The organism is Streptomyces sp. TSRI0281, assembly GCF_001905125.1.
In the GTDB taxonomy this organism is placed as follows: Bacteria; Actinomycetota; Actinomycetes; order Streptomycetales; family Streptomycetaceae; genus Streptomyces.
In genome coordinates this window covers 64420-122090 of record NZ_LWLE01000035.1, presented here as the reverse complement: position 1 = coordinate 122090, position 57671 = coordinate 64420, and the positions used below count along the sequence as shown (strand labels likewise).

Annotated in this window: 49 protein-coding genes and 3 pseudogenes (2 of these 52 only partly in view); 35 read left to right on the top strand and 17 right to left on the bottom strand. The window is 71.2% G+C overall.

The genetic code is table 11. The features are described 5' to 3' along the window. From A6A29_RS35170 to A6A29_RS35140, 7 genes are all read left to right on the top strand, one after another. Positions 1-24, top strand: the final stretch of a protein-coding gene (locus A6A29_RS35170) for an NUDIX hydrolase (protein ID WP_241838770.1). The gene continues 519 nt to the left of window position 1, outside the view; the window shows 24 of its 543 coding nt (coding positions 520-543); the start codon falls outside the window, past its left edge; the stop codon is at positions 22-24. 63 nt (positions 25-87) lie between these two features. Next, positions 88-396, top strand: a complete 309-nt coding sequence (locus A6A29_RS35165) for a DUF2469 domain-containing protein (RefSeq protein WP_003965949.1) — start codon at positions 88-90, stop codon at positions 394-396. Between the two features lie 118 nt (positions 397-514). Then, the gene (locus A6A29_RS35160; protein WP_073726838.1) at positions 515-874 is read left to right on the top strand and encodes a YraN family protein; all 360 of its coding nucleotides are present in this window, start codon (positions 515-517) and stop codon (positions 872-874) included. Continuing rightward, complete coding sequence (locus tag A6A29_RS35155; protein ID WP_073726836.1) at positions 874-2496, top strand: YifB family Mg chelatase-like AAA ATPase; 1623 nt, start codon at positions 874-876, stop codon at positions 2494-2496. Before A6A29_RS35160 ends, A6A29_RS35155 begins: the two co-directional genes overlap by 1 nt. 218 nt (positions 2497-2714) lie before the next feature. After that, entirely contained in the window at positions 2715-3827 is a 1113-nt protein-coding gene (dprA, locus tag A6A29_RS35150; protein ID WP_073727364.1) for a DNA-processing protein DprA, read from the top strand. A 254-nt stretch (positions 3828-4081) separates the two neighbouring features. Then, the gene (gene whiG / locus A6A29_RS35145) at positions 4082-4918 is read left to right on the top strand and encodes an RNA polymerase sigma factor WhiG (protein ID WP_073726834.1); all 837 of its coding nucleotides are present in this window, start codon (positions 4082-4084) and stop codon (positions 4916-4918) included. Between the two features lie 96 nt (positions 4919-5014). Next, a complete protein-coding gene (locus A6A29_RS35140; protein ID WP_073726832.1) occupies positions 5015-5572 on the top strand; it encodes a TetR/AcrR family transcriptional regulator in 558 nt (185 codons plus the stop codon). Positions 5573-5735: 163 nt separating this feature from the next. Here the strand turns inward: A6A29_RS35140 and A6A29_RS35135 are convergent. Beyond that, positions 5736-6359 (bottom strand): annotated as a pseudogene (locus A6A29_RS35135) (murein hydrolase activator EnvC family protein); the annotation flags it as partial. A 277-nt stretch (positions 6360-6636) separates the two neighbouring features. Between A6A29_RS35135 and rpsB the strand changes: the two are divergent. From rpsB to A6A29_RS35090, 9 genes are all read left to right on the top strand, one after another. Then, complete coding sequence (rpsB, locus tag A6A29_RS35130; RefSeq protein WP_073726829.1) at positions 6637-7605, top strand: 30S ribosomal protein S2; 969 nt, start codon at positions 6637-6639, stop codon at positions 7603-7605. A 99-nt stretch (positions 7606-7704) separates the two neighbouring features. After that, positions 7705-8541: a translation elongation factor Ts gene (gene tsf, locus A6A29_RS35125; protein ID WP_073726827.1), complete on the top strand. Its 837-nt coding sequence runs from the start codon at positions 7705-7707 to the stop codon at positions 8539-8541. 159 nt (positions 8542-8700) lie between these two features. Continuing rightward, positions 8701-9477, top strand: a complete 777-nt coding sequence (gene pyrH / locus A6A29_RS35120) for a UMP kinase (RefSeq protein ID WP_073726825.1) — start codon at positions 8701-8703, stop codon at positions 9475-9477. A gap of 121 nt (positions 9478-9598) precedes the next feature. After that, positions 9599-10156, top strand: coding sequence for a ribosome recycling factor (gene frr / locus A6A29_RS35115; protein WP_073726823.1), 558 nt, complete (start codon positions 9599-9601; stop codon positions 10154-10156). Further along, complete coding sequence (locus A6A29_RS35110; RefSeq protein WP_073726821.1) at positions 10156-11241, top strand: phosphatidate cytidylyltransferase; 1086 nt, start codon at positions 10156-10158, stop codon at positions 11239-11241. Before frr ends, A6A29_RS35110 begins: the two co-directional genes overlap by 1 nt. A gap of 158 nt (positions 11242-11399) precedes the next feature. Next, complete coding sequence (rlmN, locus tag A6A29_RS35105; protein WP_073726818.1) at positions 11400-12506, top strand: 23S rRNA (adenine(2503)-C(2))-methyltransferase RlmN; 1107 nt, start codon at positions 11400-11402, stop codon at positions 12504-12506. A 239-nt stretch (positions 12507-12745) separates the two neighbouring features. Further along, positions 12746-13846 (top strand): thiamine ABC transporter substrate-binding protein, encoded by a 1101-nt coding sequence (locus tag A6A29_RS35100; protein ID WP_073726816.1) that lies wholly within the window; start codon positions 12746-12748, stop codon positions 13844-13846. Positions 13847-13947: 101 nt separating this feature from the next. Beyond that, positions 13948-15561 (top strand): ABC transporter permease, encoded by a 1614-nt coding sequence (locus tag A6A29_RS35095; protein WP_073726814.1) that lies wholly within the window; start codon positions 13948-13950, stop codon positions 15559-15561. Positions 15562-15584: 23 nt separating this feature from the next. Further along, positions 15585-16610: an ABC transporter ATP-binding protein gene (locus A6A29_RS35090; RefSeq protein ID WP_073726812.1), complete on the top strand. Its 1026-nt coding sequence runs from the start codon at positions 15585-15587 to the stop codon at positions 16608-16610. 31 nt (positions 16611-16641) lie between these two features. Here the strand turns inward: A6A29_RS35090 and A6A29_RS35085 are convergent, their stop codons facing one another. Together A6A29_RS35085 and A6A29_RS35080 are read right to left on the bottom strand one after the other, a co-directional pair. Beyond that, the gene (locus A6A29_RS35085) at positions 16642-17310 is read right to left on the bottom strand and encodes a response regulator (protein ID WP_073726810.1); all 669 of its coding nucleotides are present in this window, start codon (positions 17308-17310) and stop codon (positions 16642-16644) included. Continuing rightward, the gene (locus tag A6A29_RS35080; protein WP_079183171.1) at positions 17304-18587 is read right to left on the bottom strand and encodes a sensor histidine kinase; all 1284 of its coding nucleotides are present in this window, start codon (positions 18585-18587) and stop codon (positions 17304-17306) included. Before A6A29_RS35080 ends, A6A29_RS35085 begins: the two co-directional genes overlap by 7 nt. 142 nt (positions 18588-18729) lie before the next feature. On the opposite strand from A6A29_RS35080, the gene A6A29_RS35075 reads away from it, so the two are divergent. The 3 genes from A6A29_RS35075 (at position 18730) to A6A29_RS35065 (ending at position 22051) form a co-directional block, all read left to right on the top strand. Further along, complete coding sequence (locus tag A6A29_RS35075; protein WP_241838769.1) at positions 18730-20202, top strand: glycosyltransferase 87 family protein; 1473 nt, start codon at positions 18730-18732, stop codon at positions 20200-20202. Next, the gene (locus tag A6A29_RS35070) at positions 20199-21347 is read left to right on the top strand and encodes a glycosyltransferase family 4 protein (RefSeq protein ID WP_073726806.1); all 1149 of its coding nucleotides are present in this window, start codon (positions 20199-20201) and stop codon (positions 21345-21347) included. The genes A6A29_RS35075 and A6A29_RS35070 overlap by 4 nt, the downstream gene beginning before the upstream one ends. Before the next feature lie 254 nt (positions 21348-21601). Further along, positions 21602-22051: an SRPBCC family protein gene (locus A6A29_RS35065; protein ID WP_073726804.1), complete on the top strand. Its 450-nt coding sequence runs from the start codon at positions 21602-21604 to the stop codon at positions 22049-22051. 178 nt (positions 22052-22229) lie between these two features. On the opposite strand, the pseudogene A6A29_RS35060 reads toward A6A29_RS35065, so the two are convergent. The 5 genes and pseudogenes from A6A29_RS35060 to A6A29_RS35040 form a co-directional block, all read right to left on the bottom strand. Beyond that, a pseudogene (locus A6A29_RS35060) lies at positions 22230-23300 on the bottom strand (LOG family protein); the annotation flags it as partial. A 213-nt stretch (positions 23301-23513) separates the two neighbouring features. Further along, positions 23514-24689, bottom strand: coding sequence for a hypothetical protein (locus A6A29_RS35055; RefSeq protein ID WP_073726802.1), 1176 nt, complete (start codon positions 24687-24689; stop codon positions 23514-23516). Further along, positions 24671-25324 (bottom strand): annotated as a pseudogene (locus tag A6A29_RS35050) (ABC transporter ATP-binding protein); the annotation flags it as partial. The gene A6A29_RS35055 and the pseudogene A6A29_RS35050, both read right to left, overlap by 19 nt. Before the next feature lie 301 nt (positions 25325-25625). After that, positions 25626-27005: an aspartate aminotransferase family protein gene (locus A6A29_RS35045; RefSeq protein ID WP_073726800.1), complete on the bottom strand. Its 1380-nt coding sequence runs from the start codon at positions 27003-27005 to the stop codon at positions 25626-25628. Then, positions 26990-27481 (bottom strand): Lrp/AsnC family transcriptional regulator, encoded by a 492-nt coding sequence (locus tag A6A29_RS35040; RefSeq protein WP_187281839.1) that lies wholly within the window; start codon positions 27479-27481, stop codon positions 26990-26992. Before A6A29_RS35040 ends, A6A29_RS35045 begins: the two co-directional genes overlap by 16 nt. Positions 27482-27658: 177 nt before the next feature. Between A6A29_RS35040 and A6A29_RS35035 the strand changes: the two genes are divergently transcribed. The 3 genes from A6A29_RS35035 to A6A29_RS35025 all read left to right on the top strand — a co-directional run bounded on the left by A6A29_RS35035 (position 27659) and on the right by A6A29_RS35025 (position 31136). Continuing rightward, the gene (locus A6A29_RS35035) at positions 27659-29095 is read left to right on the top strand and encodes a gamma-aminobutyraldehyde dehydrogenase (RefSeq protein WP_073726796.1); all 1437 of its coding nucleotides are present in this window, start codon (positions 27659-27661) and stop codon (positions 29093-29095) included. Positions 29096-29354: 259 nt separating this feature from the next. Next, positions 29355-30518, top strand: a complete 1164-nt coding sequence (locus A6A29_RS35030) for a polyamine ABC transporter substrate-binding protein (protein WP_073726794.1) — start codon at positions 29355-29357, stop codon at positions 30516-30518. Positions 30519-30569: 51 nt separating this feature from the next. After that, positions 30570-31136, top strand: coding sequence for a hypothetical protein (locus A6A29_RS35025; protein WP_073726792.1), 567 nt, complete (start codon positions 30570-30572; stop codon positions 31134-31136). A 74-nt stretch (positions 31137-31210) separates the two neighbouring features. Here the strand turns inward: A6A29_RS35025 and A6A29_RS35020 are convergent, their stop codons facing one another. From A6A29_RS35020 to A6A29_RS34995, 6 genes are all read right to left on the bottom strand, one after another. Continuing rightward, the gene (locus A6A29_RS35020; protein WP_073726790.1) at positions 31211-32443 is read right to left on the bottom strand and encodes a serine hydrolase domain-containing protein; all 1233 of its coding nucleotides are present in this window, start codon (positions 32441-32443) and stop codon (positions 31211-31213) included. Positions 32444-32517: 74 nt separating this feature from the next. Beyond that, positions 32518-33252 (bottom strand): response regulator, encoded by a 735-nt coding sequence (locus tag A6A29_RS35015; protein WP_073726788.1) that lies wholly within the window; start codon positions 33250-33252, stop codon positions 32518-32520. Then, positions 33249-34505 (bottom strand): sensor histidine kinase, encoded by a 1257-nt coding sequence (locus A6A29_RS35010; RefSeq protein WP_073726786.1) that lies wholly within the window; start codon positions 34503-34505, stop codon positions 33249-33251. Before A6A29_RS35010 ends, A6A29_RS35015 begins: the two co-directional genes overlap by 4 nt. Further along, positions 34505-35311: an SAM-dependent methyltransferase gene (locus A6A29_RS35005; RefSeq protein ID WP_073726784.1), complete on the bottom strand. Its 807-nt coding sequence runs from the start codon at positions 35309-35311 to the stop codon at positions 34505-34507. The genes A6A29_RS35010 and A6A29_RS35005 overlap by 1 nt, the downstream gene beginning before the upstream one ends. A gap of 67 nt (positions 35312-35378) precedes the next feature. Continuing rightward, a complete protein-coding gene (locus A6A29_RS35000) occupies positions 35379-36101 on the bottom strand; it encodes a glycerophosphodiester phosphodiesterase (protein WP_073726782.1) in 723 nt (240 codons plus the stop codon). A 22-nt stretch (positions 36102-36123) separates the two neighbouring features. After that, positions 36124-37215, bottom strand: a complete 1092-nt coding sequence (locus A6A29_RS34995; protein ID WP_385728598.1) for an adenosine deaminase — start codon at positions 37213-37215, stop codon at positions 36124-36126. A gap of 65 nt (positions 37216-37280) precedes the next feature. Between A6A29_RS34995 and A6A29_RS34990 the strand changes: the two genes are divergently transcribed. After that, positions 37281-38036 carry a DUF4190 domain-containing protein gene (locus A6A29_RS34990; protein WP_073726778.1) on the top strand — a complete coding sequence of 252 codons (756 nt, stop codon included), beginning with the start codon at positions 37281-37283 and terminating at the stop codon, positions 38034-38036. Positions 38037-38170: 134 nt separating this feature from the next. On the opposite strand, the gene A6A29_RS34985 is transcribed toward A6A29_RS34990, so the two are convergent. Continuing rightward, positions 38171-38728 carry an NADAR family protein gene (locus A6A29_RS34985; protein ID WP_073726776.1) on the bottom strand — a complete coding sequence of 186 codons (558 nt, stop codon included), beginning with the start codon at positions 38726-38728 and terminating at the stop codon, positions 38171-38173. Positions 38729-38935: 207 nt separating this feature from the next. On the opposite strand from A6A29_RS34985, the gene A6A29_RS34980 reads away from it, so the two are divergent. From A6A29_RS34980 to A6A29_RS34945, 8 genes are all read left to right on the top strand, one after another. Further along, on the top strand, positions 38936-40450 hold the full coding sequence (locus tag A6A29_RS34980) for a gamma-aminobutyraldehyde dehydrogenase (RefSeq protein ID WP_073726774.1): 1515 nt from the start codon (positions 38936-38938) through the stop codon (positions 40448-40450). A 47-nt stretch (positions 40451-40497) separates the two neighbouring features. Further along, complete coding sequence (locus tag A6A29_RS34975) at positions 40498-41748, top strand: ABC transporter substrate-binding protein (protein ID WP_073726772.1); 1251 nt, start codon at positions 40498-40500, stop codon at positions 41746-41748. A gap of 88 nt (positions 41749-41836) precedes the next feature. Continuing rightward, positions 41837-42988 (top strand): ABC transporter ATP-binding protein, encoded by a 1152-nt coding sequence (locus tag A6A29_RS34970; RefSeq protein ID WP_073726770.1) that lies wholly within the window; start codon positions 41837-41839, stop codon positions 42986-42988. Then, positions 42985-43908, top strand: a complete 924-nt coding sequence (locus A6A29_RS34965) for an ABC transporter permease (protein WP_073726768.1) — start codon at positions 42985-42987, stop codon at positions 43906-43908. The genes A6A29_RS34970 and A6A29_RS34965 overlap by 4 nt, the downstream gene beginning before the upstream one ends. Next, the gene (locus A6A29_RS34960; RefSeq protein ID WP_073726766.1) at positions 43908-44705 is read left to right on the top strand and encodes an ABC transporter permease; all 798 of its coding nucleotides are present in this window, start codon (positions 43908-43910) and stop codon (positions 44703-44705) included. The genes A6A29_RS34965 and A6A29_RS34960 overlap by 1 nt, the downstream gene beginning before the upstream one ends. A gap of 29 nt (positions 44706-44734) precedes the next feature. Continuing rightward, a complete protein-coding gene (locus tag A6A29_RS34955; RefSeq protein WP_073726764.1) occupies positions 44735-46150 on the top strand; it encodes an NAD(P)/FAD-dependent oxidoreductase in 1416 nt (471 codons plus the stop codon). A 138-nt stretch (positions 46151-46288) separates the two neighbouring features. Then, entirely contained in the window at positions 46289-46783 is a 495-nt protein-coding gene (locus A6A29_RS34950) for a hypothetical protein (RefSeq protein WP_073726762.1), read from the top strand. A gap of 154 nt (positions 46784-46937) precedes the next feature. Further along, complete coding sequence (locus tag A6A29_RS34945) at positions 46938-48761, top strand: chitinase (RefSeq protein WP_073726760.1); 1824 nt, start codon at positions 46938-46940, stop codon at positions 48759-48761. Here A6A29_RS34945 and A6A29_RS34940 read toward each other — a convergent pair. Continuing rightward, entirely contained in the window at positions 48712-49542 is an 831-nt protein-coding gene (locus A6A29_RS34940) for a phosphatase PAP2 family protein (RefSeq protein WP_079183153.1), read from the bottom strand. The two genes, A6A29_RS34945 and A6A29_RS34940, sit on opposite strands and share 50 nt — an antisense overlap. 148 nt (positions 49543-49690) lie before the next feature. Further along, on the bottom strand, positions 49691-51031 hold the full coding sequence (gabT, locus tag A6A29_RS34935) for a 4-aminobutyrate--2-oxoglutarate transaminase (protein ID WP_073726756.1): 1341 nt from the start codon (positions 51029-51031) through the stop codon (positions 49691-49693). Positions 51032-51437: 406 nt separating this feature from the next. Between gabT and A6A29_RS34930 the strand changes: the two genes are divergently transcribed. The 4 genes from A6A29_RS34930 to A6A29_RS34915 form a co-directional block, all read left to right on the top strand. Then, positions 51438-53801, top strand: a complete 2364-nt coding sequence (locus A6A29_RS34930) for an ATP/GTP-binding protein (protein ID WP_073726754.1) — start codon at positions 51438-51440, stop codon at positions 53799-53801. 100 nt (positions 53802-53901) lie between these two features. Continuing rightward, positions 53902-55485 carry a PucR family transcriptional regulator gene (locus A6A29_RS34925; RefSeq protein ID WP_073726752.1) on the top strand — a complete coding sequence of 528 codons (1584 nt, stop codon included), beginning with the start codon at positions 53902-53904 and terminating at the stop codon, positions 55483-55485. A gap of 301 nt (positions 55486-55786) precedes the next feature. Beyond that, positions 55787-57232 (top strand): aldehyde dehydrogenase family protein, encoded by a 1446-nt coding sequence (locus A6A29_RS34920; RefSeq protein ID WP_073726750.1) that lies wholly within the window; start codon positions 55787-55789, stop codon positions 57230-57232. A gap of 229 nt (positions 57233-57461) precedes the next feature. After that, positions 57462-57671, top strand: the beginning of a protein-coding gene (locus tag A6A29_RS34915) for an acyl-CoA dehydrogenase family protein (protein WP_073726748.1). 1737 nt of this gene lie beyond the right edge of the window; the window shows 210 of its 1947 coding nt (coding positions 1-210); its start codon is at positions 57462-57464; the stop codon falls past the right edge of the window.

Sequence of the window (57671 nt, the reverse complement as noted above, 5' to 3'; positions counted from 1 at the left end):
CTTCTGGCCCCCGAAATCGTCTAATCGTTCAGGGGTGCCGGGGGCTGACGCACAATAGGGGGACGCACGGCTGAAGGGGAACATGCCATGAGCGCCGAGGACCTCGAGAAGTACGAGACCGAGATGGAGCTGAAGCTCTACCGGGAGTACCGCGATGTCGTCGGTCTGTTCAAATATGTGATCGAGACCGAACGGCGCTTCTACCTCACCAACGACTACGAGATGCAGGTGCACTCGGTCCAGGGTGAGGTTTTCTTCGAAGTATCCATGGCGGATGCCTGGGTGTGGGACATGTACCGGCCCGCGAGATTCGTCAAGCAGGTCCGCGTGCTGACGTTCAAGGACGTGAACATCGAGGAGCTCAACAAGAGCGATCTCGAACTACCGGGGGGCTGATCCGCGCGACCCGGTCGCCCTGACGGGTGACCGGGTTATCCACAATCGCGGAGTTGTCCACCAAGATCCACACGTCCGGGCCGGACACGTCAGAGTCGGTGCCGGAGGTGGTGCCGATATGAACGCACGGGGGGCACTCGGGCGGTACGGCGAGGATCTGGCGGCACGGCTGCTGGCCGACGCCGGAATGGCCGTGCTGGAGCGCAACTGGCGCTGTCGCGCCGGAGAGATCGACATCGTCGCCAGGGACGGCGACGCGCTGGTCATCTGCGAGGTGAAGACCCGCAGGTCCGGAGTTTTCGAGCATCCCATGGCGGCCGTCACCCCGGCCAAGGCGGACCGGCTGCGACGGCTCGCGGAGATCTGGCTGGACGGTCACGGCGGGCCACCGGACGGCGGGGTCCGGATCGACCTGGTCGGAGTGCTCGTGCCGAGGCGGGGCGCGGCGGTCACCGAGCATGTACGCGGGGTGTCCTGATGGGATTCGCGCGAGCCTGTTCGGTGGCGCTGGTCGGCGTCGAGGGTGTGGTGGTGGAGGTCCAGGCGGACCTGGAGCCGGGAGTGGCGGCGTTCACCCTGGTAGGGCTGCCGGACAAGAGCCTGGTGGAGAGCCGGGACCGGGTCAGGGCCGCCGTGGTCAATTCGGGGGCGGAGTGGCCGCAGAAGAAACTCACCGTGGGGCTCTCCCCGGCATCCGTACCCAAAGGGGGTTCGGGTTTCGATCTCGCTGTCGCGTGCGCGGTCCTCGGTGCGGCCGAGAGGATCGCCCCCGGTGCCATCGCGGATGTGGTGATGATCGGTGAGCTCGGCCTGGACGGCAGGGTGCGTCCGGTCCGAGGCGTGCTGCCCGCCGTGCTCGCCGCCGCCGAGGCGGGATATCGCCATGTGGTCGTCCCCGAGCAGACCGCCGGGGAAGCGGCCCTTGTACCAGGTGTCTCGGTCCTCGGTGTACGGAGCCTGCGCCAGCTCATCGCGGTGCTGGGCGACGAGCCCGTGCCGGACGAGCCGGCCGATGACCCGGGACGTCCGGACGCGATGCTGGCCGGGCTGATGGTACCGGGCGCCGGTGTCGGCTCGGGCCTCGCCGCGCTCTGCGGGCAGGGGGACGGCCATCGGCCCGACCTGGCGGATGTCGCGGGGCAGGCGCGTCCCCGCAAGGCTCTGGAGGTGGCCGCCGCGGGGGGACATCATCTGCTGCTCTCCGGGCCGCCGGGGGCCGGAAAGACGATGCTGGCCGAGCGCCTCCCGGCGATCCTGCCTCCGCTGACCCGGAAAGAATCCCTCGAAGTGACGGCGATTCACTCGGTGGCGGGAATCCTCCCACCGGGTGAACCTCTGGTCGCCAGAGCGCCGTACTGCGCACCCCACCACTCGGCGACGATGCAGTCGCTGGTCGGCGGGGGCAACGGGCTGCCGAGGCCGGGAGCCGTCTCGCTGGCCCATCGCGGAGTGCTCTTTCTGGATGAGGCGCCCGAATTTTCGGGGAAGGTGCTCGACGCGTTGCGCCAGCCGCTGGAGTCCGGCCATGTCGTGGTCGCGCGGGCGGCCGGGGTGGTGCGGCTGCCCGCCAGATTCCTGCTGATGCTCGCCGCGAACCCGTGCCCCTGCGGCCGGCACACGCTCAGTGGCGCCGGCTGCGAATGCCCGCCCTCAGCCGTCCGCCGCTACCAGGCACGACTCTCCGGGCCCCTGCTCGACCGGGTGGACCTGCGCGTCGAGGTGGAGCCCGTCGACCGCGCCGACCTGATGGGGCGCGGCGGCCGGGGCGAGTCGACGGCGGAGGTCGCCGCCCGGGTGCGGGAGGCCAGGGCACGGGCCGCCGATCGGTTGGTTGGTACGCCCTGGACCACCAACAGCGAAGTGCCCGGACACGAACTGCGGACCCGGCTGCTCGTGGCACCGGGGGCGCTGATGGCGGCGGAGCGGGACATGGAGCGCGGCATCCTCACGGCCCGGGGCCTCGACCGGGTGCTGCGGGTGGCGTGGACAGTGGCGGACCTGCGGGGCGCCGACCGGCCGGACGCCTCCGACATCGCGGTGGCCCTGGAGCTTCGGACGGGCATCCAGCGCGGGGTGGCGATGGGGGCCGGAGCATCGTGAATCGGCAGCTGGGGGCGGACGGGGGAGCGGCTGCCGACGAGACGGGGAACGGTGATGCGGGACAGGCGGGACAGGCAGGTCGGGTGGGACAGGCGGGTCGGGTGGGGCGGATGGAGTGGGCCGGGCAGGGGGAAGGTGCGGAAGAGGCAGGGCGCGCGGGGCCGGGGCAGGAAGGGCGAGAGGAGCGAGTGCGGTTGGCGCGGGTCGCGCTGACACGGATTCTGGAGCCGGGCGACGAGCGTGCCGGACGCTGGCTGCGGGAGGCGGGGCCGGTCGAGCTGATACGGCGGCTCACCGCCCGGGACGGCTCGGCCGAGGAGTTGCCGGGGATGACCGCGACGCGCCTGGGCGGCTATCGGCTGCGTGCCGCGGCGGCCGAGCCCGAGCGGGACCTGGCGGCCGTGGCCGCGGTGGGCGGGCGCTTTCTCTGTCCGGGCGACCAGGAATGGCCCGGTCAACTCGACGACCTGGGCGACGCGCGGCCGATCGGACTCTGGGTGCGCGGGGGTCCCGACCTGCGCCTGTGGGCCCTGCGTTCGGTCGCGGTGGTCGGCGCCAGGGCCTGTACACCGTACGGCGCCCACATGGCGGCAAGCCTCGGCGCGGGGCTCGCGGAGCGTGGCTGGGTCGTGGTGTCGGGCGCCGCGTTCGGGGTGGACGGGGCGGCCCACCGCGGTGCGCTGGCCGCGGGCGGGGCGACGATGGCGGTGCTGGCGTGCGGGGTCGACGTCGCCTATCCCCGAGGCCACACCGAGTTGATCGGACGCATGGCGGAACAAGGTCTGGTCGTCGGGGAGTTGCCGCCCGCCGCCCACCCCACACGCAGCAGGTTCATCCTCCGGAACAGGGTGATCGCCGCGCTCACCAGAGGGACGGTCGTGGTCGAGGCCGAGTACCGCAGCGGTTCGCTCGTCACCGCCCGCAGCGCTCAGCGCCTCGGCCGCTTCACCATGGGAGTGCCGGGCCCGGCGACCAGCGGTCTGTCCGCCGGAGTCCATGAGCTGCTGCGCGGCGAAGCGGTCCTGGTCACCGATGCGGCGGAAGTGGCCGAACTGGTGGGGGAGATCGGCGACCTCGCACCGGCCAGGCGCGGCCCCGTACTGCCCAGGGACCTGCTGGACGCGGTCACCGCGAGGGTCCTGGACGCCCTTCCCTACCACGGCATCACCGATGTGCGTGACGTGGCACGTGCCGCGGGAACGTCCGCCGACGAAACCCTCGGGCGACTGTACGAACTGCACTCACTGGGGTTCGTAGAACGTCAGGGCGACGGATGGCGGTTGACCAGTGGGCCGACATGCAACGCCGACGCGCGGCGAGGCGGTACTTGACCTGGGGCATTCGGGTGAAAAGGTAATGCCGATGACCTCGGCAGCTAATCCAGCGGCGCTCCCGGGGCCGGTGCGCGCGGAGACGGTCCCGGCCATCGGTCCTGTCCGGCGGCGGGAACGCGGGTACGTCAGCGCGCAGCACCGAACCTCTGTCCTGCGCGCACTGCGACGCTTCAGTCACGCTACGCTCACAAGGATTCCGCCCCACACAAACGTCCCCCAGCACTTCACGGCAGAACGGCTCAAGGCACCACATGCCCCAGCACACCTCCGGGTCTGACCGCGCGGCAGTACCACCGGCTGCGCGTGGCACTGTGCGTCCTCCCGCCCCCTCCTCGCTCGACGAGTTGTGGCGTTCGTACAAGACCACCGGCGACGAGCGCCTGCGGGAGCAGCTGATCCTCCACTACTCGCCGCTCGTCAAATATGTCGCGGGCCGGGTCAGCGTGGGACTGCCCTCCAACGTCGAGCAGGCCGACTTCGTCTCCTCCGGGGTCTTCGGGCTGATCGACGCCATCGAGAAGTTCGACATCGAGCGGGCCATCAAGTTCGAGACATACGCGATCACCAGGATCCGCGGCGCGATGATCGACGAACTCCGGGCCCTGGACTGGATCCCGCGCTCCGTGCGACAGAAGGCGCGGAACGTGGAACGCGCCTACGCCACGCTGGAAGCCCAGTTGCGGCGCACGCCTTCGGAGGCCGAAGTGGCCTTGGAGATGGGCATCGCCCTGGAGGAACTGCACGCGGTTTTCAGCCAGTTGTCGCTGGCGAACGTGGTGGCCCTGGAGGAGTTGCTGCACGTCGGCGGCGAGGGTGGTGACCGGCTGAGCCTGATGGACACGCTGGAGGACACCGCCGCCGACAATCCGGTGGAGGTCGCCGAGGACCGTGAGCTCAGACGGCTGCTCGCACGTGCCATCAACACGCTCCCCGACCGGGAGAAGACGGTCGTCACCCTCTACTACTACGAGGGCCTCACCCTCGCCGAGATCGGCAATGTCCTCGGCGTCACCGAGAGCCGGGTCAGCCAGATCCACACCAAGTCCGTGCTGCAACTCCGGGCGAAACTGGCCGACGCCGGACGCTGAGCGCTCGCCGTTCGGCCATCCCGACGGAGGCTGCGCCCTTCCCTCGAACACCTGCCGCCGTAGAGTGGAAGCGTGCCCAGGATTCGAGCGGCCTCCGTGGCCGAGCACCGGACCATGCAGCGCGGCGCCCTCCTGGACGCCGCGCGCTCCCTGCTGTCCGAGGGCGGTACGGAGGCGCTGACCTTCCCCGCACTCGCCGAACGCACGGGCCTTGCCCGGTCCTCCGTGTACGAGTACTTCCGCTCCCGCGCGGCTGTCGTCGAGGAGCTCTGCGCCGTCGACTTCCCCGTGTGGGCGGCCGAGATCGAGAACGCCATGGAGCGGGCCCAGGCCCCCGAGGAGAAGATCGAGGCGTATGTACGCCGACAACTCGATCTCGTCGGGGACCGACGCCATCGCGCGGTCGTCGCGATCTCCGCGAGCGAGCTGGACGCGGGCGCCCGCGAGAAGATCCGGGCCGCGCACGGCGGGCTGATCGCCATGATCGTGGAGGCGCTGGGCGATCTCGGCCACACCCAGCCGAGGCTGGCGGCGATGCTGTTGCAGGGTTCGGTCGACGCGGCGGTGCGCCGTATCGAACTGGCAGTGGCGGAGGAGCCGGGCGTCGTCGCGGACACCGCCGTCGCCATGATCCTGCGCGGCGTACGGGGCTGATCCGGCCCCGCGCCGCCACCGCCGCCGCGAGCGGAGCCACCGCCGGGAGGACGCCGTGCCCGGGGGTGCCGCGGGGTCCGGTGTCCTCGGTGGCCGTGCCGTACCCGGTGGTCCGTGACGCCATCGGGAGTCCGGCCCGTACCGGTTCGGGCTCGGACGAATCCGGCTGCGGTACGCCGAACACCGGCAGCAGCCGGGACGGACCCCGCCGCAGCGACGACGGCGGCAGCAGGGACAGCGGGTCCAGATAGGCGTCCCCGCGCCGCAACCCCCAGTGCAGACAGCCCGTACGGCAATGGAACGGCCCCTCCTCCAGCGTGCCCACCGGCCCGCCCGCGGTCACCTCCTCGCCCCGCGCGACCAGCGCCGCTACCGGCTCGTACGTGATGCGCAGCGGCGGATGCCCACTCCCCGCCACCTCGATGACGAGCACCCCGCGTCCGGCCACCCGGCCCGCGAACGACACCCGGCCGGTGGCGGCCGCCCGCACCTCACCGCCGGGCCGCGCGGCGAGATCGACGCCGCGGTGGCCCCGCCCGTACGGGCCGGCCGGCGGCTCCCACCCGCGCAGAACCGTGGGTCTCCCGGCCAGCGGCCAGACCCGGTCGCCGCCCGGTGCCGGGCCGGGTGCGGCCGATGCCCGGCCCGCCGCCGGTCCGAGCAGCCCCACCAGCAGAACGGCCACCAGAGCGGCCAGTGACAGGGCGGCCGACAGGGCGGCCCGCGGAAAGGGCGGGAGGCCGGTCGGGAGTGAGGGGGAGCGGGGCGGTCCGGGTGTGCTTCGCATACCCGAAACGATGTCCCGCCGGGCGCGATCGGGGGGATCATGAACCGCTCCTGTGGACTACTCGCCGGTTGTGGACATCGCCGTCACCCGGCACTCATCGGGTCCCGTACACTTCTTGTGGCGATCCGGGTCACCGGGTCGACTTCGCACGCCCCGCCACCTCCCGCTCTGCGGAGGTGGCCGCGCTCCTCGGTCCCTTGTGGCACGGCGCGTCGGGGCGTCAGGCGCGATCGCAATCCTGCGGTCGCGACAACCGAGCACCTCAAGGAGTACGGCCATGGCCGTCGTCACGATGCGGGAGCTGCTGGAAAGCGGCGTCCACTTCGGTCACCAGACCCGTCGCTGGAACCCGAAGATGAAGCGCTTCATCTTCACCGAGCGCAACGGCATCTACATCATCGACCTGCTCCAGTCGCTGTCGTACATCGACCGCGCCTACGAGTTCGTCAAGGAGACCGTCGCCCACGGCGGCTCCATCATGTTCGTGGGTACCAAGAAGCAGGCGCAGGAAGCCATCGCCGAGCAGGCGACGCGCGTCGGCATGCCGTACGTCAACCAGCGTTGGCTCGGTGGCATGCTCACCAACTTCTCCACCGTCTACAAGCGCCTTCAGCGTCTGAAGGAGCTTGAGGTCATCGACTTCGAGGACGTGGCCGCCTCCGGCCTCACCAAGAAGGAGCTCCTGGTCCTCTCGCGCGAGAAGGCCAAGCTGGAGAAGACCCTCGGTGGTATCCGCGAGATGCAGAAGGTGCCGAGCGCCGTCTGGATCGTCGACACCAAGAAGGAGCACATCGCCGTCGGTGAGGCGCGCAAGCTCCACATCCCGGTCGTCGCGATCCTCGACACCAACTGCGACCCCGACGAGGTCGACTACAAGATTCCGGGCAACGACGACGCGATCCGCTCCGTCACCCTGCTCACCCGCGTGATCGCCGACGCCGTCGCCGAGGGCCTCATCGCCCGTTCCGGTGCCGCCACCGGTGACTCGAAGCCGGGCGAGAAGGCCGCCGGCGAGCCGCTCGCCGAGTGGGAGCGCGACCTGCTCGAGGGCGACAAGAAGGACGAGACCGCGGCCACCGCCGAGGTCCAGACCTCCGCCGAGACCGAGAAGGTCGCGGACGCCGAGTCTGCCGACGCCGCTGAGGTCGTCGCCGAGGCTCCGGCCGCCGAGGCCCCGGCCGCCGAGGCGCCCGTCGCCGAGGCCCCCGCTGCCGAGGCTCCGGCCGCGGACGCCGAGCAGGCCTGACACCCGTCACGGCTGAAGACGGCGGGGACGGTGCCACAGGGCACCGCCCCCGCCGTTCACCCGTAGATCTTTCAGACTTCGAGAGAGAAATACAGACTCATGGCGAACTACACCGCCGCTGACGTCAAGAAGCTCCGTGAGCTCACCGGCGCCGGCATGATGGACTGCAAGAAGGCGCTCGACGAGGCCGATGGCATCGTCGACAAGGCCGTCGAGGCGCTCCGTATCAAGGGCCAGAAGGGCGTCGCCAAGCGCGAGGGCCGTTCTGCCGAGAACGGTGCCGTCGTCTCCCTCATCTCCGAGGACAAGACGTCCGGCGTCCTCCTTGAGCTGAAGTGCGAGACGGACTTCGTCGCCAAGGGCGACAAGTTCCAGGCCGTCGCCAACACGCTCGCCGCCCACGTCGCCGCGACGTCCCCGGCCGACATCGAGGCGCTGCTCGCCTCCGAGATCGAGCCCGGCAAGACCGTCCAGGCGTACGTGGACGAGGCCAACGCCAACCTCGGCGAGAAGATCGTGCTGGACCGCTTCGCGCAGTTCACCGGTTCGTACGTCTCCGTGTACATGCACCGCACCATGCCCGACCTGCCGCCGCAGATCGGTGTCCTGGTCGAGCTGGACAAGGCCGACGCCGAGCTGGCCAAGGGCATCGCGCAGCACATCGCCGCCTTCGCACCGAAGTACCTGTCCCGCGAGGACGTCCCCGCCGAGATCGTCGAGGCCGAGCGCCGCGTCGCCGAGGAGACCACGCGCGCCGAGGGCAAGCCCGAGGCCGCGCTCCCGAAGATCGTCGAGGGTCGCGTCAACGGCTTCTTCAAGGAGGCCACCCTCCTCGGTCAGCCGTACGCGCTGGACGCCAAGAAGTCGGTTCAGAAGGTCCTGGACGAGGCCGGTGTCACCCTGAAGCGCTTCGCGCGCATCAAGGTCGGCATCTGAGTCCGTCCGCGAAAAACGGTGGACCCCGATAGGGTCTAGTGCAGTCGACGGCCGCACTCATGCCGGACGACCGCAGATCTGACGAGGAGGCCATTGCCGCTGAGGGACATCGGACCCACCGGCAATGGCCTTCTTCGTATGTGCACGAGGAGAATTTCCATGGACAAGGGCGCGGACGCCACTCAGGGTGACCACAAGCGCGACGACGGCAAGGTTTCCGGACGCTTCATGCTGAAGCTGTCCGGCGAGGCATTCGCCGGTGGCGGAGGTCTCGGTGTCGACCCCGATGTCGTGCATGCCATCGCCCGCGAGATCGCGGCCGTCGTGCGCGACGGCGCGGAGATCGCGATCGTCATCGGCGGCGGCAACTTCTTCCGTGGTGCCGAGCTCCAGCAGCGCGGCATGGACCGGGCCCGGTCCGACTACATGGGCATGCTCGGCACGGTCATGAACTGCCTGGCGCTCCAGGACTTCCTGGAGAAGGAAGGCATCGACTCGCGCGTCCAGACCGCCATCACCATGGGCCAGGTCGCCGAGCCGTACATCCCGCTCCGTGCCGTGCGGCACCTGGAGAAGGGGCGCGTCGTCATCTTCGGCGCCGGCATGGGGATGCCGTACTTCTCCACCGACACCACCGCCGCCCAGCGCGCCCTGGAGATCGACGCCGAGGCACTGCTGATGGGCAAGAACGGGGTCGACGGCGTCTATGACTCCGACCCCAAGACCAACCCCGACGCGGTGAAGTTCGACGCGCTGGAGTACAGCGAGGTGCTCGCCCGCGATCTGAAGATCGCCGACGCCACCGCCATCACGCTCTGCCGTGACAACCAGCTCCCGATCCTCGTCTTCGAGCTGACCGCCGCGGGCAATATCGCCCGCGCGGTCAAGGGTGAGAAGATCGGCACGCTCGTGAGCGACGAGAGCACCCGGGCCTGACGGCCCCAAGGATGGACAACGGCCTGCCGGTCGGACACCGTGCAGGTGAGGACGCGACGCAGGACCCGCCGGGCCCGGCGATGACGATGCCGGGCCCACTCAAGACACGCAGGAGCACGTGGTGATCGAAGAAATCCTCCTCGAGGCCGAGGAGAAGATGGAGAAGGCCGTTGTCGTCGCGAAAGAGGACTTCGCCGCGATCCGCACCGGCCGCGCGCACCCGGCGATGTTCAACAAGATCGTCGCCGACTACTACGGCGCGCTGACCCCGATCAACCAGCTGGCCTCGTTCTCGGTTCCCGAGCCGCGGATGGCCGTTGTGACGCCGTTCGACAAGACCGCGCTGCGCAACATCGAGCAGGCGATCCGCGACTCCGACCTCGGCGTCAACCCGAGCAACGACGGCAACATCATCCGGGTGACCTTCCCCGAGCTCACCCAGGACCGCCGCAAGGAGTACATCAAGGTCGCCAAGACCAAGGCCGAGGACTCCAAGATCTCGATCCGCTCCATCCGCCGCAAGGCCAAGGAGACGCTCGACAAGCTCGTCAAGGACAAGGAGTCCGGCGAGGACGAGGTGCGTCGCGCGGAGAAGGAGCTCGACGACACCACCGCGAAGTACGTCGCGCAGGTGGACGAGCTGCTCAAGCACAAGGAAGCCGAGCTGCTCGAAGTCTGATGAACGACTCTTCCTGGGGTGCCGCGCAGGGAGCCGGATACTGGAGCACGCCCGAGATGGGCGTTGCTCCGGCGGGTCCTGCCTACGATGTGCATGACGCCCAGCAGACTCGGCCCATGCCCAACGTGCCGGACGTTCCCGACGCAGGTAGAGACGCAGACGACCGCGACGACCGGAACAGGGATGCCGCTCACGTCAGCGGCCCCCTGTTCCGTGACGAGATGCCGCAGGAGCCCATGTCCACCCCACTGCCGCCCCCGCCGCAGAAGAAGCGTGCGGGGCGTGATCTGCGCGCCGCCATAGGGGTGGGCGTGGGGCTCGGCGCCGTCATCGTCGCCTCGCTCTTCATCGTGAAGGCCGTTTTCGTCGGCGTGATCGTGCTCGCCGTCGTCGTCGGCCTCTGGGAGCTCACCTCCCGCCTGGAGGAGCGCAAGGGCATCAAGGCGCCCCTCGTGCCGCTCGCCGTCGGCGGGGCCGCGATGGTCGTCGCCGGTTACGCACGGGGTGCGGAGGGTGCCTGGGTCGCCATGGCGCTGACCGCGCTCGCGGTACTGGTCTGGCGGATGACGCGGCCGCCGGAGGGTTACCTCAAGGACGTCACCGCCGGGGTCTTCGCCGCGTTCTACGTACCGTTCCTGGCCACGTTCGTCGCGATGCTCCTGACGGCGGACGACGGGCCGCAGCGGGTCCTCACCTTCCTGCTGCTCACCGTGGTCAGCGACACCGGTGCGTACGCCGTGGGCTGGCGGTTCGGCAAGCACAAGCTCGCACCACGGATCAGCCCCGGAAAGACCCGCGAGGGACTGCTCGGGGCGGTCGCCTTCGCGATGGCCGCCGGTGCGCTGTGCATGGAGTTCCTGATCGACGGCGGTTCCTGGTGGCAGGGGCTGCTGCTGGGTCTCGCGGTCGCCGCCAGCGCCACCCTCGGTGACCTCGGCGAATCCATGATCAAGCGGGATCTGGGGATCAAGGACATGGGCACGCTGCTGCCCGGCCACGGCGGCATCATGGACCGGCTGGACTCGCTGCTTCCCACCGCGCCGGTGGTGTGGCTGCTGCTGGTGCTCTTCGTCGGGTCCGGCTGAGCGTGCTGTTCGTCGGATCCGGCTGAGCCGCCACAGTCCACCTGCCGGGCCGGGCTGACGCGTACAGATACCGTCCGACCTGCGATTTCTACGAGTGAGGGTCCGTTGTCCACAGGGCGGCGGGCCCTCTCCCGTCTGTCTGCGACACTGGATGAACCATGCCTAAGCCCGGAGAACTCACTTTCGTCGCGCCCCGCGGAGCCAAGAAGCCGCCGCGGCACCTCGCCGACCTCACGCCCGCAGAGCGCAAGGAAGCAGTCGCCGCGATCGGCGAGAAGCCGTTCCGCGCCCAGCAGCTCTCGCAGCACTACTTCGCGCGGTATGCGCACGACCCGGCGGAGTGGACCAACATTCCCGCCGCGTCGCGGGACAGGCTCGCCGAGGCGATGTTCCCCGATCTGATGACCGTGGTCCGGCACATCAGCTGCGACGACGACACCACCCGCAAGACGCTGTGGAAGCTGCACGACGGGACGCTCGTCGAGTCCGTTCTGATGCGCTATCCCGAGCGCGTGACGATGTGCATCTCCTCGCAGGCCGGCTGCGGGATGAACTGCCCGTTCTGCGCGACCGGGCAGGCCGGGCTCGACCGCAATCTGTCGACCGCCGAGATCGTGCACCAGATCGTGGACGGCATGCGGGCGCTGCGCGACGGCAATGTTCCGGGTGGCCCCGCCAGGCTTTCCAACATCGTCTTCATGGGCATGGGCGAGCCGCTGGCCAACTACAAGCGGGTCGTCGGCGCGATCCGCCGGCTGACCGATCCCGAGCCGGACGGTCTCGGGCTCTCGCAGCGCGGGATCACTGTCTCGACCGTGGGTCTGGTTCCGGCCATGCTGCGCTTCGCCGACGAGGGCTTCAAGTGCCGTCTCGCCGTGTCGCTGCATGCCCCGGACGACGAGCTGCGCGACACCCTCGTCCCGGTGAACACCCGCTGGAAGGTCCGCGAGGTGCTGGACGCCTCGTGGGAGTACGCCGAGAAGTCCGGCCGCCGCATCTCCATCGAGTACGCGCTGATCCGTGACATCAACGACCAGGCATGGCGGGGTGACCTGCTCGGCCGGCTCCTCAAGGGCAAGCGGGTGCACGTCAACCTGATCCCGCTGAACCCGACGCCCGGCTCCAAGTGGACCGCCTCGCGGCCCGAGGACGAGAAGGCCTTCGTCGAGGCCATCGCCGCCCATGGCGTACCGGTGACCGTGCGTGACACCCGGGGTCAGGAGATCGACGGGGCCTGCGGGCAGCTGGCCGCCTCCGAGCGCTGAGGCCGGAAATCGCCCGTGTAGCCTGGGGTCGAAATCAACTTCATATTCCGACAGGGGAGCGCCACAGCGCTGAGAGTGCGGCACCAAGGACAGGTTGGCCGCAGACCCTCTGAACCTCGCCCGGGTTATTCCGGGTAGGAAGTTCGGTCATTACTCAAGCTGTTGCGCCCTGCCCGCTTCCGGTTCGTTCCGGCGCGGGCAGGGCCGCGTCTCTTCCTGGTCACTCCAGGAGGAATCACATGAACACCATCACGAAGTACGCGGCGACGGCTCTCGCCGCGGCCCTCGGCGTCACCGCGCTCGCGGGCTGCGGCAGCTCCGACGACGCGGGCGCGGGATCCGGCGGCAGGAAGAGTTCCGGCTCCAGGACCGTGACCCTGGTCAGCCACGACTCCTTCAACGCCTCCGACTCCGTGCTCAAGGAGTTCACCGAGGAGTCCGGCTACACGGTCGAGGTGCTGAAGAGCGGCGACGCCGGTGCCGCGCTCAACCAGGAGATCCTGACCAAGGGCTCTCCGCGTGGCGATGTCTTCTTCGGCGTCGACAACACCCTGCTCTCCCGCGCCCTCGACAACGGCCTGTTCACGCCGTACGAGGCGAAGGGCCTGGACCGGGTCGCGGCCGACACCCGGCTGGACGGCAAGCACCGGGTCACACCGGTCGACACCGGCGACATCTGCGTCAACTACGACAAGAAGTACTTCGCCGACAAGAAGCTCGCGCCGCCGCAGTCCTTCGACGACCTGCTGAAGCCCGCGTACAAGAACCTCCTCGTCACCGAGAACGCCGCGACCTCCTCACCCGGCCTCGGTTTCCTCCTCGGAACCGTTGCCGCCCAGGGCGAGGACGGCTACCAGGACTACTGGAAGAAGCTGAAGAACAACGGGGTCAAGGTCGTCGACGGCTGGGAGCAGGCGTACAACGAGGAGTTCTCCGGCTCCGCGGGCGGAAAGAAGACCAAGGCGGACCGGCCGCTCGTCGTCTCCTACGCCTCCAGCCCGCCGGTCGAGGTGCTGTACGCGAAGCCGCGGCCGGCCGAGGCACCGACCGGGGTCGCCACCGGGACCTGCTTCCGTCAGATCGAGTTCGCCGGGCTGCTGACCGGGGCGAAGAACGAGGCCGGCGGCAAGGCGCTGCTGGACTTCCTGATCAGCAAGACGTTCCAGGAGGACATGCCACTGAACATGTTCGTGAACCCGGTCGCGAAGGACGCGAAGCTGCCGGAGCTCTTCACGAAGTTCGGCGCGAGCGTCGACAAGCCGGCCACCCTGGCGCCGGAGAAGATCGCCAAGAACCGTGAGCAGTGGGTCCAGTCGTGGCACTCGCTCGTCGTGAAGTAGCCAAGCCGGCCGAGGCCCAGCCCCAGCCCCAGCCGCAGTCCCCGTCCACCGTCGCGCGTCCCGGCGGGGCTCGGCGCGGGAACGCGGTACGGCTCGGCCTGATGGCCGTGCCCGTCGCGTTCTTCGCGCTGTTCTTCGCCTACCCCGTGGCCGCGATCGTCGGCCGCGGGCTGAAGGCCGGGGGTACCTGGCAGTTCGGCCGGATCGGTGAGGTACTGGCCCGGCCGGACATCCTGGACGTCCTCTGGTTCACCACCTGGCAGGCGCTCGCCTCGACCGCGCTCACCCTGCTCGTCGCACTGCCCGGCGCCTATGTGTTCGCCCGCTTCGACTTCCCCGGAAAGCAACTGCTGCGGGCGATCGTCACGGTGCCGTTCGTCCTGCCGACCGTGGTCGTCGGTACGGCGTTCCTGGCGCTGCTGGGACGCGGCGGATTCCTGGACGAACTGTGGGGCGTCCGGCTCGACACCACCGTATGGGCGATCCTGCTGGCCCATGTCTTCTTCAACTACGCGGTCGTCGTGCGGACCGTCGGCGGACTCTGGTCGCAGCTCGACCCGCGGCAGGAGGAGGCCGCGCGGGTGCTCGGCGCCGGACGGTTCGCCGCCTGGCGGCGGGTGACGCTGCCCGCGCTGGCGCCCGCCGTCGCCGCCGCCGCGCTGATGGTCTTCCTGTTCACCTTCACCTCCTTCGGCGTCGTACAGATCCTCGGTGGTCCCGCCTACTCCACCCTGGAGGTGGAGATCTACCGGCAGACCGCGCAGCTGCTCGATCTGCCGACGGCCGCCGTGCTGACCCTGGTGCAGTTCGCGGCGGTCGGCGCGATCCTCGGCGTGCACGCCTGGACGGTGCGGCGCCGGGAGACCGCGCTGAAGCTCGTCGACCCCGCGCAGACCGCCCGCCGTCCGCGCGGCGCCGGACAGTGGGCGCTGCTCGGCGGGGTACTGCTGACCGTCCTGCTGCTGATCCTGCTCCCGCTCGGGGTACTGGTGGAGCGCTCGTTCGACGGGCCCGGCGGTTACGGCTTCGGCTACTACCGGGCGCTCCAGTCCGCCGGGGCGAGCGGCTCCACGTTCCTGGTCGCCCCGCTCGAAGCGATCGGGAACTCCCTTCAGTACGCGCTCGTCGCGACCGTCATCGCCCTGGTCGTCGGCGGGCTGGCCGCGGCGGCGCTGACCCGGCGGGCGGGGCGGCTGGTGCGCGGCTTCGACGCGTTGCTGATGCTCCCGCTCGGGGTGTCCGCCGTCACCGTCGGCTTCGGATTCCTGATCACCCTGGACAAGCCGCCGCTCGACCTGCGGACCTCCTGGATCCTGGTGCCACTGGCCCAGGCGCTGGTGGGCGTCCCCTTCGTCGTACGGACCATGCTGCCGGTGCTGCGCGCGGTGGACGGACGGCTGCGCGAGGCGGCGGCGGTGCTCGGCGCCTCTCCGCTGCGGGCCTGGCGCGAAGTTGATCTGCCCCTGGTGCGCAGGGCGGTACTGGTCGCGGCGGGCTTCGCCTTCGCGGTGTCGCTCGGCGAATTCGGGGCGACCGTCTTCATCGCGCGGCCCGACAACCCGACGCTGCCGGTCGCCGTGGCGCGGCTGCTGGGGCGGTCCGGGGAACTGAACTACGGGCAGGCGATGGCCCTCAGCACCATTCTGATGCTCGTGTGCGCGGTGTCGCTGCTGCTCCTCGAACGCATCCGCACCGATCGATCCGGGGAGTTCTGAGTGATGGCTGGGGAGTTCTGCGCATGCTGAGGCTGGAAGCGGCCACGGTCCGGTTCGGGAAGAGGGCCGCCCTGGACACCGTGGATCTGGAGGTCGCCGACCACGAGATCGTGTGTGTGCTCGGGCCGAGCGGCAGCGGGAAGTCCACCCTGCTGCGGGCCGTCGCCGGATTGCAGGCGATGGACGGCGGCAGGGTGCTGCTGGACGGGGCCGACCAGCAGGGGGTACCCGTGCACCGGCGCGGTCTCGGGCTGATGTTCCAGGATCATCAGCTGTTCCCGCACCGTGACGTCGGCGCCAATGTGGGCTTCGGGCTGCGGATGCACGGGTCCGCTCGCGCCGAGACGGACCGCGAGGTGGCGGAACTCCTCGATCTGGTGGGCCTGCCCGGGGCGGAGCGCCGTGCGGTGGCCGCGCTGTCCGGCGGTGAGCAGCAGCGTGTCGCCCTCGCCCGCGCGCTCGCCCCGCGCCCGAAACTGCTGATGCTGGACGAGCCGCTGGGCCAGTTGGACCGCAGTCTGCGCGAACGCCTCGTCGTTGAACTGCGCACGCTGTTCGGCCGCTTGGGCACGACGGTGCTGGCCGTCACCCACGATCAGGGCGAGGCGTTCGCGCTCGCCGACCGGGTCGTGGTCATGCGGGACGGCCGGATCGCCCAGGTGGGTACGCCGTTGGAGGTCTGGCAGCGGCCCGCCTCCGCGTTCGTCGCCCGGTTCCTGGGCTTCGACAACGTGGTGGACGCGACGGTGACCGGCACGGCCGCCGACACGGCGTGGGGCAAGGTGCCGGTGCCCGAGGGTTCGCCCCAGGGCCGGTGCGACCTGCTGGTCCGTCCCGCCGGGGTACGGATCGGCGCCCCGGAGGACGGGTTGCGCTGCACGGTCGGGGTGCGGACGTTCCGCGGGAACCATGTCGCGGTGCGGCTGCGGCCCGACAACGGACCGGAGCTGGAGGCGGAGTGCGCCCTGCGGGACACCCCGCCGGAGGGTGCGGTCGTGGGCGTCGGTTTCGACGCGGCGGAGACGGTGGTCCTGGCCCAGGAGGGGTGACGGACCGCTGCCCCTGCGGGCAGGGGCGGCGTCACGCGGGGCCCGTACCGGCGACGACCAGGCCCAGTTCGTACGCCAGGATCACCGCCTGTGCCCGGTCCCGCAGCTCCATTTTCGTGAAGAGCCGGTTGATATGGGTCTTCACCGTGTGGTCCGTGATGGTGAGCCGTTCGGCGATGTCCCCGTTCGACAGGCCCTGCGCGATCAGCACGAGCACTTCGGCCTCGCGGGCCGTGAGGCCATCGACATCGCGGACCGGGGGAGCGCTGACCCGCTGCCGGGTGAACTCCGCGATGAGCCGTCCGGTGATCTCGGGGGCGAGCAGCGCATGGCCGTCGGCCACCACCCGTACCGCATGGAGCAGTTCGGGAAAGGTCGCGTCCTTCAGCAGGAAGCCGCTCGCCCCCGCGGCCAGTGCGTCGTACACGTACTCGTCCAGGCCGAACGTCGTCAGCATCAGCGCTCTGGTGGCACCTTCCGAGGCGGCGACGATCTCCCGGGCCGCCTCGATACCGTTCAGCCGGGGCATGCGGATGTCCAGCAGCACCAGATCGGGCCGGTGTTCGGCGGCGCTCCGGACGGCCTGCTCCCCGTCCTCGGCCTCGCCCACCACCTCGATGTCCTCCTGCGTGCTCAGCAGATTGGAGAAGGCGGTCCGTACGACCGCCTGGTCGTCGGCCACCAGTACGCGGATCACCACGGCAGTTCCGCCTCCACGAGAAATCCACCGGCCGGACCCCGGCCGGTGGTGAGCCGGCCGCCGAGCAGGGCGGCCCGCTCGCCCATGCCCACCAGACCATGGCCGTTGCCGCCGTTGCCGCCGTTGGGCGTTGCCGGGACGGGGCCCGGTCCGTCGTCACTGACCCGGACCGTCAGCAGGCCCGGCCGGTAGCCGATCTCCACGACCGCGTGGGCCCCCGGCGCGTGACGGCGGGCGTTCGTCAGGGCCTCCTGTGCGATCCGGTACGCCGACAGCTCCCAGGAGGCGGGCAGGGGTATCGCCTCTCCGCTGATGTGCAGTTCGGCCGTGCCCCCCACCGCGCGGTGCTGGTCCAGCAGCTCGCCGATGCCGGCCAGCGACGGCTGCGGCGCGGTCAGCGCGGCGGTCGCCTTCTCCGTCCGCAGCACCCCCAGCAGCCTGCGCAGCTCCGTCATCGAGGACCGGGCCGTCCCGGCGATCTGCTGAAAGGCGTCGCGGGCCTGCGGGGAGAGATCCGGTGTCGTGTACGTCGCGCTCTCGGCCTGCACCGCGATCATCGAGACCGAGTGGGCGACCATGTCGTGCAACTCCCGGGCGATGGCGGCCCGTTCCGCCTCGGCCGCCTGGCGCCGCTCCATCGCCAGCAGCCGGGACTGGGCGGCGGCCCGTTCGTGCCGCGTCTCCTCGCGGGCCCGGACCGCGTCCCCCATGCTCACCGCCCCCAGGATCGCCACCGTCAGCGCCAGCGTCTCGGCGTACAGCCCGAGGCTGAAGCGGTCGCTGCCCTGGAGCGCGGGCAGCCCCGGGGAGCCGGCGCGCGCCCAGCGGTCGATGTGGACGAGATTGACGGTGAGGGAGGCCAGCGCCCCGCCGAGCACGAGCAGCGCCGGATGCTGCACACGGTGCCGCCCCAGGGTGTAGCAGCCGATCAGCGCACCGGCCACCGTCGCGTACGCCATGTTGCCGTCGGTCGCGAAACTGAGCAGCGCCGCACCGACCGTCAGGAGGCCGACGGCGGGCCGGGAACCGCGCCACATCAGCGACGCCGTGCAGACCAGCACGCCGAAGGAGGTGATGGCCGAGCCCGGCACGACGGCCAGCTCCCCCAGCGCGAAGAGCGTCAGCGCGGCTCCGGTCAGCCACGGGTACGCGGGCGCCGCCGACCAGCGGCGCACCCGCTGCCGAACCCGGTCCCGGGCTCGCTGCCGTACCCGCGGGGAAGGGGCGCGGGCCGTGGGCGGGTGCGGGGCCGGGGCGGCGGGGGTCGTGCGGCTCATACGGTGATTCTTCGGCACCACCGGGTGGAGACGCATCGGAGCACGGGTGGAAATCCCCGTCCCGTCTCATGCCACGGGTTGAGTCCGAAGACCGGATGGTGGTGTGACGCCCGGTGACCAGGCCGTTCCTAGCCTCGGATGCATGGGCGCAGCAGCATTCTTCATGGGGGTCGACCGGGGCCGGTCCGGTGCACGGAGCCGTGCTCGGCCGCAGAGCCATGTCCGTACACGGCGTTGGGCGCGTGCCGGGATCGGGGTGTGCGACGGTCCCGGGTGGTGGACGTTCTGTGCCGTCGCGGCCCTGGGGCTCGCGGCCTTCTCCGCACTCACCCCCCACCGCGTCTGGGGAGTGACGAGCGCCGCCGGATATCTGACCGCGGCCTGGTTCTGCGCCCGTGGCCGCGGCGTCCGGACGGTCGTCGCGGTGGCCGCGACCGGCTCCGCGGTCCTGCCGCTGCTGGTGCTTCTCGTCCTGGGCCGCGCACAGCTGGAGGTCGAGGTCGTCGCTCGCTCGGCGGGCCTCCTGCTGTCGGAGGGAACCCCGTACCGCGCGCTGCCCATAGTGGTGGAGGACTTCAACCCGTATCTCCCCGGCATGGCGGTCTTCGGTCTGCCGCAAGCGCTGCTCGGGGCGTCGCCGGCCACTGATCCCCGACTGTGGATGGGCGCCGCCTTCATCGGCGCGTTCGCGCTCGCCCTCCCGGCGGGGCGGGGGCGGTGGCCGTACGTGGGGTGGCTCGCCGCCTGTCCACTGGTCGCCCTGCCGCTCGCCGTCGGCGGCGTCGACCTGCCCGTCGCGGGGCTGATGTGTCTCGGGCTCGCGCAGGCGGGGCGGGGCAGGTCCGGGCGGGCCGGGCTGGTGCTCGGTCTGGCCGCCGCCCTCAAATGGACGGCCTGGCCCGCCCTGCCGGTCGCCGTGGTGCTCCTGGCGGTGATGCGCCGGGAACCGGGTGCGCACCGGGAACCCGTCATACGCGGGGCGGGCGCCACGCGGCGGACACCCGGCACGCGCCAGGGACCCGCTGCGCGCAGGGCACCGGGAGCGGGACCGTTCGCCGCTCTGCGCTGCGGGGCCGTCGCGGTGGTCACCGCCGTGGTGCTCGTCCTCCCGGCAGCCCTCCGCGATCCCGGCGCCTTCCACGCGCATGTGGTCGCCTTCCCGCTCGGCCTCACCGACGCGGTTTCCAGCGCGGCCAGTCCTCTGCCGGGCCATCTGCTCGCCACCTACGTGCCGGGAGGCCGGACCCTCGCCGTCCTGCTGCTCGCCGCGAGCGCCCTGCTGGTGTGCGTCTGTCTGCTCGTACGCCCCCCGAGGACAGCGCCCGCCGCCGCGCTGCGGCTCGCGCTCGGGCTGCTGCTGGCCATCGCGTTCATGCCGGCCACCCGCTTCGGGTACCTCGTGCACCCGCTGGTCCTCGCCGTGTGGGCGGCCGATCGCACCATGCCCCTCCGCGCCACGCTCCTGCACACCGCGCGCCTCCGCACCACCGCCATGCGCCCGCGCACCACCGTGATCCGCCCCCGCACCACCGTGATCCGCTCCCGCACCACCGTGATCCGCCCCCGCACCACCACCGCGCCCCTCCACCGGCCCGTACGAAAGGCCCTTCGTTGACCCGTCGCCGCACTCTTGTCGTCACCAACGACTTCCCGCCGCGCCAGGGCGGCATAGAGACCTTCGTCCACGCCATGACCAGCCGCTTTCCCGTCGACTCCGTTGTCGTCCACACCTCCGCCGAACCCGGCTCCGCCGCCCACGACGCGGCCCTCCCGTACCCGGTGATCCGCGATCCGGCCCGGATGCTGCTGCCCACCGCCCGCGTCGCCGCCCGGTCCGTCGAGCTCGCCCGCCGCCACGGCTGCGACAGCGTGTGGTTCGGGGCAGCCGCCCCGCTCGGCCTGATGGCGGACCGGCTGCGCCGTGGGGCCGGGGTGCGGCGGGCCGTCGCCACCACCCACGGCCATGAGGTGTGGTGGGCCCGCACGCCGGGCGCCCGCTCCTTGCTGCGCCTGATCGGGGCCCGCACCGATGCCCTGACCTACCTCGGCGCGGCCACCCGGGCACCGATCGCCGCCGCGCTCGGCCCCGCCGCCGCCGGCCGGATGGTGCGCCTCGCGCCGGGCGTCGACCCCGAGGTGTTCCGGGTACGTCAGGGGGAGCGGCACGGCCCCGGCAGCGTCCGGGAACGCTACGGGCTGGGCGACCGTCCGGTGATCCTGTGCGCCGCCAGGCTCGTCCCGCGCAAGGGCCAGGACACGTTGATCCGGGCCCTGCCCGCCGTGCGGCGGGCGGTTCCCGGAGCCGTACTCCTGCTGACCGGAGACGGACCGTACGCCCGCACCCTGCACCGTCTGGCCGGGGCCGTCGGGGTCGGGGACGCCGTGATCATGGCGGGCGGGCAGCCCCACGCGGCGATGCCGGACCACTACGCGGCCGCCGACGTCTTCGCGATGCCCTGCCGTACGCGCCGCCGCGGCCTGGAGGTCGAAGGGCTCGGCATCGTCTTCCTGGAAGCCGCCGCCGCGGGGCTGCCCGTCCTCGTCGGCGATTCGGGTGGTGCGCCGGACACCGTGCGCGACGGGGAGACGGGGCATCTTGTCGACGGCAGGGACATCCCGGCCGTGGCCGCCCGGCTCGTCGGTCTGCTGCGGGACCGCGAGGCCGCGACGGCGATGGGGGAGAAGGGCCGGGCCTGGGTGCGCGAGGAGTGGGGGTGGGACCAGGCCTACGACACGCTCGCGGCGCTCCTTCATTCGTAACCAGCGGCGACCGAGTGTGACCGAATGTGATCACCTCGGCCCTCCATAACCGCCCTCACCGCTCCATACCCCTGTAGGGCCACGCATCGCCACGAGCTACGAGCCACGAGCAGTGAGCAGTGAGCAGTGAGCCCCGAGCAGTGAACGCCTGCCTGTCGCGACAGGCAGGCGTGCGCCATGCAAGCTGGAGGCGGTACCTCGTGGGCGCGCCCGAGCTCCACGGGTAGCGGAGTGACTTCGGAAGGACCGCGACCATGAGCGACTCGGCCCGCGAGGGCATCGACATCACCCGCGTCTTCGAGGCTCCGAGGGAACGCGTCTTCGAGGCGTGGACGACCCCCGAGGACTTTGCGGCCTGGTACGGCGCGGACGCGGAGGTGCCACTCGACCGGGTGTCGATGGATGTCCGGCCCGGCGGCGCCTGGAGCCTGGTCATCGTGGTGCCGGGCACCGAGATGCCCTTCCACGGGGTCTACCGCGAGGTGATCGCCCCCGAGCGCCTGGTCTTCACGCTCAAGGACGCCACGGCACCCGCCGACATCGAGGGCGAAGTCGTGACCGCCACCTTCACCGAGCTCGGCGACCGGTCGACCGAGGTGGTCTTCCAGCAGCGCGGCGGCAATCTCACGGCGGAGCAGTACGCGGCGGCGGAGGACGGCTGGGAGGCGTTCTTCGACACGCTGGCCCACCACTTGGTGCTCTGACGGCGCCGGCCGGCGGCGCCCGGCGGCCGTGTGCTCCGACGCCGGTGGCCGCTGTGCCGCGGCGCTCGTGTGCTCCGAGCCGCCGACCGCTGTGCCCCGGTGCCGGTGTGCTCCGGCGTCGACGGCCGCTGCACCCGGCACCGCGGTCGCAGCGGCCGGACGGGCCGGGCTTCCGGTTCGTCAGCCGGTCCGGCGCCAGCGGCGCCTCCTCCACCGTGTCGACCAGCGCGATCCGGGACTCCACCGCCCGGCCCGCGGCCGGCGCGCGCAGCAGGGGCCGGGCGGGCAGCCTGTCCGTCCAGTGGGCCCGCCCGACCAGCACCATCGGGGTCGGGGCGGCATACGATTCGTAGGAGTTCGTGGTGGCGTTGTCGAAGATCTCCCGCACGGTCCCGGCCCGCCCGGCAGGAAGATCACCCCGGCGGTGGAGCGGGCGAGCAGACCGTCCTCCCGCAGTGCGTTGGCGAAGTACTTGCCGATGTGGTCGGCGAAGGCGTTCGGCGGTTCGTGACCGTAGAACCAGGTGGGGATCGAGACCGAGCCGCCGCCGTCGGGCCAGCGTTCCCGCACGGCGAACGCGGCCAGCGCCCAGTCGGTGACCGACGGGGTGAACGAGGGTACGGCGGCGAGGAGTTCGCCCGCCTCCTGCAACATCGGGTCCGGGTGCGGTGCCGCGTACGCGCCCAGGTTCGCCGCCTCCATGGCTCCCGGACCGCCGCCCGTCGCGACGGTCAGCCCGCTGCGGGCGAGGGTGCGGCCGAGCCGGGCCGCCGCCGCGTACGCCCCGGAGCCGCGCGCTGTCGCATGGCCGCCCATGACACCGACCACCCGCGCCCCGGTGAGGAACTCGTCCAGCGCGTCGGAGACCGCGTCGTCGTGGAGCGCGCGGAGCATCGAGGCGAAGGTGTCGCCGTCCGCCTTCGTCCGCCGGAACCAGTGGTACGCGCGGGCGTCCGGCGTCGCCCCGTAGCCGCCGGACGTCAGGCCCTCGTAGAGCGCGCCGGGGGAGTAGAGGACGCCGCGGTACGGGTCGAAGGGCAGCCCCGGCACCGGGGGGAACACGAATGCCCCCGTCCCTCCGCACCTTCGCCGCCGCGTCGGGCCGCATCCGGCAGCCGAGGAAGACGGCGCCCCTGGTGTCGAGGGCCAGCAGCGCCGCGCTGCGGCCGGTCAGGTCGACGGACTGGACGCGATGCCCGGCGAGGGTGCCACCGGTGACCGCGGAGTCGAACGCGGCGAGCGACTCGATCTCGACGCCGCGCCCGGGAACACGGCGCCCGTCGCCCGCGGCATCGCCGTCCGGCGGGTCGCCGTCCCGCACATCGCGGTGCTGCGCGTCACCGCCGTCCGGCGCACCGCCCGGCACACCGCCGGACCGGACGCCGTCGCCCCGGTCACCGCCGTCCGGCGCACCGCCCCGCACACCGCCGGACCGGACACCGTCGTCCTCGCCCGTCACGGGTCAGCTCGTCAGCGGCAGTGCTGCCAGCTCCGCGATCACCCAGGTCAGCGGGGCGAACACGATCAGCAGCGTCCCCGCGCGCAGCGCGGTCGCGGATCGCAGTACCGAGGCCGGGGCACCCATCCTGAGCAGCGCGTCGGCCGTCCGGGCGCGGGCCTGTTTGGCCTCCAGCGCCGAAGTCAGCAGGGTCGCCGTCGTGCAGCCGAGGACGAGGACCGCCCCGAGTGCGGTCAGCGGGCCGAAGGAGTGCGGGCCCGACCCGTACAGCGTCGCGGCCGCGATCACCGCGGAGAGCACCGCGCAGACGACACCGAGCGGACGGCCGATCCGGCGCGCCTCGTCCATCAGGACCCGGCCCGCCAGCAGGCGTACGGCGCCGGGGCGCACCGCCTGGAGCAGCCGCCCGCAGAGGTGGGTGAGCCCGGGTCCGGCCATGGCCAGGCCGATCGCGGTGAGGGTCCAGCCCGCCAGGACCGCGGCCGGGGTGGAGTCGAGCCTGCCGGGCAGCGGGAACGCGCTGCCTGCCGAGCCCCGGCTCGTGTACGCCTCGACCGCGAGCCCGGCGGCCGTCAGCGCCACGCCCCACGGCAGCCCGGCGGGCGTCGGCGCCGGGTCCGGGGCCTCCGGTGCCTCGAACGCCTCGAAGGTCTCGGGTGTCGTCGCCGACGGCCGGGCCCGCAGTGCCAGCGCACTCGCCGTCGCCGAGGCCACCGGTACCAGGGCCAGCAGCGTGAGCGCGGCGGCGAGCGGCAACGGGGCTTCCGCGCCGAGGAGTTCCGCGGCGCCGCCGTCGAACGGGAGCCCCGTCAGATCCCCGCGCAGGTGCAGGAAGAGGAGCAGGGCCACCATCGAGCCGAGCATGGTGGACACGGCCGTCGAGACCGCGGCGAGCACGGAGAGCTTGACCGGGCCGAGGCCGACGGCGGAGAGACCGGAGCGCGGGCGGGTGCTCGGGTCCGTACGGGCCACCGCGACCGCGAACTGCACGGCGGCCACCAACGGTACGAAGCACCACAGCAGCCGGAGCACCGAGGCGGCGGCGTGCGCCGGGTGCCCGGAGGCGTACCCCAGGGTGCACAGCAGCAGGAAGCCGACCCCGGCCGACGCGGCGGCGACCAGCAGCCGCCGCACCAGCACCAGCGGATGGGTACCGCGGGTCAGACGGAGAGCGAGCACGCCGAGCGGCCTTCCGTATCCGATACGGCGGGCAGAGTGACGGTGGCGACGCGGCGGCCGTCCAGCAGCGGGACGATGCGGTCGGCGAGGTGGGCGATCTCGATGTCGTGGGTGGCCAGGACGACCGTGATGCCGTGCGAGCGGGCAGCCGTGGTGAGGGTGCGCAGGAGCTGGGTGCGGTCGGCCCGGTGCAGCGTCGCGGTCGGCTCGTCGGCGAAGATCACGGACGGTGACGCCGCCAGGGCCCGAGCGACGGAGATCCGCTGGCGCTGCGCCTGGAGCAGGGCGTGCGGGCGCTTCTTGGCGACGACGCCGATGTCGAGGCGGTCCAGCCACTCCAGCGCGGTCTTCTTGGCCGCCCGGTGCGGGACGCCGCGCAGCAGCAGCGGGAGGGCCGCGTTCTCCCAGGTGGTCAGCTCGGGGACGAGCTGGGGGTCAGAGGCGATCCAGCCGAAGCGGTCGCGCCGCAGCCGCTCGCGAAGCCTGGGGCCCATGGTGTGCACGGGGACGCTGTTGAACCACACCTCGCCCTGCTGGGGCACCAGCTGACCGGAGAGGCAGCGCAGCAGGGTCGACTTCCCGCTGCCGCGCGGGCCGGTCACGGCCAGGACCTCGCCGTCGCGGATGCCGAGGGAGACACCGCCGAGGCCGGGCGAGCCGTTGTGGGAGTGGTGCAGGGAACGCGCCCAGATCACGTCGTTGTCCGGCGGGGCCACCATGGCGTACACCTCGGTTCAGATCAGTTTTCCCGTTCCCCCGTACGGGGGAACGAAGACGCGGCCGATCGGTCACTGGGCACCGTAGGTAGTCGGACCGGGGTGTGCGCACAGCACGCGGCCCGGATGCGCCGCTTCTCACTCGAAAGGGCTCATCCGGGCCGCGTGGACCGTATGAAATGACCGCCGGATGATGATCATCCGGTGGGCGTGGCGTCGGTCAGAGCTTCGTCCACGCCTCCGTCAGGACGGCCCTCAGGACGCCCTCGATCTCGTCGAACGTCGACTGGTCGGAGATCAGCGGCGGCGCGAGCTGGATGACCGGGTCGCCGCGGTCGTCGGCCCGGCAGTACAGACCGTTGTCGTACAGCGCCTTGGAGAGGAAGCCGTACAGGACGCGCTCGGTCTCCTCGTCGGTGAAGGTCTCCTTGGTGACCTTGTCCTTCACGAGCTCGATGCCGTAGAAGAAGCCGTTGCCGCGGACGTCGCCGACGATCGGCAGGTCGTGCAGCTTCTGCAGCGTCGTCAGGAACGCGTTCTCGTTGTCCAGGACGTGCTGGTTGAGGCCCTCGCGCTCGAAGATGTCGAGGTTGGCGAGGCCGACCGCGGCGGAGACCGGGTGCCCGCCGAAGGTGTAGCCGTGCAGGAAGGTGTTGCCGCCCTGGTAGAACGGCTCCGCGATCCGGTCCGAGACGATGCAGGCCCCTATCGGGGAGTACCCGGAGGTCATGCCCTTGGCGCAGGTGATCATGTCCGGCACGTAGCCGAACTTGTCGCAGGCGAACATCGTGCCGAGCCGGCCGAAGGCGCAGATGACCTCGTCGGAGACGAGCAGCACGTCGTACTTGTCGCAGATCTCGCGGACCCGCTGGAAGTATCCGGGCGGCGGCGGGAAGCAGCCGCCGGCATTCTGTACGGGCTCCAGGAACACCGCGGCGACGGTCTCCGGGCCCTCGAAGAGGATCTCCTGCTCGATCTGGTCGGCGGCCCAGCGGCCGAAGGCCACCGGGTCGTCACCGAAGAGCGGGGCGCGGTAGATGTTGGTGTTCGGCACCTTGTGCGCGCCGGGGACCAGCGGCTCGAAGGGGGCCTTCAGGGCCGGCAGGCCGGTGATCGACAGGGCGCCCTGCGGAGTGCCGTGGTAGGCGACGGCGCGCGAGATGACCTTGTACTTGGTCGGCTTGCCCTGGAGCTTGAAGTACTGCTTGGCCAGCTTCCAGGCGGTCTCGACGGCCTCGCCGCCACCGGTGGTGAAGAAGACCTTGTTGAGGTCGCCCGGCGCGTAGTCGGCCAGCCGCTCGGCCAGCTCGACGGCCTTCGGGTGGGCGTAGGACCACACCGGGAAGAAGGCCAGCTCCTGCGCCTGCTTGTACGCCGCCTCGGCGAGCTCGTGACGGCCGTGACCGGCGTTGACCACGAACAGGCCGGAGAGGCCGTCGAGGTACCGCTTGCCCTGGTCGTCGTAGATGTAGGTGCCCTCACCCCGCACGATGGTGGGAACGGGGGCGTTCTCGTAGTCCGACATGCGGGTGAAGTGCATCCACAGGTGGTCGTACGCGGTTCGGCTGAGGTCCTTGCTCACGGCTATCGGGTTCCCCACATATAGGTCTGCTTCTTGAGCTTGAGGTAGACGAAGCTCTCGGTGGAGCGAACGCCGGGTATGGCCCGGATGCGCTTGTTGATCGTCTCCAGCAGGTGGTCGTCGTCCTCACAGACGATCTCCACCATCAGGTCGAACGAGCCCGCGGTCATCACCACGTACTCGCACTCGGCCATGGCCGACAGGGCTTCTGCCACGGGGTCGAGGTCGCCCTCGACGTTGATGCCGACCATCGCCTGCCGCCGCAGGCCCACGGTGAGCGGGTCCGTGACGGCGACAATCTGCATCACGCCCTGATCGAGCAGCTTCTGGACGCGCTGGCGTACGGCGGCTTCGGAGAGGCCGACGGCCTTGCCGATCGCGGCGTACGGACGACGCCCGTCCTCCTGGAGCTGCTCGATGATCGCGAGGGAGACGGCATCGACCGCTGGGGACGATCCGTTCCCTGTCCTGGAGTCTGCGCTGCGACTGGCCACGAACTCACTCTGCACCGAGACTCGTCTGTCTCGCAACCCCAAATCGATGAAATTCGTTGTTTGAGGGTCTGGATCTCACTGAATCCGAAGTTCCCGGCGGGTGGGTATGTCGAAAGCGTCACCGGAACGATTAGGGTGGACATCTCACCCATCGGACAGCCGACAGGAGGGGTGGTTGTGACCACCGAGGTGCGCCGTCTGCGCAACTACATCAACGGAGAGTTCCGGGACGCCGCGGACGGGCGGACCATTGATGTGGTCAACCCGGTGACGGAAGAGGTCTACGCGACCTCCCCGCTCTCCGGTCAGGCCGATGTCGATGCCGCCATGGACGCCGCTGCCGCCGCGTTCCCCGCCTGGCGTGACGTCACGCCCGCGGAGCGCCAGAAGGCCCTGCTGAAGATCGCGGACGCCTTCGAGGAGCGGGCCGAGGACCTGATCGCGGCCGAGTCGGAGAACACCGGCAAGCCGCTGGAGCTCACCCGTACCGAAGAAGTCCCGCCGATGGTGGACCAGATCCGCTTCTTCGCGGGTGCCGCCCGGATGCTCGAAGGCCGCTCGGCCGGCGAGTACATGGAGGGCCTCACCTCCATCGTCCGGCGTGAGCCGGTCGGGGTCTGCGCGCAGGTGGCGCCGTGGAACTACCCGATGATGATGGCCGTGTGGAAGTTCGCCCCGGCGCTCGCCGCGGGCAACACCGTCGTCATCAAGCCGTCCGACACCACCCCGGCGTCGACCGTGCTGATCGCCGAGATCATCGGCCAGATCCTCCCCAAGGGCGTCTTCAACGTCATCTGCGGCGACCGGGACACCGGCCGTGCGATGGTCGAGCACCCGACCCCGGCGATGGCCTCCATCACCGGTTCGGTACGGGCCGGCATGCAGGTCGCCGAGTCCGCGGCCAAGGACGTCAAGCGCGTCCACCTGGAGCTCGGTGGCAAGGCGCCCGCCGTGGTCTTCGAGGACAGCGACATCGCCAAGGCCGTCGAGGGCATCTCCGGCGCGGGCTACTTCAATGCGGGCCAGGACTGTACGGCCGCGACCCGCGTGCTGGTCCACGAGTCCATCCACGACGAGTTCGTCACCGCGCTCGCCAAGGCCGCCGCCGACACGAAGACCGGGCAGCCGGACGACGAGGACGTGCTGTACGGCCCGCTGAACAACGCCAACCAACTGAAGCAGGTCAGCGGCTTCATCGAGCGCCTCCCCGCGCACGCCAAGGTCGAGGCCGGTGGCCACCGGGTCGGCGAGAAGGGCTACTTCTACGCCCCGACCGTCGTCTCCGGACTCAAGCAGGACGACGAGATCATCCAGAACGAGGTCTTCGGCCCGGTCATCACGGTCCAGTCGTTCACCGACGAGGCCCAGGCCCTGGAGTACGCGAACGGCGTCGAGTACGCGCTGGCGTCCTCGGTGTGGACCAAGGACCACTCCCGCGCGATGCGGATGTCCAAGAACCTCGACTTCGGCTGCGTGTGGATCAACACCCACATCCCGCTCGTCGCCGAGATGCCGCACGGCGGGTTCAAGAAGTCCGGATACGGCAAGGACCTCTCCGCGTACGGCTTCGAGGACTACACCCGGATCAAGCACGTCATGACGTCGCTCGACTGAGATCGTCCGGCCCGGGTGCCCGACCGGCGTCGCCCGACCGGCGTCGTCGGCCGGGCGACGCCCGTCGCTCAGCGGGCATCGCAGTGGTGGTTACGGCCCCGGGCTCCGGCCCGGGGCCGTTTCGCGTCCCGTGGCGGCCGGGTGCCCGCACCATCGACAGGGTGTGCGGACCGGGTGGGTGGCGCTGGACGGTTGGTCCATTGCCCGCCGCGCCCCCGACCGGCATCCTGCGCAGGTGCGAGCGATCCCGAACAACCCCATGTCCCGCCGTTCCCTGCTGCGCGCCCTCGGGGCGGGGGCGGCCGGTGCCACGCTGGCGGGCTGCGGAGTGCCCGCCGCCTATGTGGAGCCGGGGGACCGGGCCGGACGCGACAGCTCGCGGCGCGACCGTTCCCTGCACTTCGCCAACTGGCCGCTCTACATCGACACCGACGACGAGAACGAGTCGAAGCGGCCCACCCTCGACGCGTTCACCCGGCGGACCGGGATCTCCGTCACGTACACCGAGGAGATCAACGACAACGACGAGTTCTTCGGGAAGATCAGTCCGGCGCTGATGAACCACCAGCGGACCGGCCGGGACCTGATCGTCATCAGCGACTGGATGGCCGCCCGCTTCGTACGTCTGGGCTGGGTGCAGGAGATGGACCGGGCGAGGCAGCCCAATGTCGCCAAGTACCTCGACCCGCAGTTGCGTTCGCCCGCGTTCGACGAAGGCCGGCGGCACAGTGTTCCGTGGCAGTCCGGGATCACCGGCATCGCGTACAACCGCGAGAAGCTCGGCCGCGAGATCCGGCACACGGGCGAGCTGTGGGCGGACGACCTGCGGGGGAAGGTGACGCTGCTGTCCGGGCTGGACGAGTCGTTCGCGCTGCTGATGCAGGGCAACGGGGTCGACATCACCCGCTGGACGGCCGACGACTTCCATCTGATGTGCGAGCAGGTGGAGAAGCGGGTGAAGTCCCGGCACATCCGCCGCTTCACCGGCAACGACTACATCAAGGACCTGGCCACCGGCGATGTGCTCGCCTGTCAGGCGTACTCCGGCGATGTCATCCAGCTCCAGGCCGACAACCCGGAGATCGAGTTCGTGGTGCCCGAGGAGGGTGCCGAGCTCTGGTCGGAATCGCTGATGATCCCCAACCTCGCCGAGCACAAGCGCAATGCGGAGAAGCTGGTCGACTTCTACTACCGGCCGGAGGTCGCGGCCGAACTGGCCACCTGGGTCAACTACGTCTGCCCGGTCCCGGCCGCCCGGGAGATCCTGGCCTCCGCCAAGGACGAGGAGACGGCCGCGCTCGCCGAGGACCCGCTCGTCTTCCCCGACGACGCGATGCGCCAACGGCTGGCGATCGCCCGCGACATCACGTCCGAGGAGCGCACCGGCTTCGCCAAGAAGTGGAACTCCATCGTCGGGCTGTGAGTGGGCCGGACCGGTTTTTGAACACGTTCATGATGGGCGTACGCTGCGGACATGAGCGAGCGAGCCCTCTTGCGGCGCATCCGCGTGTGGTTGGTCATCTTCCTCGTCTGTCTGGTGCTGAGCGGGCTGACCGCCTTCCCGCTCGTCACCGAACTCCGCTGGGCCGAGGACGTCCTGGCCTCCTCGCCCGTGCCCGAGCATCTGCCGTCCCTGATGGAGTGGATCACCCGGGTCGGGGAAGGGCTCGACGCGGCCGACGCGTCGTACCCCTTCGTCCTGTACGGCACCGACTGGCTGGCCTTCGCCCACCTCGTCATCGCGGTCGCGTTCTACGGCCCCTACCGTGACCCGGTCCGCAACATCTGGGTGATCGAGTTCGGCATGATCGCCTGCGCGGGGATCATCCCGCTCGCCCTGATCTGCGGGCCCCTCCGGGACATCCCCGTCTGGTGGACGGTGATCGACATGTCCTTCGGCGTCTTCGGAGTGATCCCGCTGCTGCTTCTGCGCCGCCTGATCAAACGGCTGGAAGCGGCGACGGATGCGGCAGCGGGGGCGGCGGGGGAGGTGACGGGCGGATCGCCGTCCGGGCCGTCGGCGCCCGCCCCGGCGGTCTGAGCCATCCCCGGACGGCGGCGGTCACGGGCCCCGGCCGGCCGCCGTCCGGGGCCTTTGCCCAGCGGTGGTCCGGATCACCCGGCCGACGGCGGGCCGAAGGCCGCCACCACGAGCTTCATCGCCGTGGCGTTCGCGTCCTGCCCCTTCGCGTCCGTCGCGTTGACGCTGTAGACCAGGGTCCGGGACAGATCACGCGTGGCCGCCAGCACGGAGTTGTAGCCCCAGCGGCCCCCCGTCTTCCCCCAGACCTGGCGCCCGCCCAGCGTCATCACGGAAAGCCCCGCGCTGTACTGGGCGGGCTTCCCCGATCGGTGGTCGCGCACCGACGGGTCCGGCAGCGTGAACATCTCCTCCAGCAGCGGCCCGCGCACCACCTGCCCCCGGAACAGGGCCTTCGTGAAGCGCTCCAGATCGGCGGTGGTCGAGATGATGTCCCCCGCCGCCCACCCGTCGGTCGCCCCCCACACCGACACGTCCCGCAGCTCCGTACCGCCGCCGGGCTTCTCGAAGACCTGGTAGCCGCGGTTGTGGGGGCCCTGGATACGGGGGTCGGTCCCCGGGTAGGAGGTGGAGCGCAGCCCGAGCGGGCGCAGGATGCGCGCGCCGACCTGGTCCGCGTACGCGTCGCCGGTGACCTTCTCGATCAGCAGCCCCAGCACGGTGTAGTTGATGTTGAGGTAGTGCTGGCTGCGGCCCGGCGCGAACTCCCGCTCCTCCGCGGTGGCGGAGGCGACCATTTCGCGCGGGGTGTGCAGGTCGAAGCGGTGCGCGTACCACTCCTCGACGGTGTCGCCCGGCAGGTCGGCGGCCGGGATGCCGCTGGTGTGGTTGAGGAGCTGGCCCACGGTGACCTGCCCGTACCGTGCCGGGATCAGGTCCGGGAGGTAGTGCCGGGCCGTGCGGTCCAGGGCGATGGCGCCCTCGCCCGCCAGCTGGAGGACCGTGGCCGCCGTGAACACCTTGGTCACCGACCCGGCCCGGAAGCGGGCGTCGGGGTCGGCGGGGCGGCCGGAGACCAGATCGTGCACGCCCGCGCTGCCCCGCCAGCGGCCGTCGCTGCCGCCGACCCGCACGAGCGCGGCGGTGGCGTCGGCACTCGGCAGCCCGGCGATCGCCGCGCGCAGCGCGTCGGCGTCCGGGGCGTCGTGCGGGCGGGCCGCGGCGGACGCGGTGGTCGGGGCGGTGGAGGTGCTTGCGAACGCCGGTGCGGCCAAGGTGCTCGCGAACGCCGGGGCGGCCGGGCCGGACATGATGCCGAGAACCAGGGCCGCGGCGAGGAGTGCGCGGGTGTGGGTACGGGGGTGCATCAGGTGCCTCCGAGGGGCGTGAAGTCCGTAACTGCTCGATGGCTCCATCCTGTTGACCCGCGGGCCCCGGCGGATCACCGGAGCGGGCGGTCCTCGCCCCGTGATCTCCTCGCCTGTGCGGGGGAGGAGAGCGCGGCCTCTCCCTCCGGCGAGGGAGCGACGAGCCCCGTCTCGTACGCGCAGATGACCGCCTGGATCCGGTCCCGCAGGCCCAGCTTGGACAGCACGTTGCCCACATGCGTCTTCACCGTGTGCTCGCTGACCACGAGCGCGGCCGCTATCTCCGCGTTGGACAGACCGCGGGCCAGATGCAGCAGGGTCTCCCGCTCCCGGGCGGTCAGCACCTCCAGCCGCTGCGGGGACGGTGCGCCGGAGGCGGTCACGGGCGGTCGGGCCGTGTACTCGGCGATCAGCCGGCGTGCCACCGACGGGGCCAGCAACGAGTCACCGGCCGACACCACCCGCACCGCGTGCACCAGGTCGTCCCGGCGGACGTCCTTCAGCAGAAAGCCGCTCGCGCCCGCGTGCAGGGACTCATAGACATACTCGTCCGCGTCGAACGTGGTCAGCATGACCGTCCGGCACGCGCTCTGCGCGCTGATCGCCCGGCACGCCTCGATGCCGTCCATGACGGGCATCCGGATGTCCAGCAGCGCCACGTCGGGCCGCAGCCGCCGCACCGCGGCGAGAGCCCGCTCACCGTCACCGGCCTCCGCGACCACCTCGATGTCCGGCTGCGCGTCCAGGATCATCGCGAAGCCGCTGCGCACCAGCTCCTGGTCGTCGGCCACCACCACGCGGATCGTCAACTTCCCACCTCCGACAGGGACGTTACTAGGGGAAGAGTGACCCGGACGCGGAAGCCCCGGCCCTCGGTGAGGGGGCCGGCCGCGGCCGTCCCGCCGTGGGCGGCGGCCCGTTCCCGGATGCCGACCAGCCCGTGCCCGGCGCCGGTACCGGCAGCGGTGTCCGGACCCGGACCCGGACCCACGGCCGGACCCGAGTCCGCGTTCGCGTCCGATTGCGTTCCGGAGCTTGTGCCGCGTCCGTCGTCCGTGATGGTGATGGTCAACGTATCGGTCCCATAAGCCAGTTGTACGTGTACGGAGTCGGCGTGGGCGTGCCGGACCACATTCGTCAGCGCCTCCTGCACGATCCGGTGGACCGTCGCCTCGGTGTCCGGCCCGAGCGGTCGCGCCCGCCCGGTCGTCGTGCACGCGACCCGCGGACCGCTCGCCCGTACCCGTTCCAGCAGCCCCGGCAGCTCCGCCAGCGTGGGCTGCGGCGAGCGGGGCGGGTCCACGGGCCCGGAGCCGTCCTCGCGCAGTACGCCGAGCATCCGCCGCAACTGCGTCATCGCGTCCCGCCCGGTCTCCGAGATGGCGTCGAACGCCGCCTCCGCGCGTTCCGGGGCGGTGCGCACCGCCACCGGGCCCGCTTCCGCCTGCACGATCATCAGGCTCACCGCATGGGACAGGATGTCGTGCATCTCCCGTGCGATCCGGGCCCGTTCGCGGGCCGCCGCCCGCTCCGCCTCGATCCGGTGGGTCAGCTCCAGCTGCCGGGCCCGGTCCTCCATCGCGCGGATGTACGCCTTGCGGGTGTGGGTGAACCGTCCGAAGGCGTACGCCGCGGCGAACACGAACAGGGAGAAGAGCAGTTCCCTGGCCTCACCCGTGTTCCACGCGACCGACGGGAACACCGCCGCGCCGACCAGCACCGCGACCGCGAGCCGCCGGGGCGGCGAACACAGCTCGGCCACCGTGTAGAACGTCACCAGACCCGTGTACGGCAAGGGCTGGCCCGGACCGTCGACCGTGAACTTGTACAGCGCACCGGCCGCGAGCACCGCGATCAGCACGGTGACCGGTGCACGCCGCCGGGCCACCAGCGGCAGCACGGTCAGGGTCGTCAGGCCGTACGAGGCCCAGGTGGCGGCCGGCAGGGCGGCGGAGCGCGGCACCACGAACGGCATGGTCACGGCGGCCTGCACCAGCAGTGCGACGCCGATGTCGGTGGCCCACGGCCCCCGCGGGCGCCACCGGACCCCACGTATCGGCATCAGGGCTTCCGGGCCACCGCGCCGAACTGGGCCACCTCGGGCGCCTCGGTCTCCTCGTCGGCGCGCCAGCGCGAGCAGGACACGATGCCCGGCTCCAGGATCTCCAGGCCGTCCAGGAACGCGGCGAACTCGGCGCGGCTGCGGGCGGTGATCGGCGGGGTGGCGTTCTCGTTCCAGAAGCGCATCGCCGCCTCGTTGCCCTCGCCGCCCAGTTCCAGTGTGGGGTGGGTGAGCACCAGATAGCTGCCCGAGGGCACCGCGGCCATCAGTTCGCGCACGATGGTCAGCGCCTCGTCCGTGTCCAGGACGAAGTTCAGGATGCCGAGCATCATCACCGCGACCGGCCGGCTCAGGTCCAGCGTCGGTTCGACGGCCCGGACGATCCGCTCCGGGTGGTGGGCGTCCGCGTCGATGTACTCGGTGACGCCCTCGGGCGAGCTGGTGAGCAGGGCCCGCGCGTGGGCCAGCACGATCGGGTCGTTGTCGACGTACACGACGCGTGAGTGCGGCGCGGTGTGCTGGGCGATCTCATGGGTGTTGTTGAAGGTCGGCAGACCGGTACCGATGTCCAGGAACTGGCTGATGCCCACGTCACCGGCCAGGTGCCGCACGGCCCGGCCGAGGAACGCCCGGTCGGCGCGGGCCACTTCGCCGATGCTGGGGTACATGCCGGTGACCTGCGCGCCGACCGCCCGGTCGACGGGGTAGTTGTCCTTGCCGCCCAGCCAGTAGTTCCACACCCGGGCGTTGTGGGCGATGTCGGAACGGACGCGGGCGGGGACGGAGTGCTGGCCGGGGTCGGTCACGTCTGCTCCTCTGGTGCCGGGCGGGGCATCACGGGCGATGCGGGCACCGCCCATCATGCCGGACAGATCAAGGAACCCGCCTGGTGGGTGAGTTGGCGAGCACCCGGTGCAGAGCGTCCACCCTGTTGGTGGTGATCGAGTCGACGCCCCGCTCGATCAGGCGTCGCATGGTGCGCTTGGTGTCGGCCGTCCAGGCGGAGACCAGCAGCCCGTCCCGGTGCGCGCGGTCGGTCAGCTCCCGGCTCACCAGGGGGAACCGGTAGTTCAGCCAGCGCGGCCTCACCGCGTCCAGCAGCACGGCGCGCGGCGGGGCGAGCGTGGTCCAGGTCAGGGCGATCTCGGCGGACGGATCCGCGGCGCGCACCCGCAGCATCGCCCCGGCGCCCGCGCAGTAGTACGCGCGCTCGCCCGCCCCGCACTCGCGGACCACCCCGACGATCTTCCGTACGGACGCGTCCGTGGCGCCGGGCAGATCGACCATCACCCGGTGCGCCCCCGCCGCGAGCAGTGCCTCGCGCAGGGTGGGCACCCCGCCCCGGGTCAGCTCCACCAGCTCCTGGTGATCGATGCGGTCCAGCCGGCGGTCGTGGCCCCACAGCCGTTCCAGGGTGGCGTCGTGGAGCAGGACGGGCACCCCGTCGCGGGTCACCCGGACGTCGATCTCGACCGCGTCCGCCCCCCGTTCGAGGGCGGAGCGGATCGAGGGCAGGGTGTTCTCGCGGGCCCGGTACGGATCGCCGCGATGCCCCACGGCGGTGACAGCGCTGGTGGTGCCGACAGGTTTGGCCATGGGGCCATTGTGACCAGTGGGGTCAGCGGCCGGGGGCCTCCAGCCAGTTCGCCGTGTACGTGTCGATCTCGGAGGCGAGCTTCCGCTTGCGGGCCGGGTCGAGGAAGGACGCCTCCGCCGCGTTCTTCGCGAGTGCGGCGATGCCCCGCTCGTCGAGGTCCAGCAGGCGGGCCGCCACCGCGTACTCGTTGTTGAGGTCGGTGCCGAACATGGGCGGGTCGTCACTGTTGATGGTGACCAGGACGCCCGCCCGCACCATCTCCCTTATGGGGTGCTGCTCGATGTCGGTGACGGCGCGGGTGGCGATGTTCGAGGTCGGGCAGACCTCCAGCGCGATCCGGTGCTCGGCCAGGTGCTCCAGCAGCTTGGGGTCCTGGGTGGCGCTGGTGCCGTGGCCGATGCGCTCGGCGCGCAGCGCGGTGAGCGCGTCCCAGATCGTCTGCGGGCCGGTGGTCTCCCCGGCGTGCGGCACGGAGTGCAGGCCCTCGGCGATGGCGCGGTCGAAGTAGGGCTTGAACTGCGGGCGGTCGACCCCGATCTCCGGTCCCCCCAGACCGAAGGAGACCAGTCCCTCGGGCCGCAGGTCCACGGCGAGCCGGGCGGTCTCCTCGGCCGAGACGAGCCCCGCCTCGCCGGGGATGTCGAAGCACCAGCGCAGGACGACGCCCAGCTCGGCCTCGGCGGCCTTGCGGGCGTCCTCGATGGCCTCCATGAAGCCCTGCTCCGGGATGCCCCGCCGGACCGAGCTGAACGGGGTGATGGTCAGCTCCGCGTACCGGATGTTCTGCCGGGCCATGTCCCGGGCGACCTCGAAGGTCAACAGCCGGACGTCCTCGGGGGTGCGGATCAGGTCCACCACCGAGAGGTAGACCTGGATGAAGTGGGCGAAGTCGGTGAAGGTGAAGTAGTCGGCCAGCGCCTCGGGGTCCGTGGGGACCTTGGAGTCCGGGTGGTGGGCGGCCAGCTCGGCGACGATGCGGGGCGAAGCGGATCCGACGTGATGGACGTGGAGCTCGGCCTTGGGCAGCCCCGCGATGAAGGGGTGCGGATCGGTCATCGGATTTCTCCCGGTTCTCAAAGAATTTCGGCCGGGCTCACCGGCTGCACCGATCATCGTAGGCGGGGCCCGGTGACCGGGGGCCGGGCCGTAGCATGACGGAACCACGATGGGGGAGGCCCATGTCAGACAACACAGAGCAGCCCGGGGGCGGGCCCGCGCCGCGCGATCCGTGGGCGCCACCGGACAGCCGGGTGGAGCTGGGCAAGCAGCCGCCCGCCGACGCCCGTCCGCCCGCAGTGCACGACCAGCCGACGATGGCGGCGATGCCGGGCGCCGGAACGGGCCCGGGGGACGGGACCGGACCGATACCCGCGCCCGGACCGATACCCGCGCCCGGGACCGGACCGGTACCGGGCGTCGGCGGCTTCGGCCCGGCGCCCGCCGACGTACCGCCACCGCCGCCCGGTCCGAACGGCCCGGGACAGATGCCGCCGCCCGGCCAGCCCGGTGCGCCCGCCGGTCACTACGGTTACCCGGCACCGCCCGCGCAGCCGTACGGCGGCTACCCGGGGTACAACTCCTTCAGCGGCCCGGCCGCCTGGGCCCCGGCACCGTCGAACGGCCTGGGCACCGCCGCGATGGTGCTCGGCATCGTCTCGGTGGTCGGCTTCTGCCTCTACGGGGTCAACATCGTCCTCGGTATCCTCGCGCTGACCTTCGGCATCATCGGCCTCGGCCGTGCCAAGCGCGGCGAGGCCACCAACAGGGGCATGGCGATCGCCGGGGTCATCCTCGGCTCCGTCGGCATGGTCATCGGCGCCGCGTTCCTCGGCGTCATCATCTGGGCCGCCACGAACGCCGACAGCGACGAGGAATTCGGCGAGACCTACGACGACCCGTTCGCCACGTCGCTGGTCATCGAGGGAACCCGCTAAGGGCTGTCCGACGCACAGCGCCGCCCGGCGGGGCGGCGCTGTCGTCCACGCACGAAGCGCGTGAAACGTACGGAGCGCGTGAAACGCACGAAGCGCACGAAGCGCGTGAAACGTACGGAGCGTACGGTGCCGGCTCAGGCCGCCGTATCCGCACGCAGCCGCGTACGCGCCTCCATCAGCGCGAAGCCCAGCAGATTCAGCCCGCGCCACTGCTGCGGACGCTCCGCCCGCTCGTCGTCCGCCGCGAGCCCGATGCCCCAGATCCGGTCCACGGGGCTCGCCTCGACCAGCACCCGCTCCCCAGTGTTCAGCAGATACTCGCGCAGGTCCGGGTCCTGGCCGAACTTGTGGACGCTGCCCGCCACCACCAGCGCGAAGCGCTCCCGCTTCCACACGTCCTCGTCGAAGCCGCGCACCGTCCGGCCGGCCTTCTTCGCCGCCGCCGGGCTGCTCGCCTCCACGGCCTCGCGCTCGGCCGCCGCGTCGCCGAAGAGCCGCGCCTTGCCCGCCATCATCCAGTGCTCGGCCGACGGATAGGTCACCGAGTCCACGGTGAACGGTGAGGGCCACCACTGGCTCAGGCAGCTCGAACCGATGCGCCCGTCGGGGCGCGGGCGGTGCCCCCAGAAGGGCAGATACTTCACCCGCTCGCCACGTGCCAGATCCGCCAGAAGGTCATCAATCTGTCCCATGACAGCTGAGTGTGGCATCCGCCACGGACACTCCGTACGGGGATTTCCGCACTGACGCGACACATGGTCGACAGATTCCGTCGCGTAACCAAAAGGCAACAACGGAATCACTTGTTGGGCTGGGGTGCCTCTGCCAGGATCGGCACTCAATTCACGAAGAAGCTACGCCGACCCCGCCCAGCGGGTACAGCGGCGGAGGAGAACGTCATGGGCAACGGCATCCAGGTGCAGGACCGCTTCGCGAAGGGTGCGCAGTTCATCGGCGGCGAACTGCTCCCCGGTACATCGGGGCGCCACCACGAGGTGGTGAACCCGGCGACGGGCGAGAGCGTCCTGCGCTACGAACTCGCGGGCACCGACGACGTGGACGCGGCCGTCGCCGCCGCCCGCGCGGCCTTCCCCGGCTGGTCGGGCGCCACCCCCGCCGAGCGGTCCGAGGCGATGCACCGCTTCGCGGCCGTCCTCGCGGAGCAGGCGGACGACTTCGCGTACGCCGAGTCGCTCCAGTGCGGGAAACCGATCAAGCTCTCCACCGAGTTCGACGTGCCGGGCACCGTCGACAACACCTCGTTCTTCGCGGGCGCCGCCCGCCACCTGGAGGGCCGGTCCGCCGCCGAGTACGACGGCGATCACACCTCCTACGTACGCCGTGAGGCGATCGGTGTCGTCGGCTCCATCGCCCCTTGGAACTACCCGCTCCAGATGGCCGCCTGGAAGGTGCTCCCGGCCATCGCCGCGGGCAACACCATCGTGCTCAAGCCCGCCGAGATCACCCCGCTGACCTCGCTGATGTTCGCGCAGGCGGCCCGTACGGCGGGCATCCCCGACGGGGTGATCAACGTCGTCACGGGCGCGGGCAAGGACGCGGGCGAACACCTCGTCGGCCACCCGGACGTCGTGATGACCTCGTTCACCGGCTCCACCGCCGTCGGCAAGCGGGTCGCGGAGATCGCCACCTCCACCGTCAAACGCCTCCACCTCGAACTCGGCGGCAAGGCCCCCTTCCTGGTCTTCGACGACGCCGACCTCGAAGCGGCGGTCAACGGGGCGGTCGCCGGAGCCCTCATCAACACCGGCCAGGACTGCACCGCCGCCACCCGTGCCTACGTCCAGCGCCCGCTGTACGACGCCTTCGTGCGGGGCGTCGCCGCGCTGATGGAGACCGTGCGGCTCGGCGACCCCTTCGACCCGTCGACCGACCTCGGCCCGCTGATCCGCCACGCCCAGCGCGACCGGGTCGCCGGATTCGTCGAGCGGGCCCGTGCGTACGCCACCGTCGTCACCGGCGGCGAGGCCCCCGGCGGCGACCTCGCCGACGGTGCCTACTACCGGCCGACCCTGATCGCGGACGCCGCCCAGGACAGCGAGATCGTCCAGTCGGAGATCTTCGGCCCGGTCCTGGTGGTGCTGCCCTTCGACAGTGACGACGAGGGCATCGCGCTGGCCAACGACACCCCGTACGGACTCGCCGCCTCCGCCTGGAGCCGCGACGTGTACCGCGCGGGCCGCGCCACCCGTGAGATCAAGGCGGGCTGTGTCTGGATCAACGACCACATCCCGATCATCAGCGAGATGCCGCACGGCGGATACAAGGCCAGCGGCTTCGGCAAGGACATGTCGTCGTACTCCTTCGAGGAGTACACGCAGGTCAAGCACGTCATGTACGACAACACCGCGGTTGCCCGCAAGGACTGGCACCGCACGATCTTCGGGGACCGATAGAAGCTGCCGCCGACCAGCGGCCACACCCACCCGAAAGGGCAACGCGTATGGAGAGTCACGAGCCCGACCACCTCTCGCCGGCCCGGCTGGCGGCCATGAGGCGGAGTCTGACCACCGGCAGGGGAGCCCTCACCCGCCGTTCGCTGCTGCGCGCCTCCGGCACGGGCGCGCTCGCGCTCGGCGGGCTCGGCACCCTCGCCGCGTGCGGCATCCCGCCCGCCAAGCGCGCGGACGGCTCGGCCGCCGCCTCCGACGACCACTCGGCCGAGGAGAAGCGGGTCACCTTCTCCAACTGGACCGAGTACATGGACGTCGGCGAGGACGACAAGGGCCGGCCCTCCCTGGAGGCGTTCACCGAACGCACCGGGATCACGGTCAAGTACACCGAGGACATCAACGACAACGTCGAGTTCTTCGGAAAGATCAAGCCGCAGCTCGCGGCCGGCCAGGACGCCGGACGCGACCTCATCTGCGTCACCGACTGGCTGGCCGCCCGCATGATCCGGCTGGGCTGGGTGCAGAAGCTCGACCCGGCGAACCTGCCGCACGCCTTCGCCAACCTCTCCTCCCAGTTCCGCACCCCCGACTGGGACCCGGGCCGCTCCTACTCCTACCCCTGGACCGGCATCCCCGCCGTCATCGCCTACAACACGAAGGCCACCGGCGGCCGCAAGGTCGACTCCATCACCCAGCTGCTGGACGACCCCAAGCTCAAGGGCAAGGTCTCCTTCCTCTCCGAGATGCGCGACTCGGTCGGCCTGACCCTGCTCGACATGGGCAAGGACCCCGGCGACTTCACCGACGCCGACTACGACGCCGCGATCGGCCGGATGCAGAAGGGCGTCGACAAGAAGCAGATACGCCGCTTCACCGGCAACGACTACACCGCCGACCTGAGCAAGGGCGACATCGCCGCCTGTGTCGCCTGGGCCGGGGACATCATCCAGCTCCAGGCCGACAATCCGGATATCAAGTACGCGATCCCGGCCGCCGGTTACATCACCTCCACGGACAACCTGCTCGTCCCCGCGCGGGCCCGGCACAAGACCAACGCCGAGAAGCTCATCGACTACTACTACGAGCCGAAGGTCGCCGCCCAGCTCGCCGCGTACATCAACTACGTCTGCCCCGTCGACGGCGTACGTGACGAACTCGCCAGGATCGACGAGTCGATGGCCTCCAACACCCTGATCCTCCCCGACAAGGCGATGGCGGCGAAGTCCCGCTCCTTCCGCTCGCTGAGCACGGAGGAAGAGACGGCGTACGAAGAGAAGTTCGCCAAGCTCATCGGAGCCTGAGCCGGCCGTCGGCGCCTCTCACGCCGCCGACGCCGTCCCGTTCCTCCCTCCCCGATCTCTCCCCCCGAACACACTGGGACCGCGACCCATGACACAGCAGCAGACAGCGGGCGGCGATGTCCGCCTCTCCGGGATCAGCAAGACGTACGGCTCCTTCACCGCCGTACAGCCCCTCGATCTGACCGTTCCGCAAGGCTCCTTCTTCGCGCTGCTCGGCGCGTCCGGCTGCGGCAAGACCACCACCCTGCGGATGATCGCGGGCCTGGAGGAGGCGACCACCGGCACGGTCATGCTCGGCGACCGGGACATCACCGGCCTGCCCCCGTACAAGCGGCCCGTCAACACCGTCTTCCAGAGCTACGCGCTCTTCCCGCACCTGGACATCACCGACAACATCGCGTTCGGGCTGCGCAGGCGCGGCATCAAGTCGGTGAAGAAACAGGTCGACGACATGCTGGAACTCGTCGAGCTCGGCGACTTCGCCCGCCGCAAGCCGCACCAGCTCTCCGGTGGCCAGCAGCAGCGCGTCGCCGTGGCCCGCGCGCTCATCAACCACCCGCAGGTCCTCCTGCTCGACGAGCCGCTCGGCGCCCTCGACCTCAAGCTGCGCCGCCAGATGCAGCTGGAGCTCAAGCGGATCCAGACCGAGGTCGGCATCACGTTCGTCCATGTCACCCACGACCAGGAGGAGGCCATGACCATGGCCGACACCGTCGCGGTGATGAACGGCGGCCGCGTCGAACAGCTCGGCGCGCCCGCCGACCTGTACGAGAACCCCCGTACGACCTTCGTCGCGAACTTCCTCGGCACCTCGAACCTCATCGAGGGCGAGATCGTCTCCACCGGGGCGGAGCTCGTTGTCTCGGCGGGCGGCGGGAAGCTCCGGCTGCCCGCCGAGCGATGTTCGGCCCCGACGGCGAACGGCGGCAGACTGCTCCTCGGGGTCCGCCCGGAGAAGATCTCCCTCGCGCACGCCGAGGACGCCGACGCGATAGCCGACGGCCGCAACCGCGTCACCGGCCGGATCGTCGACTCCAGCTTCATCGGGGTCTCCACGCAGTACGTGGTGCGCAGCGCGGCGGGCCAGGCGCTCCAGGTCTACGAGCAGAACGTCGAGCGGCGCGCGGGACTCGCCCCCGGGGCCGAGGTCGTCCTGCACTGGAACCCCGCCCACACCTTCGGTCTCGGCGCCGACCAGGACATCGACGCCGGTGTGGAGAGCGTGGAGGACGCGGCGTGAGTGTCACCGACGCGCCTCCCGCGAAGGCCACCGAGCCGAAGATACGCAAGCCCTCCACCCGCAAGCGGCTCGTCCCGTACTGGCTGCTGCTCCCCGGCATCCTGTGGCTCGTCGTCTTCTTCGCCCTGCCGCTCGTCTACCAGGCGTCGACCTCCGTGCAGACCGGGTCCCTGGAGAAGGGCTTCGAGGTCACCTGGCACTTCGCGACCTACTGGGACGCGCTGCGGGACTACTACCCGCAGTTCATCCGCTCCCTGCTGTACGCGGGCACCGCCACGATCCTGTGTCTGCTGCTCGGCTACCCGCTCGCGTATCTCATCGCGTTCAAGGCGGGCCGCTGGCGCAACCTGGTGCTGGTGCTGGTCATCGCCCCGTTCTTCACCAGCTTCCTGATCCGCACGCTGGCCTGGAAGACGATCCTCGCGGACGGCGGCGCGGTCGTCGACGTCCTCAACACGCTGCACGTCCTGGACGTCACCAGTTGGCTCGGCTGGACCGAGTCCAACCGGGTGCTGGCCACCCCGCTGGCCGTCGTCTGCGGACTGACGTACAACTTCCTGCCGTTCATGATCCTGCCGCTCTACACCTCGCTGGAGCGCATCGACGGCAGGCTGCACGAGGCGGCGGGCGACCTGTACGCCACCCCCGCCACCACCTTCCGCAAGGTGACGTTCCCGCTGTCCATGCCCGGCGTCGTCTCCGGCACCCTGCTGACGTTCATCCCGGCGAGCGGCGACTACGTCAACGCGGAACTGCTCGGCTCCACCGACACCAAGATGGTCGGCAGCGTCATCCAGACCCAGTTCCTGCGGGTCCTGGACTATCCGACGGCCGCCGCGCTCTCGTTCATCCTCATGGCGATCGTCCTGCTGATGGTCACCGTCTACATCCGCCGCTCCGGGACGGAGGACCTGGTCTGATGCCCGTACTGCGCTGGATTCGCCGCAATCTGATCGTCATCGCGGGTCTGCTGACCCTCGCGTACATGATCCTGCCGAACATCGTCGTGATGGTGTTCTCGTTCAACAAGCCGAACGGGCGCTTCAACTACGCCTGGCAGCGCTTCTCGCTGGACGCCTGGAAGGACCCCTGCGGGGTCGCCGACATGTGCGGCTCGCTCTCGCTCTCCCTCCGGATCGCCGCCTGGGCCACCGTCGGGGCGACCGTGCTCGGCACGATGATCGCCTTCGCGCTGGTCCGCTACCGCTTCCGGGCGCGCGGCGCGATCAACTCGCTGATCTTCCTGCCGATGGCGATGCCCGAGGTCGTCATGGCCGCGTCGCTGCTCACGCTCTTCCTCAACATGGGCGCCGAGCTGGGCTTCTGGACCGTGCTCATCGCCCACATCATGTTCTGCCTCAGCTTCGTGGTGACGGCGGTCAAGGCACGGGTCATGTCGATGGACCCGCGCCTGGAGGAAGCCGCCCGCGACCTGTACGCGGGACCCGTGCAGACCTTCGTCCGGGTGACCCTGCCGATCGCGGCCCCCGGAATCGCCGCGGGAGCGCTGCTCGCCTTCGCGCTCTCCTTCGACGATTTCATCATCACCAATTTCAACGCGGGTTCGACCGTGACCTTCCCCATGTTCGTCTGGGGATCGGCACAGCGCGGCACACCCGTGCAGATCAACGTCATCGGTACGGCAATGTTCGTCCTTGCGGTATTGGTGGTACTCGCCGGCCAGCTCTTCGCGAACCGGCGGAAGAAAAGCGCCTGACCCTGAAAGTCCTGAAGGAGTTGGAAACCATGGCCCCAGTTGCCATGCGTAGTGCCGCACAATCACTCGCCGGTGCCAAGCCGGTCTCGTACTGGCTCGACGACCCCGCGAAGCCCGAGGCGCTCCCCGCCCTCACCGGCGACGCACACGCGGACCTGCTCGTCATCGGCGGCGGCTACAGCGGACTGTGGACCGCGCTGCTCGCCAAGGAACGCGACCCGGAGCGCGAGGTCGTCCTGGTCGAGGGGCACGAGGTGGGCTGGGCCGCCTCGGGCCGCAACGGCGGATTCTGCGCCGCCTCCCTCACCCATGGACTGCCCAATGGGCTGGAGCGCTGGCCCGACGAGATCAGGAAGCTGGAGGAGCTGGGCGAACGGAACCTCGACGCCATCGAGGACGCCGTCGCCCGCTACGCCATCGACTGCGAGTTCGAGCGCACCGGCGAGATCGATGTCGCCACCGAACCGCACCAGCTCGAAGAGCTGCGGGAATGGCATCAGGAGGCCGAGCGGCTGGGCTTCACCGGGCTGGAATTCCTGGACCGCGAGGCCCTGCGCGCCGAGGTCGACTCACCCACCTTCCTGGGTGGGCTCTGGGACCGCCGGGGGGTCGCCATGCTGCACCCCGCCAAGCTGGCCTGGGGGCTCAAGCGCGCCTGTCTCGACCTCGGCGTACGCATCCATGAGCACACCCGCGCCCTCGAACTCGCCCGCTCGGGGTCCGGCATGGCGGTGCGCACCCCGTACGGACGGGTCTTCGCCCGTCGGGTCGCCCTCGGCACGAACATCTTCCCCTCGCTCGTCAAGCGGGTGCGCCCGTACACCGTGCCGGTCTACGACTACGCGCTGATGACCGAACCGCTCACCCCCGAGCAGCTCGCCTCCATCGGCTGGAAGAACCGTCAGGGACTCGGCGACAGCGCCAATCAGTTCCACTATTTCCGGCTCTCCGCCGACCATCGCATCCTGTGGGGCGGCTATGACGCGATCTATCCGTACGGGGGCCGGCTCAGCGCCGATCTGGATCAGCGTCCGGAGACCTTCCTGAAGCTCGCGGACCAGTTCTTCGCATGTTTTCCGCAGCTTTCCGGGCTGAGTTTCTCGCATGCGTGGGGCGGCGCGATCGATACCTGTTCCCGCTTCTCCGCCTTTTTCGGTACGGCCCATCAGGGGCGCGTCGCGTATGCCGCCGGATATACCGGGCTGGGCGTCGGGGCGACCCGGTTCGGGGCGGATGTGATGCTCGATCTGCTGTCCGGCGAGCGCACCGGGCGGACCGAACTGGAGATGGTCCGCTCCAAGCCGCTGCCGTTCCCGCCGGAGCCCTTCGCGTGGGCCGGGATCGAACTCACCAAGCGGTCCCTCGCCCGCGCCGACACGCACGGCGGGCACCGCAATCTGTGGCTGCGGACCATGGACCGCATGGGTCTTGGATTCGACAGCTGACCAGCACCGATGTCCTTGTGACCCAGTTCACTACCAACGAGTAGCCAAAACCCGCGTCATGATCCGGGTCCGGCCCTCTCTCGCCCGTGTACGCATCGGCAGGACACTGCCGGTGGTCATGGAACGGGAAGGCAGGCCATGAGTGGCTCGGGGGTAAAGGCAGCGGTCCGGTGGCTCGTGTCGGTGGCACCGGATCCGGCCGCGTGCCGGTGGGAATGGGAGCGCAATCCTCGGGGGATCGTGCTCCTTCCCGCCGGCAAGCGCTGGGACGTGCTCATTCTTCCGGGGAAGCTGGGTTATCCGACGCTCGATGTGCTCACCCGTCTCGTCGAGCGGCCGGGTCCGGTCCTCGCCGACTTCGGTGACGCCCGGATGGGTTTCTTCGTGCCGCCGGGCACCGCGTCGCGCTGGCTCGGCACCGGCGTACGGGGGGCGGGTCCGGGCACCTGGATCGTCGTCCCCTATCCGGGACGGGTGGCCGGGGGAGTGCGGTGGCTGATCCCGCCGGACGGATCGGGGACGCTCACGGACGCGACGCTGCTGGAGCTCGCGATGCACGAGGCGGCGGCGTCGGTGGCGTCGGCGGTCCGGGGCGGCGACGGGGACGACTCCGGGAATGAGGGGGGCCGCTGAGGGGGAGCGGAGAGCCGGGGCGGCGGGGCGGGGCGGCGGGAGTGCCCGGCGCCGACCGCCCCCGCCGGGGAGCGCCAGAGGTCTTGACAACCCGATTGGTCTGGACCATGTTGTGCGCACGCCACACCCCATTCCCCCCTGCACGGAGGCTGTTGTGGAACGTACGGGACTCCCCGCCCGATATTCCGGACTTCTGGCCGCTTTCTCGGCTGCCCTGCTCGCCGCCGGAGCGCTGGTCGCCACGGCCCCGCCGGCGGGCGCCGCCGACGCCGAACTGGCGCGCAACGGCGGCTTCGAGGCGGGCCTGGACGGCTGGAGCTGTACGGGCGGCAGCGGAGCCGCTGTCAGCACGCCCGCGCACAGCGGCACTTCCGCGCTGCGGGCCACCCCGGCCGGCGCCGATCACGCCAAGTGCTCCCAGAGCGTGACGGTCAAGCCCGACTCCACGTACACGCTCAGCGCCTGGGTGCAGGGGTCCTACGTCTATCTCGGCGCGGCCGGCACCGGCACCACCGACGTCTCCACCTGGACCCAGTCCACCGGTGCCTGGAAGCAGCTCACCACCACCTTCAAGACCGGCCCGGCCACCACCTCGGTGAGCGTCTACACCCACGGCTGGTACGGCACCCCCGCCTACTACGCCGACGACCTCAGCCTTGTCGGGCCGGGCGGCGACCCCGTCACGCTCCCGGCCACGCCCGCCGGGCTGAAGGCCGGACCGGTCACCGCCTCCTCCGTCGACCTCTCCTGGACGGCCTCCGCCACAGCCACCGGCTACCACGTCTACCGGGGCGGTACGAAGGTGGCCTCCACCACCGGCACCTCGGCCACCGTGACGGGCCTGACCGCCTCGACCGCGTACAGCTTCCAGGTCGCCGCGGTCAACGCCGCCGGGGAGTCCGCGAAATCGGCCGCCGTCAGCGCCACCACCGCGGCGGGCGGCGGGGGAGGCGACGCGGGGCTCCCGGCCCACGCGCTCGTCGGCTATCTGCACTCCAGCTTCGCCAACGGCTCCGGCTACACGCGGATGGCGGACGTGCCCGCCTCCTGGGACGTCATCAACCTCGCCTTCGGCGAGCCGACCTCCGTCACCTCGGGCGACATCCGCTTCTCGCTCTGCCCGGTGGCCGAATGCCCGAACGTCGAGTCGGAGGCGGAGTTCAAGGCCGCCATCAAGGCCAAGCAGGCCGCGGGCAAGAAGGTGCTGATCTCCATCGGCGGCCAGAACGGCCAGGTGCAGCTCTCCACCACCGCCGCCCGCGACGCCTTCGTCACCTCGGTGTCCAAGATCATCGACACCTATGGCCTGAACGGCCTGGACATCGACTTCGAGGGGCACTCGCTCTCGCTGAACACCGGTGACACCGACTTCCGCAACCCGACGTCGCCGGTCATCGTCAACCTGATCTCCGCGGTGAAGACCCTCAAGGCCAAGTACGGCTCCGGCTTCGTCCTCACCATGGCGCCCGAGACCTTCTTCGTGCAGCTCGGCTACCAGTACTACGGCTCCGGCCCCTGGGGCGGTCAGGACCCGCGCGCCGGTGCCTACCTCCCGGTCATCCACGCCCTGCGGGACGATCTGACCCTGCTGCACGTCCAGGACTACAACTCGGGCTCCATCATGGGCCTGGACAACCAGTACCACTCGATGGGCGGCGCCGACTTCCACATCGCCATGACGGACATGCTGCTCACCGGCTTCCCGGTGGCGGGCGATCGGATGAAGGTCTTCCCGGCGCTCCGTCCCGAGCAGGTCGCCTTCGGCCTCCCCGCCTCGACCCAGGCGGGCAACGGGCACACCTCGCCCGCCGAGGTCACCAAGGCGCTGAACTGCCTGACGAAGAAGACCGACTGCGGCTCGTACCAGACGCACGGCACCTGGACCGCCCTGCGCGGGCTGATGACCTGGTCGATCAACTGGGACCGCTTCAACAACTGGGAGTTCTCGAAGAACTTCGACGCCTACTTCGGCGGCTGACCGACCGCAGCGCCCTGTCCAGCACCACCAGCAGCACCCCGCTCAGGCACCAACTGGCGACCACGTCGAGCGGCCAGTGGTAGCCGCGCAGCACCAGACCGATGCTCGTCGCCGCCGTCAGCAGGACGGCGGCGACGAGCATCATCCATGAGCGCCGCAGGTACGGGGCCAGGAGCAGCGCCGCCGCGCCGTACGCCACCGCGGCCGTCGCCGTGTGGCCCGAGGGGTAGTAGCCGGTCGCCTCGGTCAGCGGCCCCTGGCGGTCGGTCCACAGCTTCAGCGGGACGATCAGCGCGGGCACCGCCGCCATCGTGAGGGCCGCGTACAGCGGCTCGCGACGGGCGCCGCGCACCAGCGCGCAGATGATCGCGCAGGCGAGCACCGGGAGCGCGACCTGCATATTGCCGAGGTCGCTGAGGAGATCGGCGATCCGGGCGGGGCCACGCCCCACCAGGGCCCGGCCGATCCGCTCGTCCGGTCCGAGCAGCGGGCCGTCGGCCACCACCTGCCAGGTGATGAGTGCGAAGAGCACCAGAAGCGCCGACACCAGGGAAATGAGAGAAGCCGGCCACCGGGGAACAGGGGGGGGTGTTCCGGGATGGCCGGCCGGATCGGGTTGCCGCGCGCCCCGGGGGGTGTGGGGCGAGCGGCCATCCGATCGGTGAGGAGTTCCGGAGCCGGAGGCTCCAGCGGTGTGCGCGAGGGCACGACCGGGTCCGTGCTGGGGAAGCCCCGGCCCGGCATCGCCCGCAGTCCCCTGCGGGCGAGGTGTTTCTCTCATCTGCAGAAACCGTACGGCAGCCGAGGGGCGACCGACAGCGGGAACCCGGTCCCGCCATCGGCCCCGCACACCTTCTTCACAGGCCCACACGCGCGCCATGGACCGCCCCGAAAATGATGTCTCTTCCTCGGCCTGGGGTTCGAATCGATCAGATGCGGGCGAACGCCTGCTCGATGATGTCGAGTCCCTCGTTCAGCAGGTTCTCGCCGATCACGAGCGGCGGCAGGAAGCGCAGCACATTGCCGTACGTGCCACAGGTGAGGACCAGCAGACCCTCGGCGTGGCAGGCCTTGGCGAGCGCGGCGGCGGCCGCGGCGTTCGGGGTCTTCGTACCGGACTCCACCAGCTCGATCGCGATCATGGCGCCGCGGCCGCGGATGTCACCGATGATGTCGCCGTTCGGGAGCTTCGCCCGCATCTCGGCGAGGCGGCCCTTCATGACCTCCTCGATGCGCTTGGCCCGGCCGTTCAGGTCCATCTCACGCATGGTCTCGATGGCGCCGAGCGCACCCGCGCAGGCGACCGGGTTGCCGCCGTAGGTGCCGCCCAGGCCACCGGCGTGCGCGGCGTCCATGATCTCGGCGCGCCCCGTCACGGCGGACAGCGGCAGGCCGCCCGCGATGCCCTTGGCGGTCGTGATCAGGTCCGGGACGATGTTCTCGTCCTCGCAGGCGAACCACTGGCCGGTACGGCAGAAGCCGGACTGGATCTCGTCCGCGACGAACACGATCCCGTTGTCCTTGGCGAACCGCGCGATCGCCGGGAGGAAGCCCTTGGCCGGCTCGATGAAGCCGCCCTCGCCGAGGACCGGCTCGATGATGATCGCGGCGACGTTGTCCGCGCCGATCTGCTTGGTGATCTCGTCGATGGCCTGCGCGGACGCCTCGGCGCCGGCGTTCTCGGCACCGGTCGGCCAGCGGTAGCCGTAGGCGACCGGGACACGGTAGACCTCGGGCGCGAACGGACCGAAGCCCTGCTTGTACGGCATGTTCTTCGCCGTCAGCGCCATCGTGAGGTTCGTCCGGCCGTGGTAGCCGTGGTCGAAGACGACGACGGCGGTGCGCTTGGTGTAGGCGCGGGCGATCTTCACGGCGTTCTCGACGGCCTCGGCGCCCGAGTTGAACAGCGCGGACTTCTTCGCGTGATCGCCCGGCGTCAGCTCGGCGAGCTGCTCACAGACCTCGACGTACCCCTCGTACGGCGTGACCATGAAACAGGTGTGGGTGAAGTCGGCGAGCTGCGCGGACGCGCGGCGCACGACGGCCTCGGCGGAGGCGCCCACCGACGTCACGGCGATACCCGAACCGAAGTCGATCAGCCGGTTGCCGTCCACGTCCTCGATGATCCCGCCACCTGCGCGGGCGGTGAACACCGGCAGGGTGGAGCCCACACCTGCGGCGACCGCCGCGAGACGGCGAGCCTGCAGCTCGACCGACTTCGGGCCGGGGATGGCGGTGACGACGCGTCGCTCCTGCGGAATAGCGGTCATGAGGGGCTCCTGGGGGGTGTTTCGGACGCTTCTTTCTGCAGGCTAGGGGCGGGGCGGCGGTGCGGGCATGCTCCGATCGGGAGTGATGGGGGTGTGTCCTTGTCCGTCGCGGACAGAAGAAGGCGCGCGGAAGCCGGGGAGACCCGGCGGTACGTGTCCGGCCGCCCGAGGGCTGCCCCTTCATTCCTGGCGGGCGCGCGACGACGGCTACGGCACCTCGCCGCGTTGTCGGAACGCCGAATACCTCCCGTATACGGACGTCCCTGCGCCTGGCGACGCACCGCATCCGACGCCGCGCGCTGATCCACCAAGGATCACGGGACAGCACTTGGCTGAACTCCCCGTGCGGGCCCACTAGATTGACCGGGGCAGTGGACGGACCTGGCTGGTCAGGGGGCAACGGTTCATGAACGACGAAGGCACGCACCGCGCACGGGGCACGAGCGCGAAACGGGTGCCCGGACCCACGCCGCCGCCACCGCCGTCCGCGCCGCCCCGGATCGGGGCCCCGGCCGAGGGACCCCCGCTCGACGAATGGCTGCGCACCCCGCGCCGGCCGCAGGACCCGGGCATCTGGCGGTACGGATACACCCCGCGGCCCCCCGAGCGGCCCGAGGGCGTCTCCGACCGCTCCCTCGTGGTCGGCGTGGTGATCTCGCTGCTGTCCGGCCTGCTCCTGTGGTCGCTCTGGCGCAACGGCTACCTCCCCTACCGGCTGGTCCCGGTGAAGCTCTTCACCCCCGGCGACTGGTGGTACGCCGGGAGCTTCGGCGGTCCCGCGACGGTCGAAGGAGCCCGTGCCCTCACGGTGTACGAGGCCGTCCTGTTCGGGCTCCTGGTCTACGGCTGCGGACGCCTGGGCAACTGGTCCGAGCTCTTCCGCCGCCATGTGGCGGGCCGGGGGCAGCCCTTCCTCGCGGTGGCGGCGGCGGTGGGCGCGGGGCTGGCACAGCTGCTCGTCTGGAAGGACGCCGTGCCGGTCCTCAGGCCCGCCCTGATCCTGGCCGCCGCGGTCGTGGGCGGCGAGAACTTCCAGAGCCAGACGGTCGTGAACATCGTCTACACGGTGATCGCCGCCGCGGTGCTCTGGCCGTTCGCCCTGCTGGGGCACTGGCGCGAACTGGCCACCACCCATCTCGGGAAGCGCTCCGCCGCGCGGGCACCGGACGAGGCCCTCCCCGTACCGGCCCAGGTCTCCGCCACCGCTGCCGACCGGTGGCCCGAGCTGCGGGCCGCCGGATGGACGGACGCCGCCGACGCCCTGACCGCCGAGGTGCGCACCGGCCGCATGAACGACGTCGACTGCGCACGGCTGCGCCACGCCTGGGCCGCCGGCCGGGGCCACCCCGACCGGCTCGCCGCGCTGAGCGAAGCCGTCCTGCGGGCCGGCGGCGCCGCCGCCCTGCACCCCTCGGGCCGGCGCGACCTGCCCCGGCGCACCGCCCGGCACGATCTGCTCACCGGACAGGTCCGGATCGGCCGCTGCGCCGACGACGCGCACAACCCGTACGCCCGCCGGGGCGCGGGCCTGGCCCTGGACCCCACGCTGCTGGGCACCTCGCTGCTGGCGGTGGGCCCGCCCGGAGCCGGTAAGTCGGCCCGGCTGGTGCGGCCGGTCGTCGAGTCCCTCGCGCTCCAGGCCCTCGCCGGGAAGGCGGCGCTGCTCGCCGTCGGCGCCGCCGGAGCGCCGCTCGGCCACGACGACGCCTATGACGTCGTCGTGGCGATCGGTGACCCCGAATCCGCGCACGACTTCGACCTGTACGGCGGCACGACCGATCCCGACGAGGCCGCGACCGTGCTCGCGGAGGGGCTGATCGGCGACGTCGGCAGCCTCGACAGCCGACGCGCCGCGACCGTACTGGCCCAGCTGCTCGGCCCCTACCACGCCGCCCACGGCTGCTTCCCCGGCGTCCCCGAACTGCGCGAACTCCTCGACGGCGACCCGCACCCGCTGGCCGCGCTGAGGGCGTCGCTCGAAGCGGGCGGGCACCGGGCCATGCTGCGCGAACTGGACGCCCGCGCCCGGCAGGCGGGCGGGGCGGGAGATCCCGCCCCGGTACTCGCCGACCGGATCGCCCTGCTCGACCGGCCCGCGTTCGCCGGGTTCTTCACCACCGGTGAACAGGCCCGCGCCTTCTCCCTGCGCTCCCTGGAACAGCATCCGCTGCGGGTCCGCGTCGACCTCCCGGAACGCGGCCACGCGGAGGCGTCCCGGCTGCTCACCCGGCTCCTGCTCGCCCAGTTCAACGCCATCACCGCGGCCCGCACCGACCGTTCGCTCTTCGTCTGCCTCGTCCTGGACGACGCCACCCACGCCGTCACCGCCGAGACCGTCCGGGGCATCCGGCGCCTGCGCTCCGTGAACGCGGGCGTGGTCCTCGCGCTGCGTACGATCGACGACGTCCCGGAGAACCTGCACACCCCCCTGCTCGGCGCGGTCGGCTGCACCATGGCCTTCTCCGGCCTCACCACCTGGGACGGCAAGCGGTTCACGGAGGCATGGGGCAAGGAATGGGTGGAGACCCGTGAGGTCGCCCAGCACACCGTCTTCGCCGACCAGCCGTTCACCCGGGCCCTGCACGCGCTGCGCAAGCTCGTCACCGGCAAGGCCGTGACCAGGGACGCCGTGACCGTACGGCAGGTCGAGCGGGAGCGCTGGTCGGCCTCCGAGCTGGCGTACTCCGTTCCGGCCGGGCACGCGGTGCTCTCCCTGACGACGGTCGACGGCGAGCACGCACCCCCGCTCCTGGTGGAGCTCGGCGGCTGAGAACGGTCACGGGGACCCTGCCGCCCTGGCAGAATCGAAGGTGGCCGTTCATACGGGACGGCGAAATCGACACCATCGACCTCTGAGGGTTCCCGGTCCCATGCCCCCCACGCTCGCCTCGCTCATCAAGCACCCGGCACTCAAGCTCACGGTGCGCGCGGGAGCGGACCGGCTCGACACCCCCGTGCGCTGGGCGCACGCCAGCGAGCTCGCCGATCCCGTGCCGTACATGGACGGCGGCGAGCTCCTCCTCGTCACCGCCACCAACCTCGACGCCGAGAACGCCGAGGCGATGCGCCGGTACGTGCGGCGGCTGGCCGGAGCCGGAGTCGCCGGGGTCGGCTTCGCGGTCGGCGTCACCTACGACGACATCCCGCAGGCACTCGTCGACGCCGCCGACGAGGCCGGGATGCCGCTCCTCGAAGTCCCGCGCCGCACCCCGTTCCTCGCCATCAGCAAGGCCGTCTCCGCCGCCATCGCCGCCGACCAGTACCGCGCCGTCACCGCGGGCTTCGAGGCCCAGCGCGAACTGACCAGGGCCGCGCTCGCCGGGGACGGTCCCGCCGATCTCCTCACCCGGCTCGCCGCGCACGTCGACGGCTGGGCCGCCCTGTACGACACCTCGGGCGCCGTCGTCGCCGCCGCGCCCGACTGGGCCGCCCGCCGCGCCGCCCGGCTCACCCCGGACGTGGAGCGCCTGCGGGAGCGGCCCGCGCCGGCCAGCGTGGTCGTCGGCGGCACCGACGACCGGGTCGAGCTCCAGTCGCTGGGCACCGGACGCCGGGCCCGCGGCGCCCTGGCCGTCGGCACCGGGGCCGCGCTGGGGACCGCCGAGCGGTACGCCGTGCACTCGGCCGTCGCCCTGCTGACCCTGACCACCGCCCGCTCCCGCTCGCTCCAGGGGGCCGAGCAGCGGCTCGGCGCGGCGGTCCTGCGGATGCTGCTGGCCGGGGAGTCCGACCATGCGCGGGCCGTCGCCGGAGACCTGTACGGCGGGCTGCTGGACGCCCCGTTCCGGCTGCTGATCGCGGAGTCCACCGCACCGGCCGGATCCGAACCGCTCGCCGGGACGATGGAGGCCGCCGCCGCCCGGTCCGGCGAGACACTGCTCATGGTCCCCGAGGGCGAACGCCTGGTGGTCCTGGCCGCGGACGGCGGCGCGGCGGTCGCCGCCTGTACCGCGTACGCCGAGGCCCAGGACGAACGCCCGGCCCGCGAGCCGGGCGCCGAGGAGGGCGAGGTCGTCGTGGGCCTGTCCGCCCCGGCCGGACCGATCGCCGTGTCCGCCGCGTACAAGCAGGCCGAGCAGTCCCTCTCGGTCGCCCGCCGACGGGGCAGGGCCCTGGTCGAGCACGAGGAGCTGGCGGCGGGCTCGGTGCTGCCGCTGCTGGCCGACGACGCGGTACGGGCCTTCGCGGACGGGATGCTCCGCGCGCTGCACGAGCACGACGCGAAGGGCCGCGGCGACCTCGTCGCCTCCCTGCGCGCCTGGCTCTCCCGGCACGGCCAGTGGGACGCCGCCGCCGCGGACCTGGGCGTGCACCGGCACACCCTGCGCTACCGGATGCGCCGGGTGGAGGAGATCCTGGGCCGTTCGCTCGACGACCCGGACGCCCGGATGGAGCTGTGGCTGGCCCTCAAGGCGACGGCGGCGGGCACGACGACGGGACCCGCACCGAAGTGAACGACCCGCCGGGGGGACGGCAGCCCGTCGGCCGGACGCCGCGCGGAGAGCCGGAACCGGGGAACCGGAGAGCCGGGGAACCGGAACCGGAGAGCCGGACGCCGCGCGGAGAACCGGAACCGGAGAACACGAACCGCGGGTGGCCGGCCTCCTCCTGCGACAATTCGGAGCACGGCCATCCCCGCGTACTCCACCCCGGACAAACACTTTGAGCGCCCCGCCGCCCTACCGTGGGACACCAGTGGGGAGCCTTCCGGGCGCCCGCGATCTCCGTCACGACCTCCGAAGGGCCGGAACCGCCATGACTTCCACCCACGCCTTCTGGCTGGCCGGCCGCCGGGCCACCGGCGAGGACAGCTTCGACGTCACCAACCCCTACGACGGCCGTCTCGTCGGCACGGTCAGCGTGCCGACCGACGCGCAGACCGAGGAGGCCGTCGCCGCCGCACACGCCGTACGGGACGAGTTCGCCGCGACCCCGGCGCACGTCAGGGCCGCCGCCCTCGACCACGTCGTACGGCGTCTCGTGGAGCGCACCGAGGAGATCGCCCAGCTGATCTCGGCCGAGAACGGCAAGCCCATCAAGTGGGCCCGCGGCGAGGTCGGCCGGGCCGTCTCGGTGTTCCGCTTCGCCTCCGAGGAGGCCCGTCGCTTCAACGGCGGCGACGCCCAGCGGCTGGACACCGACGCCGGCGGCACCGGCCGCCTCGGGCTGACCCGGCGCTTCCCGCGCGGCGCCGTCCTCGGTATCGCGCCGTTCAACTTCCCGCTCAACCTGAGTGCCCACAAGGTCGCCCCGGCCATCGCCGTCGGTGCCCCGATCATCCTGAAGCCCGCCCCGGCGACCCCGATCTCCTCGCTGATCCTGGGCGAGCTGCTGGCCGAGACCGACCTCCCGGCCGGTTCCTGGTCCGTGCTGACGGTGCCCAACGACCGCATGCCCGCCCTGGTGAAGGACGAGCGGCTGCCCGTGATCTCGTTCACCGGCTCCGGCCCGGTCGGCTACTCGATCATGGAGTCGGTGCCCCGCAAGCACTGCACCCTGGAGCTCGGCGGCAACGGCGCGGCGGTCGTGCTCGGTGACTACGCCTCCGACGCCGACCTGGACTGGGCCGCCACCCGGATCGCGACCTTCTCCAACTACCAGGGCGGCCAGTCCTGCATCTCGGTGCAGCGCGTCATCGCGGACGCCTCGGTCTACGACCGGCTCGTCCCGAAGATCGTCTCCGCCGTCGAGGCGCTGGTCACCGGCGACCCCGCCGACGCGGCCACCGATGTCGGCCCGCTGGTCAGCGAGGACGCCGCCCAGCGCGTCGAGTCCTGGGTCGACGAGGCCGTCGGGGCCGGGGCGGCGCTGCTGACGGGCGGCAGGCGCGACGGGGCCACCTACGCCCCGACCGTGCTCACCGACCTCCCGGCCGGGGTGAAGCTCTCCTGCGAGGAGGTCTTCGGCCCGGTCATGTCCGTACAGAAGGTGGACGGCGAGGCCGAGGCGTTCGCCGCCGTCAACTCCTCCAAGTACGGCCTCCAGGCGGGCGTGTTCACGCACGACCTGCAGACCGCCTTCCGCGCCCACCGCGCCCTGGAGGTGGGAGGCGTGATCATCGGCGACGTCCCCTCGTACCGCGCGGACCAGATGCCGTACGGCGGAGCCAAGCAGTCCGGCGTCGGCCGCGAGGGTGTGCGGTACGCGATGGACGACTACACCTACGAGCGCGTCCTGGTCCTCACCGGCCTCGCGCTCTAGACAGGCCGCAGGCCCTCAGGAACCACCCGCCCGCATTCCGCCCGGACAGCACGACGGCGGGCGGGGCAGACGAACGGTCCGAGCCCACTGTGCGGGGGCTCGGACCGTTCGTGCTGCCTGCCCCAGGAGTGGTGCGTACCGCCGTGATCAGGTACATACGGACCAGAAGTACCCATCGACATCGGTACGTACGGTCCATCGGCCCCCCACGCGGCGAGGTGAGCTCCTCATGTCCGCCCCACCCCACACGTCCCAGGTCCCCAAAGTCACCGAGCGTGAAGCGCGCCGGGTGGCCGAGGCCGCCCGCGAGCAGGACTGGCACCGGCCCAGCTTCGCCAAGGAACTCTTCCTGGGCCGCTTCCGGCTCGACCTGATCCACCCGCACCCCCTGCCGCCCCCGGACGACGTCCGGCGCGGCGAGGAGTTCCTGGCCCGGCTG

Bases quoted from the DNA above. Each gene is read 5' to 3' on its own strand.
- A6A29_RS35165 (WP_003965949.1), top strand. From the start codon at position 88: ATGAGCGCCGAGGACCTCGAGAAGTACGAGACCGAGATGGAGCTGAAG.
- A6A29_RS35160 (WP_073726838.1), top strand. From the start codon at position 515: ATGAACGCACGGGGGGCACTCGGGCGGTACGGCGAGGATCTGGCGGCA.
- A6A29_RS35155 (WP_073726836.1), top strand. From the start codon at position 874: ATGGGATTCGCGCGAGCCTGTTCGGTGGCGCTGGTCGGCGTCGAGGGT.
- whiG (WP_073726834.1), top strand. From the start codon at position 4,082: ATGCCCCAGCACACCTCCGGGTCTGACCGCGCGGCAGTACCACCGGCT.
- rpsB (WP_073726829.1), top strand. From the start codon at position 6,637: ATGGCCGTCGTCACGATGCGGGAGCTGCTGGAAAGCGGCGTCCACTTC.
- tsf (WP_073726827.1), top strand. From the start codon at position 7,705: ATGGCGAACTACACCGCCGCTGACGTCAAGAAGCTCCGTGAGCTCACC.
- pyrH (WP_073726825.1), top strand. From the start codon at position 8,701: ATGGACAAGGGCGCGGACGCCACTCAGGGTGACCACAAGCGCGACGAC.
- A6A29_RS35110 (WP_073726821.1), top strand. From the start codon at position 10,156: ATGAACGACTCTTCCTGGGGTGCCGCGCAGGGAGCCGGATACTGGAGC.
- rlmN (WP_073726818.1), top strand. From the start codon at position 11,400: ATGCCTAAGCCCGGAGAACTCACTTTCGTCGCGCCCCGCGGAGCCAAG.
- A6A29_RS35100 (WP_073726816.1), top strand. From the start codon at position 12,746: ATGAACACCATCACGAAGTACGCGGCGACGGCTCTCGCCGCGGCCCTC.
- A6A29_RS35095 (WP_073726814.1), top strand. From the start codon at position 13,948: ATGGCCGTGCCCGTCGCGTTCTTCGCGCTGTTCTTCGCCTACCCCGTG.
- A6A29_RS35090 (WP_073726812.1), top strand. From the start codon at position 15,585: ATGCTGAGGCTGGAAGCGGCCACGGTCCGGTTCGGGAAGAGGGCCGCC.
- A6A29_RS35080 (WP_079183171.1), bottom strand. From the start codon at position 18,587: ATGAGCCGCACGACCCCCGCCGCCCCGGCCCCGCACCCGCCCACGGCC.
- A6A29_RS35075 (WP_241838769.1), top strand. From the start codon at position 18,730: ATGGGCGCAGCAGCATTCTTCATGGGGGTCGACCGGGGCCGGTCCGGT.
- A6A29_RS35065 (WP_073726804.1), top strand. From the start codon at position 21,602: ATGAGCGACTCGGCCCGCGAGGGCATCGACATCACCCGCGTCTTCGAG.
- A6A29_RS35030 (WP_073726794.1), top strand. From the start codon at position 29,355: ATGTCCCGCCGTTCCCTGCTGCGCGCCCTCGGGGCGGGGGCGGCCGGT.
- A6A29_RS35025 (WP_073726792.1), top strand. From the start codon at position 30,570: ATGAGCGAGCGAGCCCTCTTGCGGCGCATCCGCGTGTGGTTGGTCATC.
- A6A29_RS35020 (WP_073726790.1), bottom strand. From the start codon at position 32,443: ATGCACCCCCGTACCCACACCCGCGCACTCCTCGCCGCGGCCCTGGTT.
- A6A29_RS35010 (WP_073726786.1), bottom strand. From the start codon at position 34,505: ATGCCGATACGTGGGGTCCGGTGGCGCCCGCGGGGGCCGTGGGCCACC.
- A6A29_RS35000 (WP_073726782.1), bottom strand. From the start codon at position 36,101: ATGGCCAAACCTGTCGGCACCACCAGCGCTGTCACCGCCGTGGGGCAT.
- A6A29_RS34995 (WP_385728598.1), bottom strand. From the start codon at position 37,215: ATGATCGGTGCAGCCGGTGAGCCCGGCCGAAATTCTTTGAGAACCGGG.
- A6A29_RS34990 (WP_073726778.1), top strand. From the start codon at position 37,281: ATGTCAGACAACACAGAGCAGCCCGGGGGCGGGCCCGCGCCGCGCGAT.
- A6A29_RS34985 (WP_073726776.1), bottom strand. From the start codon at position 38,728: ATGGGACAGATTGATGACCTTCTGGCGGATCTGGCACGTGGCGAGCGG.
- A6A29_RS34980 (WP_073726774.1), top strand. From the start codon at position 38,936: ATGGGCAACGGCATCCAGGTGCAGGACCGCTTCGCGAAGGGTGCGCAG.
- A6A29_RS34975 (WP_073726772.1), top strand. From the start codon at position 40,498: ATGGAGAGTCACGAGCCCGACCACCTCTCGCCGGCCCGGCTGGCGGCC.
- A6A29_RS34970 (WP_073726770.1), top strand. From the start codon at position 41,837: ATGACACAGCAGCAGACAGCGGGCGGCGATGTCCGCCTCTCCGGGATC.
- A6A29_RS34960 (WP_073726766.1), top strand. From the start codon at position 43,908: ATGCCCGTACTGCGCTGGATTCGCCGCAATCTGATCGTCATCGCGGGT.
- A6A29_RS34955 (WP_073726764.1), top strand. From the start codon at position 44,735: ATGGCCCCAGTTGCCATGCGTAGTGCCGCACAATCACTCGCCGGTGCC.
- A6A29_RS34950 (WP_073726762.1), top strand. From the start codon at position 46,289: ATGAGTGGCTCGGGGGTAAAGGCAGCGGTCCGGTGGCTCGTGTCGGTG.
- A6A29_RS34940 (WP_079183153.1), bottom strand. From the start codon at position 49,542: ATGAGAGAAACACCTCGCCCGCAGGGGACTGCGGGCGATGCCGGGCCG.
- gabT (WP_073726756.1), bottom strand. From the start codon at position 51,031: ATGACCGCTATTCCGCAGGAGCGACGCGTCGTCACCGCCATCCCCGGC.
- A6A29_RS34930 (WP_073726754.1), top strand. From the start codon at position 51,438: ATGAACGACGAAGGCACGCACCGCGCACGGGGCACGAGCGCGAAACGG.
- A6A29_RS34925 (WP_073726752.1), top strand. From the start codon at position 53,902: ATGCCCCCCACGCTCGCCTCGCTCATCAAGCACCCGGCACTCAAGCTC.
- A6A29_RS34920 (WP_073726750.1), top strand. From the start codon at position 55,787: ATGACTTCCACCCACGCCTTCTGGCTGGCCGGCCGCCGGGCCACCGGC.